This window comes from Janthinobacterium sp. GW822-FHT07A03 (assembly GCF_058798815.1).
Genome location: NZ_JBXAKW010000013.1, coordinates 1 through 57,671 on the forward strand (window position 1 = coordinate 1; position 57,671 = coordinate 57,671).

Genomic DNA, 57,671 nt, shown 5'->3' on the forward strand with positions numbered 1-57,671 from the left:
ACGTCCGTCAACTCCTTCTTTTTCTCACTATACTCAGCATTTGCATGCGTCGTTCAGCGAGGGGGCGAATTATAGCCAAGCAACAGCGTGTCCGCAAGAGCCATTTATGGCAAGACGAACGATTTCACCAAGGTCAGCTCGCCGGCGGCCCGCATCGGCACCTGGAAGCTCTGCAGCTTTTCCCGCGGCGTACCTTCATTGGTGATGATCGACAGGCGGGCGACGGTCAGCATGGCGGTATTCTCGCCGCTGCCGTAGTAATTGACGTAGGCGTGATAATTGCCCTTCAGGGGCGCCGCGCTGGAAAAGATTTCCGGGCCATAGCCGGTGGTCACGTCCACGTCCAGCGCGCCGCCATCTTTCAAGACACGGTTGCCGTACCAGGCGTGGCCGCCGTCCGGCGTGACCACATGCAGATCGAGGTCGGTGCCGGCGCTGTCCCACGACAGCACGATACGCAAGCGCGCTTGCGTCTTGCCCTGGTAGCTGTCGACAAACTGGGTGCGCGCGCGGCTCCTGCCATCGGGCGAGCGCACCTCCACGCTGTTCGAGCCGCTGCCAAAGCCATAGGGGCGGCCGTAGCTGCCATCCTCGCCCACCTCCATCGGCATCGCCACGCCATTGACCACCAGAGTAGCGGGCTTGCCCTTGACGGCGCCCGCGATACGCCCCCGTATCTGCGCCGTCTCGGCCTGGCCCGGCTGCAGGTTGACCGACGCGGCGGGGTAATTGACCGCTTGCGTGTATTCCTCCTGCGCGCTGGCCGAATTACGCCAGCCGCCCTTCGGTGCATCGATGGTGACCTGGGCCTGCGCCCAGAGTGGCAATAGCATCAGGGGAATCGCGCAACGGATATAAAAGTTCACAGGGCCTCCAGGTTAAGGTCGACGAGCCGGCGGGCCAGCCGCTCGACATATTCTTCGTCCTGGCCGCGTGGATGATGGCGCAGGCCAAGGTGCAAATATTCATGGGCCAAGGTGATGCGGTCTTCGCGCGTGGCCAGCGGGCGCATGAAGATGCGGTTGCGCGACTGCTCCGAATACGGCGCGCCGCTGGACAGGGCACACACCAGCGGCGCTTGCGGCGGCGCCTCGTAACCGGCTTCGCGCAGCAGCACGCGCCGCCAGCGCGGTACGGACCGCGCCAGCCAATCCTCGTTCTGCGCCAGGCGACGGCAACGCGCGCCGGTATTGCCAACGGTGCTCAGCGCGCCGCCGGGATAAGCCGCCGCCAGCAATTCATCATAGTGCTTGCCCTGTTTCGCCTGGCGTACCGCCTCGCTCCACGCCATCGTGCCCTCGGACGCTTGGTTGCTGTGATAGCGCACGGTGACCCCATCGACGATCAGCTGGTCGGTCCAGCGCGCAATCGCCAGCGCCGCCGGCGTAGCGGGGCTGGGACTGACGCGCTGGGTCGCGCTGCTGTCGGCGATCTGCTGGCAGCCCGCCACGGTCACCGCGTTCTGCTGCAGATACGTGCGCGCGGCAATCGCCAGCGCCTTGGCCGCTTCCGGCTCATTCGCACTCGCTTCGCGGTCGAGCACCCGCGCCACATATTCATTGACGCCGAAGCGGCCGCGCAATTGCGGGCGGCCTCCCTGCTCTTGTACCAGCATCAACTCGCCGCTGCTGCGCAAGGCGAGGTTCTGGCCATTTTCAAATTGCACATGGTAGCGGCCATTCAGCGGACCAGGTAGCGCCACACCACGCTCGCCGCGCACGGCGCGGATCGGATAGCGCTTGAAGTAATCGACCACCACGCAACCGCCATCGTCGGCCGCACCGACTGGCGGCAGACTGGCGGCCAGCCTGGGCGCCCACTGCTCAAAGACATTGCTGCTGCCGCCTGCGCCGCCAAACCAGATCGGCGTGCCATCGGCCAGCCAGCCGGCCGCGCCGCCAATCCGTTCGTCTGCCCGGCGCTGCTCGTGCCAGGAATACGTCTTTACGCGCAACTGGCTGCCGAACCAGCGCGCCGTACCAGCGCCGCGCCCACTGCGACCATCGAGCACCACGCGCAACAAGGCCGCTTCGGCGTCCACGCGGCTGGCGGCCGGGATGCTGCCCAACGCGCGCAACAGGCTGTCCAGGCGTACCAGGCGCCCCGGCGCCAGCTGCGCGGGGTCCGCCAGCCAGGCAAAGTCGCCTGCCGGGGCGCTACCTAAACGGACGGTCCAGTATGTGCGCCACAGCGCGGCCGTGATCATCAGGCGCTGGGGAGAGAAGAAAGGGCCGCAGGACTGCGCCAGCGCCGCATCGTGGCCGATGTTCTGGCCCGCATCGCAGCAATACACTTCTTCCGGATCGCGGCCGCCGCAGCGGTAGTCGGGCATCGCCACCTTGTTATCGCTGGCGTAGACATACACGAACAGCTTCCACAGGCTGGCCAGCGGCACTTGCCGCGCGCCGTCAAACGGCAGCGGCGCTGCGCCGCCCTGACGCAGCTGGCGCACCTCCATCTTGCCGTCGCGCCACCAGGCCACGTCCAATGAAGCCGACCAGGCAGGCATGGCCAGCAGCAGGGCCGCCATCAATACTGGACGTACAAAGCGCATCACTCGACCTTCAGCGCGCGCGTGCTCTTGCCGCCGCCCTCGAGCGCTTTCTGCTCCGGCTGGTACATGCGGTAAAAGCGCGCCGGCGGCAGCACATAGCTGCCCTTCTGCGCGAAGCGCAGCAAATGGCGCACGGTCACGGCGCCTTCCAACGGCTCGACCGGCACCGCGTAACCGTCGCGACGCTCCGTGTGGCGCGCGCGTTCCAGCGCGGCCGGCTTGTCGCCCGCCATGACCATGCCCCAGGTCGTCGATTCCACCATGGCGCCCGGCGGCAGCGCCACTTCCAGCAAGCCAAAGCGGTGTTTCGCGCCCGGCGCTGCTTTCAAGGTGATTTCATCGAGGTAGAGCGCGTCCGTGCTCACCGTTTCGCCCGGCTTGACCAGCTCCGTCGTGTAGCCGCCCTTGCCCGCCTTCATGCGCAGGATGCGACGTTCGACGGCGACCGGCAAGGTCTGCGCTTCGGCTGCGTAGCTGTCGTACTGCACCACAGCCGCCGTGCCGGCCGGCGCCGGTGCAGCGAGACGCAGTTTGTCAGGCACGCCCTTGGCGTCAAGCCAGCGCCACAACGGCTGGCCGCTGCGGCTGTCGCGTTTTTGCCAGGCGCCGTCCGGCGCGACGGCCGGCCCCTTGCCGAACGATACGCCGCCCAGCTTCTTTTGCACCCACATCAACGTCATCGCGCGGTCCAGAGTCGGCATCTCGGCGCGCACGCCGGCCAGCACCGCGTCGGCCTGCGATGGCGGCACTTCACCGGCCAGCATCAGCAAGGCTTGCGCCACCGGCGCTTTGGACTCGCGCAAGACTTGCCAGGCGCTGGCCACTTGCAACTGCAGCGAATGCGGCAAGGCGATGCCATTCTGGCTGGCGACCAGCGCCACCAGGCCAAGGCTCATCGCTTGTGCTTCGCGGTCAGATGCCCCGCCCAGCAGCAGGCTGCCGCTGTCGCCCGCCTGGCGCGGCTTGCCGCCCAGGACGGCGATGGCGCTGTCGTCGACCAGGCCCGCAGCCAGCGTCTGCGTGGGCAAGCCCATCTCGTGCGCCATCCACAGCACCAGCGCGCGGTCGCCCATCGCATCCTTCAAGCCATGCTCGCTGTAGACGGCCAGCAGCTTGTTCCAGTGCTCGGGCGGCAGTTCGATGTGCAGCGCGCGCGCCGCGTACCAGTCGGCGTAATAAGCGTACGCCGTCATCAGGGCATTGCCGGCCGTGGCGTTGCCCCACCAGCCGAAGACGGCGTTCGGGCCGGCCATCGAGACCAGGCGCAGGCGCTGCGCCGTGAGCAGCGTTTGCAGGGCGCCCGCGTCCGGCCCCAGGCTTTGCGTGGCCAGCGCCAGCGGAATCAAGCGGCTGGCCGTCTGCTCGACGCAGCCATACGGATAGTCGATCAGGTCGTCGGCAATGCGCGCAAACTGGCTGGCTGCTCCCTGCGTGAACGAGACGCGGAGATTGCGCGCGTCGGCCGGCAGCTTGAGCGGCATATCACCGGTGACGCCATCGAGCGGCAGCACCAGCGAGCGCGGGCTGCTCCAGGCGGCGGGCAAGGTTTGCATGACCGCCTCTAACGCGTCGACCAGCTTGCCGTTCTGTTTCAGCTCCAGGCGCAGCGGCCCGCTAGCGCCAGCAGCGAGCGGAAACTCGACGTAGTTGACGCCCGGTTTGGCGGACAGCTTTTCCGTCTTCGGCTGCGCGCCGCCCGAGAGGACGACGTCGAGCGCCTGCTCCTTGCCCGTCTGGTTGAACACGGCCACCGAAGCGCGCGGCGCATCGCCGGCACGCATCCAGTCGGGCGCCGTCCACTTGGCATAGAAGTTTTTGTCGGAGCGCAGATAGGCGGTGCGCTGGCCCACGCGCCCCTGCTCATCCATCGCGCGGCCCGTGATGCGCCAGCGGGTCAGCGCGTCGGGCATGGTGAAGCTCACGCGCGCGTTGCCGTTGGCGTCGGTCTTCAGCGATGGCGCCCAGTAGGCCGTATCGATATTGTCGCGGCGCGGACGTTCAAGCACCTTGACGCCGCGTTCGTTGTAGTTGTGGCGCGCGGGCGCGCCGGCCGTGCGGCCCTGCGCCATGTCGTAGCTGATGAAGGACAGGCTGGCCGTGGTGCGCACGTTGTTACGGCGCGGATGGTAGAAGAAGTCGCCGATGTCCGGCGCGATTTCCGGCTGCAGCACATAGATCATTTCATCGACGACGCCCAGCGCCACCAGGGTGCTCACGGGCTTGCCGTCCAGCGTGGCCTTGACGTCCAGCGTGACCTTTTCACCCGGCTGGTAGACCTCCTTGTCGCTCTTGAACTGCAGCGCGATGCGCGGTTCGATCACTTGCAGGCCGGCGTTCTCGAACACGAAATCGCCATTGCGGGTATACGCCACCGAGAACGTCATGTTCGGGCCATGCTCTTCTTTTACCGGGATGCGCACTCTCCACTGCCGCGGCGCCACGCGCTTCGCCTGGTACCAATCGGCGGCGCCGGCCATCAAGCCATGGTGTTCCACCTTGTCGCGCTCGAGCGTCAGCAGCGCCTGGTCGACCTTGTCGGAGAAGGTGATCAGCGCCTCGGCAATGTCGCCCGGGCGGTAGCGGGCGCGGTCCAGCACGATCTCGATGCTGCCCGGCGTCGTCTGCACGCCATCGCCGGCGACCCAGTGGCTGGCGGCGGCCAGCAGGTTGCCCCGTTCGTCGCGCAGCGCCAGCTGATACGAGCCGGAGGCCGGGAATGTCACGTCCCAGCCCTTGGCGTTTGGATCGAAGGCGCCCTCGGTCTTGCTCTGTTTTTCCAGCGGCACCATCTCCCAGCGCACGGGCTTTGCCGCGCCCTGGCCATCGGCCAGCAAATCGAAATGCACGTTTTGTCCCGGATCGGAAAACTGGCGCGTCGCCTTCAACTGATAGCTGCTGTTCGAGCGTTCGATCATCAGCTCGCGCGTCGCCTTGACGCGGTAGGCCGCGCCATCGGTCGCCAGCACAGTCAAGATGTAGCGCGACGGATCGGCGGCGGGCGGCAGGGTGAAGTCCACATTGCCGCTGCCGTCGCTCGTCACTTCCTCGGTCTTCAGGGCCACCGGGAACAGGCCGCTGTAACGCAGTTCCCCCTCGACCATGGTGTTTTGCTGGCCGCGCAAGGATAAGGTCATCTTCGCGTTTTTTACGGGTTTGCCATCGGGGTAGCGCAGCGCGATGCTGCCCTTGACCACCTCGCCCGTCTTGAATTCCGGTTTCGATGGCTGGACGTTGATTTCAAAGTGCGGCTTGACGTATTCGGCCACGCGGAAGGCCGCGCCATACACGCCATCCTTGTAATTGAAACGCAGTTCATAGCCGCCGGCGGTCGCTTCCGTCGGCAGGCGGAAACGCGTGTCGGCGCCCGTGTCGCCGGACAGCTGCAGCGTTTGCGTCAAGAGCGGCGTGCCGTTCGGATTGAGCACGCTCAAGCTGATCGGCGCAGCGCTTGCCGCCTGCGAGGCGCGCGCCGAGGTGAATTCGCGGCCCAAAAACTTGACGTTGACCTCGTCGCCTGGCCGGTACAAGGGCCGGTCCGTCACGGCATAAATCTTGGTGTTATAGATTTCGCTGTCATAGTAAAAATTCTCGGACACGAACACGCCGCCCGCGCCGTCCTGGCCCAGCACATACGTGTGTTCGGGGCTGCCGCGCTCGAGCGACGCGACGCCATCAAAGCCCGTCACGGCCGACTGCATCACGCCGGTGCCGTCCGTCCACGCCACGCTGACGCCGGCCACGGCGGCGCTGTTGTCGCGCCGCGCCGTCCATACCAGCATCTGGCCGGAAGAGACCTTGGTGACGGCCACCGTGTCCGACACGAACACCAGGGTGGTGGCGCGGTGCTCGCCGATGATCGCTTCGACCAGGTACAGGCCCGGCTTGCGTTTGCCCAGCGGGATCATCACATTGCCGGCGCCGGCGACGATGAAGTCGCTGCTGGAGCCATCGAGCTTGACGCCTTTCGGTGGCGCGATGGCCTTGGCTTGCCAGATCGGATAGCGGAAGCTGTCGACCAGTTCCATGCCCTTGATCGGCTTGTACTGCGGGTGGTTGGCGAACACGGTCGGCTTGCGGATCGCGTCCTTCGTCGCCAGCTGCGGCTGTTCTTTCGTGACCGCGAGGCGCGCCTCGCCGGAAAACAGCTTGCGCCAGGCCAGGCGCGACTGCTTCCACCAGCTATCCCACAGAAAGCTCAAGGTGTTGGCCAGGCCTTCGCCCTGGTAATTGCCCTCGACCTGGATGCGGTGCAGATTGCGCTGCTTTTTCAGGAATTCCATCGCTTCGGGCACGCGGTAGACGACGATATCGGCGCCCGAATACGCTTCCAGGTTCATGCGCCCCATGTCGCGCCCGGGCACCTCGAGCCGCACACGTGCCTCGTCGCTGCTGCCGTAGCTGGCGTCGGACAGCAAAAAGAAGGGCTCGCCCTTGAAGGTGCTGTAATTGCTGGGTTCGCGTTCCTGCGCGGAGGCGCCGCCAATGAGGACCAAGGCCAGCAGGCTGGCAAAGAACAGCTTCATGACAAAAATCGGCCTCATGATAAAAACGCCAGCCGGAACACCCCGGCGAAATTCGGATTGTTGACCACAGGTTGCCACCGCGTGTCCTTCCAGCTCGTGAGTTCTTTGATATCGACGGTCCGCAGACCATTGTCGTCGGGGGTGACGGTGCCGGTGTGGTAGGCGATGCGCGCGCCCATCCAGACCATCAGGTGCTGTTCGTCGCCCTGGTCGAAAAACAGCAGGTCGCCGGGCAGCGCCTGGCTGATTTCGCGGGCGATGAAACGGCTGTTGTGCTGCACCAGCGCCAGCGCCGTGACGAAGTGGCCGATGCCGCCGCCCGTCTGCACCCAGCGGTTGCGCAGGCCTGCCTGGCTTGCATCGAGTTCCAGCTCGGGCGGCAAGCGCCGGTCGCTGGCGATGCCGTTCGCGCGCAGCCACTTCGCGTCGTGCACGGTGAGCGCTTCGTTGACGGCAAAGCGCACCAGGCCGGCGCAATCGCGGTGCGTCCAGCGCGGCGACGGTCCCCGTTCGATCTGCGCATTGACAATGCGCAACATCCAGGCCTGGAAAGCGCGGCTCTGGGCTTGCGACAGCAGTACTTGCGGCCCGGCGGCCGCGCGCAGCGCCCAGGCCTTGGGTGCAGCAACAGCGGCGACGCACACCGCCAGCGCAGCGCGCCGTCCATGCGACACCGTCATCGCGCCGTCTCCTGCCATTCCAGCATTTCCCACGAGGTGCCGCTGGCTGGCTGCCGCTTGAGCACCATGCGCAGCGGCGGATATCTTTTCAAGGCGTCCAGGCGCGGCACCAGGTGTTCGTTGGCGGCCGCGCGCAAGACCGGTTCGTTATTCGTCGGCAGGGTATCGAAGGCTTCCAGTTGGATCAAGCGGGCCAGCGACGCCGGCGCGATCAGGCCGATCGTGTGCGCGCCATCGGGCAGCAGGTCGCTGGCGGCAGGCGCCTGCTTGCGGCGCACGGCCAGCACCTGGTCGACCAGCTTGCCGTCGGCCGAGAAGACAACCGTATTGCCGGCCACGGCCAGCGCCGGTGTCGACTGACCCAGCGCCGTGGCGACACTGCGCTCCCAACGAATGGCGCCATCCTTGCCGGTGGTCTTGCGCACGGGGTCCTTGCCGCCGATGGCCGCCGCGAACAGGCTGCCATATACAGCGTCGTCGCCGGCTTGCGCGCTGCGCGTGGCCACGAAAACGGGCGTATGCAGGCGCGAATTGCCGTACCAGCAGGCGGCGGCAGGGCCTTGCAGGTGCCCGGCCAGCGGCACCACCGGCTCCGATGTCTTGCTCCCCAGGCGCTTGAGCACGGGCTGCAGCGCGGCCCAGTCCACCGGCACGCTGAAGCAGGCGCTCGGGTTATGCGGCAGCACGGGCCACAGGGCGCTGCTGTCATACGCACCGTTTTTCAGTTTATCGGCATTGAGCAGCACCTTCGATTGCCAGGCGCCCTGTTGAAAATCGAAGCGCAGCGCTTCGAGCGCGCCAAAGAAGGGCTGGTAACCGAACGACAGGAAGTCGGCCTTGACGGCGATGCTGTGTCCCTCGGGCGCAGCGCCGTCGAGGTGGAATTGCGCATGCAAGACGTTTTGTTTCGCCGGCTCCGGCGCCAGCAGGTTGGCCACTATTTTTTCAGCCGTGCCATCGCCATGCTTGCCGTCGCTGCCGCCGTACAGCATGCCGGGATGGGACAGGATGACCAGGCGCTGTCCATGCGCGGCAAACAGCAAGGTGCGCTGGTAGGCATAATTGAGCGCATACACGGGCACCTGGCCGCCATCGACGCGCAAGCTGCCGGCCACGCGCATCTGCGTATCCTTCAAGGCGATCTTGCCCGCTTCCTCGAGCAGGCGCGTCAACTGGCTGCGCGAGACGGCGATGGCGAAATGCTTGAGCGAGCCGTCGGCATCGCGCCACAAGGCCACTTCCGCCGGCTGGTCCAGCACCATGCGCAGCAGCTGGTCGCCCCAGCCCAATTCATGTTCATAGGCGATGCGGCGCAAGCTGCCCTTGAGGCCCAGCCGGTCTTCGCTTTGCTCGTAATAGAACAGGAAATCCTCGCGCAGCACGTCGCGCGCCAGCGGCACCGTCAACAGGTCGCGCGGCAAGGCCGACAGGCTTTTCGTGCGGACCAGCGCGTCGGGCCGCGATAAATCCAGCTTCAGGCCGTTGACCGGCCCCATCGCACCCCAGCCGAAGACCCGGTAGCCGACCAGCGCGGCCGCCACCAGCGCCACGCCGGCCAGCGCCCCGACCAGGACTTTTTTCGTGAATACTTTTTTCGCCAGCACCTTGTATCCTTTTTACTTGCCGAAAAATTGACAAGTTAGTAATTATTGACAAATGGTAACATGGCATTTGCGGCCGCAGCGCACAGCTGACGCGACAGCGTAAAATAGCGGTTTCGCCGATTCAAACGCCTCTCATGACCATCCTGCTCTCCACCCTGAACGCCCGCTACACCCACGCCTCGCTGGGATTGCGCTATCTGCTGGCCAATATGGGGCCGCTGCAAGCGCAGACGCGGCTGCAGGAATTCGTCATCGGCACGAAAACCACGGAACTGGTCGAGCGCATCCTCGTCAACAAGCCCCGCATCATCGGTTTTGGCGTATACATATGGAACGTCGAGGAAACGACGAAACTGGTTGCCATGCTCAAGCGCGTGGCGCCCGAGGTCATCATCGTGCTGGGCGGGCCGGAAGTGTCGCATGAGGCGGGCGAGCAGGAAATCGTCAAACTGGCCGATTACCTGATCACGGGCTGGGGCGATATCACCTTTCCCAAGCTGTGCGGCGAGATCCTCCACGGCCCGAAGCCGCTGATGAAGATCCATGCGGGCGTGCAGGCGCCGCTGGCGGAACTGCAGCTGCCCTACTCCTTGTATACAGACGACGATATCCGCCACCGCACGATCTACGTGGAAGCGTCGCGCGGCTGCCCGTTCAAGTGCGAATTCTGCCTGTCGGCGCTGGACAAGACGGCCTGGCCCTTCGCGCTGGAGAACTTCCTGGCCGAGATGGAGTCCCTGCATGCGCGCGGCGCGCGCCTGTTCAAGTTCGTCGACCGTACCTTCAACCTGAACGTCAAGACCAGTTTGAAGATCATGCAGTTCTTTTTAGACAAGATCGAAGCGAATCCGGACGATCCCATCTATGCCCACTTCGAGCTGGTGCCCGACCACCTGCCCGACGCCTTGAAAGAAGGCATCAGCAAGTTCCCGCCCGGCGCGCTGCAGTTCGAGATCGGCATCCAGAGTTTCAATCCGGACGTGCAATCGCTGGTCAGCCGCAAGCAGGACAATCAAAAGGCGGCCGATAACATCCGCTGGCTTTGCGAAGAATCAAACGCCCACCTGCACGTGGACTTGATCGCCGGCTTGCCGGGCGAGGATGAAGCGAGCTTTGCGGCCGGCTTCAACAAGCTGGTGGCCCTGAAACCGCATGAAATCCAGTTCGGCATCTTGAAGCGGCTGCGCGGCACGCCCATCATCCGCCACACGGAAAACTATGGCATGGTGTTCGACCCGCACCCGCCGTACACCATCCTGGCGAACAAACAGCTCGATTTCATGAGCATGCAGCGCCTCGTGCGCTTCGCCCGCTACTGGGACCTGGTGGCCAACTCGGGCCGCTTCGCCAATACCGTGCAATGGATGCTCGGCGATGCGCCGTTTGAAAACTTCATGGACTTTTCGAACTGGCTGTACGCCCACACGGACGCCACCCACCGCATCGCCATGGAGCGCCTGGCCAAGCTGGTGGCGCAATGGCTGCAGACGCGCGGCATGAGCGCGGCCGAGGCCAATGCCCTCGTGGCCAGCGACTATGCGGGCGGCGCACAGGCGGCCGCACATGCCAAGCCAAGCGAAGTGAGTACTAGCAACGCCAAGGTGCGTCCGGACGTCGCCCTGCCGCAGCGGCAGGCGCGCCACCTGGCGTCCTGAGGGGCGGGCGATTGAACAGCGGTGGCGGTCTGCGCCATTCTCCCTTAAACTGGCGCGATGCCGACTGTACAATCGCCGAAACTGACCCTCTCCCAGACCAGCTCCCAACAGGGAGCCGTCGTCACTGCCAGCGGCACCTGGCAGGTGCACGCGCTGGCGCATGACAATGCCATCAAGGCCATCGACGCCCAGCTCAAGCCCCTGCAGGGCGATACCAGAGCGCAATGGGATTTGTCGGCCATCGACAGCATGGACCATATCGGTGCCCAGCTGTTCTGGAATGCCTGGGGCAAGCAGCGCCCCGCGCAGCTGACCCTGGCGCCGTCGCAGGAAGAGTTTTTCCGGCGCATCGAAGAGACGGGACCGCTGCAAACGCCGCCGTCGCGCGCCAACCGCCTCACGCCCGTGATGAAGCTGGGCATGGCCATCTTGCTGTTTTTCGAACATTTGAAGGGCTTTATTGCCCTGGTCGGCCAGGTGACGCAGGATATCGGCCGCTTCGCGCGCCATCCCATGCGCGGGCCGTGGCGTGAAATTTCCGCCAATATCTTCCATGCGGGCTTCCAGGCGCTGGGCATCACGGCCCTGGTCGGCTTTTTGATCGGCGTCGTGCTGTCCTATCTTTCCGCGCAGCAACTACGCGCCTTTGGCGGCGATATTTACCTGGTCAACCTGCTCGGCATGAGCGTCATCCGCGAACTGGGGCCGCTCCTGGCAGCCATCCTCGTGGCCGGCCGCTCCGGCTCATCCATCACGGCCCAGCTGGGCGTCATGCGCGTCACGGAGGAGCTCGACGCCATGCTGGTGATGGGCATTTCGCACGGTTTCCGCCTGATCATGCCCAAAGTGCTGGCCCTGGCCATTTCCATGCCCCTGCTCGTCATCTGGACAGATACGGCCGCGCTGATCGGCGGCATGGTGGCGGCCAAGGTGGAACTGAATCTGTCGGCGCGCTACTTCATCCAGAAGCTGCCCGATGCCGTGCCGCTGGCCAATTACATGATCGGCCTGGGCAAGGGCGTGATCTTCGGCATGCTGATCGCCCTCGTTTCCTGCCACTTCGGCCTGCGCATCAAGGCGAATACGGAAAGCCTGGGGCGCGGCACCACCACCGCCGTCGTCACGGCCATCACCGTCGTGATCCTGGCCGACGCCGTGTTCGCCATCGTCTTCAATGGAGTGGGCTACTGATGGCGAACGACACCGATATCGCCTGCAAGGCGAGCGAGGGCCAGGACGGCCAGTTCAACCTGCATGGCGACGCGCCCGTGGTGGAAATCACCAATCTGTGGACCAAGTTCGGCCGCACCGTCGTGCACCAGGACTTGAACCTGGAAATCGAACGGGGCGAAATCCTCTCCATCGTGGGCGGCTCCGGCACGGGCAAGACGGTGCTGCTGCGCCAGATGCTGGGCCTGGAACATCCGGCGCGGGGCTGCGTCAAAGTCTTTGGCGAAGATATCAACAAGGCAAGTTCCGACCAGCTGCAGCAGCTGCGCAACCACTGGGGCATGCTGTTCCAGCAAGGCGCCCTGTATTCGGCCCTGACCGTGTTCGACAACGTGGCCCAGCCCATGCGCGAATTGCGCGTGCTGCCCGAGGCGCTGGTGCATGACGCGGTACTATTAAAGATGAACATGGTGGGCCTGGGTCCGGAACATGCGCTGAAAATGCCGTCGGACTTGTCTGGCGGCATGATCAAGCGCGTGGCCCTGGCGCGCGCCTTGGCGCTGGAGCCGAAGCTGCTGTTCCTGGACGAACCGACGGCGGGCCTGGACCCGGACTTGTCGGAAAGTTTTGTCTCCTTGATCCAGTCGCTGCACCGCGAGCTGGGCTTGACGGTCGTCATGGTCACGCATGACCTCGACACCTTGTTCGCCCTGTCCACGCGCATCGCCGTGCTGGCGGAAAAACACGTGATCGCCATCGGCCCCACGCGCGAGGTGATCGAAGTGGACCACCCGTTCATCAAGCAATTTTTCCTCGGCGACCGCGGCAAGCGCGCGCTGGCCGTCCTCGACGAAAAACAGGCGGCGGACAAGGCGGCGCAGCCAGGCGACGACGCCGGCACTGACAAGAAAGCGGAGAAGTAATGGAAAACAGATCACATGCCCTGATGACGGGATTTTTTACACTGACCCTGCTGGTGGCCGCCATCCTGTTCGGCGTCTGGTTCAACCGCGACCGCGTGGAACGGGTGCCCTACCTGCTCGCCACCACCCTGTCCGTGCCGGGCCTGAACCCGCAGGCGACCGTGCGCTACCGGGGCCTGGAAGTGGGCAAGGTCGACGCCATCGACTTCGACACGCAAAAGGCGGGGCAAATCCTCGTGCACATCAGCGTGGCGCCCGACACGCCCGTCACCAACACCACCTTTGCCACGCTCGGCTACCAGGGCGTGACGGGCATCGCCTACATCCAGCTCGACGACGAGCACGTGGGCTCGAAACTGCTGGGCACCAGCAAGGACAAGCCTTCGCTGATCCCCCTGCGCGCCGGCTTGCTCGACCAGCTGGAAAAACGGGGCAAGCGCATCCTCGACCAGGCCGAGCAGATCACCAATAAAGTGAATAATTTGCTCAGCCCCGACAACCAGGCGGCCATGCTGGGCGCCTTCACTGAAGTGGGCAAGGCGGCCAAGGCCTTTGGCGCCATTCCGCAGCAGCTGGAACCGACCCTGTCGCAATTGCCGCAACTGACGGAACAAACGCGCCAAACCTTGACGGCGGTCAGTACGGCCAGCAAGAACGTGTCGGACTTGACGGCCACGTGGAAAAAACTCGGTAACGACATCCAGGCGCCCGGCGGCGTGCTCGACAAGGTCAATGGCACGGTCGACCGGGTGGGCAATTCCGTGGAAACGGTGGCCAATGGCGTGTCCCTGGAAGTCTTGCCGCAAGTAATCGAGCTGAGCGGGGAGGCGCGCTCCTCGATGCGCGCCCTGAAAACCACCATGAGCACGCTCAATGAACAGCCGCAGAGCATCTTGTTCGGCGCCCCAGACATCCCGCCCGGCCCGGGCGAGCCCGGTTTTTCGGCACCGGGCAAATAAGGAGAACACAGCATGCCTATCCCACGCCATCTCACCGCACTCATCCTGGCCGGCGCTTTCCTGCTGGGCGGCTGCGCCAGCCGCGGCCCCGTGCCCACGTTCTATGATTTCGGCCCGGCCGCGCCGCCGGCAGCGGCAGCGCCAGCGGCCGCACCAGCCGTGCCCATGCTGGTGATCGCCGACGCCAACGGCCCTTCCTGGCTGGACAGCCAGCGCATGTATTACCGCCTGCTGTACGCCGACGCGCAGCAATCGCGGCCCTACGCCTACAACCGCTGGAACACGCCGCCGCTGCAACTCTTGAGCCAGCGCCTGAAGACGCGCGTGGCGCAAAGCGGCGTAAAAGTGCTGTCGACCACGGACGCGGCCGCCGGCATCCCGCTGCTGCGCATCGACGTCGATGATTTTTCGCAAGCGTTTGACACGCAGACGCAAAGCAGCGGCCATGTGTCGTTGCGCGCCTCGCTGTTCCGCGGCCACCGCCTGATCGACCAGAAAACCTTCAGCCGCAGCGGACCGGCCGGCAGCGCCGACGCGCAAGGCGGCGCGCAGGCGCTGGCGGCGGCATCGGATGCCATCGCCGCCGACCTGCTCACCTGGCTGGGCACGCTGAATATCCCGAAAGAATGACCGACCCCGCATCCCCCGCCAGCCCGGCGGCGCCGCTGCCGCCCGTCCGTTCCTCGCCCGTGTCGCGCGCGACCCTGCTCGCCTACGTCTTCCTGATCGTCTACGCGAGCTGGTTTCCCTTCACTGGCTGGCACAGCAATGGTCTGTCGCCGCTGACGTTCCTGGAAAACACGCGCATGCCCCGTTACTGGACGGGCTTCGATGTCGGCGTGAATATCGTCGGCTACATCCCGCTGGGCGCGCTGATCGTGTATTCGCTGTTTCCAAGAATTACTGGTTTCTTTGCCATTATCGTCGCCAGCCTGTGCGGCATGTTGATTTCCGGCAGCATGGAAGCCGTGCAAACCTATTTGCCCAGCCGCGTGTCGTCGAACCTCGATTTCTATACGAATGCGGCCGGCTGCTGCATCGGCTCCATCTTCGGCGCCTTGACGGCGCGCAAGCTGCTCGACCATAGCCATCTGTTCCGCCTGCGCCAGCGCTGGTTTGCCCAGCACGCCAGCCAGGGCCTGGTGCTGGTGGCCCTGTGGCCGCTGGCGCAGATCTATCCGCAAGGCTATCTGTTCGGCCTGGGCCAGTTGCTGCCCATCCTGTCGGACTGGCTGTCGCAGCTGACGGGCATCGACATCGACCTGGCCGCGTATCTGCGTCCCGACGTGATCTTAACGGTCGAGCAATATTGGCTTTCGGAAACGATCATCACGGCCTGCGGCATGACGGGCGCCGTGCTCACCTTGCTGTGCCTGCTGCGCCGCGCCGCGCCGCGCGCCATCCTGATGCTGACCCTGATCGCCGCCGCCCTGACCGTGCGTTCGATGGCCAGCGCGCTGCTGTTTTCGCCCGAAAACGCCTTCGTCTGGATCACGCCGGGCGCCCAGGGCGGCTTCTTGATCGGCCTGATCATGCTGGGCGGCCTGGCCTTCGCGCCGCACGTGGCGCAGCGCCGCATCGCGGCCGCCACCTTGCTGCTGAGCCTGGTGATGGTGAATACGACGCCGATCAACCCGTATTTCATGTCAACCTTGCAAGGCTGGGTACAAGGCAAGTTCCTCAACTTTAATGGCGCGGCGCAATTTTTGGCCTTGCTGTGGCCCTTCGTGGCCCTGTGGTTCCTGTGCCTGCCCTCGCACCGCCTGAACCGGCAGGACGATGTGCAGCGCCAGCGTCGCGAAGACCACCCATAAGCGCTATCATGGCGCATTGATGAATCAGCAGGAGCACAGTATGAGCGACGCACCGTATTTTGAACGCCACGTTTTTTTCTGCATGAACAAACGTGAAGATGGCCGCAACAGCTGCGGCGACCATGGCGCGGAAGCGGCGCAAAAGCATTGCAAGCGCCGCATCAAGGAACTCGACATGAATGGCGCGGGCAAGATCCGCATCAACCAGGCCGGCTGCATGGACCGCTGCGAGGAAGGCCCGCTGCTGGTGATCTACCCGGAAGCGACCTGGTACACCTATGTCGACACCAGCGATATCGATGAAATCATCGATACCCACCTGGTGGGTGGCAAGATCGTCGAACGTCTGAAAATCTAAGCCGCATATTTAATCCTAATTTAAGCCTACGCCACCAGTATGAGCATCATGAACAGAAACTCGGAAAAATTTACCCTCGCCGGCCATGCAGGCAGCATGGAAGGCTTGCTCGATTTCCCGGCAGACACTCCGCGCGGCATCGCCCTCGTTGCCCATCCGCACCCGCTGTACGGCGGCACGATGGATAACAAGGTCACGCAAACCCTGGCGCGCGCGTTTGTCGCCCTCGGTTACGTGGTGGCGCGCATCAATTTCCGTGGCGTGGGCGCCTCCGAAGGCGTACACGACCATGGCGCGGGCGAGACGGACGACATGCAGTTGCTGTATGAACACATGATCGGCCTGTACCCGGGCTTGCCCGTGGCCTTGTCCGGCTTCTCGTTCGGCACCTACGTGCAATCGAAACTGCAGGAACGCCTGGCCGCCGCCGGCACGCCCGCCGAGCGCCTGGCGCTGATCGGCAGCGCGGCCGGCAAATGGGCCATGGCCGACATTCCGGCCGACACCATTTTGATCCACGGCGAACTGGACGACACGATTCCCCTGTCCGCCGTCTTCGACTGGGCCCGTCCACAAGACATTCCCGTGATCGTGATCCCCGGCGCCGACCACTTTTTCCACCGCAAGCTCAACCACATCAAGAACCTCGTGATTGCGCTGTGGCATGGTGACAAACCCGCAATCGCAGCAGATGATCATTGAAGTGTGGGCTTACTACCGCCTCCACGGCTATAATTGATCCGTTTTTTCCACGCGGCCACGTACGCAGCAACTGCGTGGCCCTCAGCCTTCATCTTTTTCGCAGACCAGCCTCCATGAAAAAACTTTTAGCGGCACTGGCCTCCAGTGTACTTTTCCTATCCGCCGCCTACGCGCAAACCGTTCCAGCCCCGACCATCGCCGCCAAGTCCTGGCTGTTGCTTGACGCCACCAGTGGCCAGATCATTGCTTCGCAAGATCCGGACGCGCGCATCGAGCCGGCCTCGTTGACCAAGATCATGACGGCCTACCTGACGTTTGCCGCCATCCGCGAAAAGAAACTGGCGCTGGACCAGAAAGTGAACGTGTCCGTGCGCGCATGGAAAGTCGATTCGAGCAGCTCGAAGATGTTCATCGATCCGGCCACGCCCGTGTCGATCGACGACTTGCTGCACGGCCTGATGATTCAATCGGGTAACGACGCGGCCGTGGCGCTGGCTGAAGCCGTTGCCGGCGATGAAGGCACCTTCGTCGTGCTGATGAACCGCGAAGCGCAACGCATGGGTCTGAAAAACACGCGTTTTGCCAATCCGCATGGCTTGCCTAGCCCCGATAACTATTCCACGGCGCAAGACTTGTCCGTGCTGGCCAAGCGCGTGATCGCCGACTACCCGGAATTCTACAAAATCGATTCCATCAAAAGTTTCACATACAACAAGATCACCCAGCCTAACCGCAACCGCCTGCTGTGGCTGGACCCGACCGTCGATGGCATGAAGACGGGCCACACGGAAGCGGCCGGCTATTGCATGATCGCCTCGGCCCGCCGCCCAGGCGGCACCGGCGAACGCCGTTTGATCTCCGTGGTGCTGGGCACCTCGTCCGACCAGGCCCGTACGCAGGAAAGCCAGAAGCTGCTGAACTGGGGCTTCCAGAACTTCGATACGGTCAAGCTGTACTCGAAAGGCCAGGCCGTGGCCACGCCGGAAGTGTGGAAGGGCTCGAAAAGCACCGTGAAAATCGGCTTCGCCCGCGACGTGCTCGTCACCGTACCAAAAGGCACGGCTGCCAAGATGAAACCTGTGCTGGAACGCAAGGACCCGCTGGTGGCGCCATTGGCTGAAAACGCCCCTGTCGGCAAGCTGAAAATGATGGTCGACGACAAGGTCCTGCTGGAACTGCCCGTCGTGGCGCTGGAACCGATCAACCAGGCAACGATCTTCGGCCGCGCCTGGGATTCGATGCGCCTGTGGATGAAATAAGCCGTCAGCATTCCCCATAAAAAATGCCCGCAGATGCTGCGGGCATTTTTTTCGTCTTGCGCTACGTCAAATTACTTCAGCGGCGCATCCTTCAGGTGCGGCTGGCGTGCCACGGGCGGGAAAGTGCCATGGCGACCTGCGGCAAAGGTCGCTTCCGTCTGCGACGCCGCCACCGGCACGGACAGCTTGCGCACCTTGGCCACCTGCGCCGCCGTCACGGGCGTGCCGCGGTTGCCCCAGCTGGTCTGGATGAAGGTCACTACCTGTGCAGTTTGCTCATCATTGAAAATGTCGGCGTATGGCGCCATCGTCAGCGCCGACGGCGCCATACGCGTGGCCGGTACGGCGCCGCCCGACAGCACGATGTTGATGGCCGAGGTCGGATCGTTCGTCTGCAGCACGGCGTTACCGGCCAGCGCAGGGAAAGCCTTGTCGTAGCCCTTGCCGTCGGAACGGTGGCAACCGGCGCAGCGGTCCAGGTACAGTTGCGCGCCTTTTGAGTTGACGATGCCGCTGAACAATTGCTTGCCCAGCTTGTCGTCGGCCACGAAGGCGGGCGTGGCCGGGCTCGATGGCGGCAACGATTTCAGGTATTTCGCCATCGCCGCCAGGTCGCCATCCGTCATGTGCTGCATGGAATGGGCCACCACGTCGTTCATGGCGCCAAACGACGCCGTATGGCTGTTGCGGCCCGTTTTCAGGAATTCGGCGATCTCGGCCGCGCTCCAGCGCGCCAGACCGCCGCCATGTTCATTGCGCAAGGAGGGTACGGACCAGCCGTCGATCACGCCGCCGCCCGCCAGGTAGGTGGTATTGCCCTCATCCGTCAGCGATTTTTCCTGCATGCCGACGCCGCGCGCCGTGTGGCAGGCGCCGCAGTGGCCCAGGCCCTGCACCAGATAGGCGCCGCGCAGCAATTGCGCGTCGCCCGTCACTGGCACCTTGTAGGGCTGCGGCGTGGGGGCAAACGCCCAGCGCCAGATGGTCAGCGGGAAGCGCATCGACAGGGGCCATGGAATGTCGGCCGCCTTGTTCGGCGTCGGGTCCGCCTTCACGCCATGCATGAAATAGGCGTACAGCGCCTGCATGTCGGCTTCGCTCAGGCGCGAGTACGACGGATACGGCATGGCCGGATACACGGTGTAGCCGTGCTTGGTCACGCCGGTACGCATCAGCTTGTCGAAATCGGCAAAGCTCCAGTCGCCGATGCCGGCCTTCTTGTCGGGCGTGATGTTGGTGGAATACACCTTGCCGATCGGCGTTTCCATGCCCAGGCCGCCGGCGAACGGTTTACCCTGCGTGCCGGCCGTGTGGCAGGCGATGCAGTCACCGGCGCGGGCCAGGTATTCGCCCTGGCGTATCAGCTGGGCGTTGGGGGTGGTGGCGGTGGCCGTGGTGGCAGACCAGGCCGTACTTGAAGCGAGCGCCAGCAGCAGCGCGCCCACGGTATGGGTGAATGTGTTGTTCATCTTCTTGTTCTTTATCAAGCGACCAGGGGACGGGGATCTTTCAGGTATTGCTCGCGGATGGCCTTGGCCGACCAGTAGGTCAGCGCGCAAGCGAGGCCCGTCGGGTTGTAGCCGATGCCGACCGGGAACACGCTGGAGCCGACGGCAAACACGTTGTGCACGTCCCAGCTTTGCAGGTAGCGGTTGACGACGCTGGTCTTGCGGTCCGCGCCCATGGCCGTGCCGCCCGCCCAGTGCGTGGTCTGGTAATTGCGCAAGTCGAGGTGGTCGCCCACGCTCTTGACGGATACCTTGATCGATTCCGGATTCATGGCTTCGGCCACCTTCATCATCTTGTCGGTGACGAAACGGCTCATCTTGATGTCGTTTTCCTTCCAGTCGAAGGTAAAGCGCAGCAATTGCTGGCCATACTTGTCCGTGTAGGTGGGGTCGAGGTCGACATAGCAGTCGCGGTAAGTCATGTTGGCGCCGTGGCAGTCGAACGAGACCGTGTTCAAATAGCTCTTCTTGACGGCCTTTTTCCAGGCAGAACCCCAGGCGGGCGTGCCGTCCGGCGTGGCGATGCCCGAGATCGGCTTGGAGCCGGCCGGGTTGCACCAGGCGGGCGAGCCGCCCACGAAGCCCAGCGGGCCATGGTCGAAATTGTCGCCATTCCAGTCATCGAGCGCGACACCGGTGCCGCCGGCGCCGATGAAGGGATTCGTGTTCGTGTCTTCCTTGAAGAAAGTCTGGATGGTGGACATCATCTGGTAGGCGATATTGCGCCCCACCACGCCTTCATTGCTGACGGGGTCGTATGGCTTGCCGATGCCCGACAGCAGGAACAGGTGCGCATTGTTGTAGGCAAACGCACTGGCGATGACCAGGTCGGCCGGCTGCTCGACGGCCTTGCCGTCCGCATTGATATAGGTCACACCCGTGGCGCGTTTCTTGCTGCCGTCGAGGTTGATACGCACGACGTTGCAGTTGGCGCGCAGCTCGAAGTTCGCCACCATGCGCAGGGCCGGCATGATGTTGACGTTGGGCGACGCCTTGGAATAGTTGTAGCAGGCGTAGCCGGAGCAGAAACCGCAGAAGTTGCACGGGCCCATCTGGCAGCCGTACGGGTTCGTGTACGGGCCGGACGCGTTCGACGAGGCGTTGACGAACGGGTGGTAGCCGACGGCCTTGGCCGCGCGGCGGAACAATTCTGCCGTGTACGGCACTTTTTGCGGTGCCAGCGCGTAATTGTCGGAGCGGTCGCCCTCGAACACATTGCCGTCGCCGACGACGATGCCGTTGACTTTATATGCCTGGCCCGAGGTGCCGAAGACTTTCTCGACGAAATCGAAGTGCGGCTCCAGCTCGGCGTAGGTCACGCCAAAGTCCTGGATCGTCATGCCTTCGGGAATGAATTTCTTGCCATAGCGGCGTTCGTAGTGGCTGCGGATCTGCAGCTCTTCCGGCAAGACGCGCCAGTGCATGCCCGACCAGTGCAAGCCCGCGCCGCCCACGCCCGTGCCCGGCTTGAAGGCGCCGATCTGGCGGTACGGCACGGCCACGCCCGTGATGCTGTGGCGGAAGGTGAACGTGCTCTTCGACATGTCCTGGAACAGCTTGCTGCGCTGGATATACGTCAGCTCGTCGAGGGTCTTCGGATACGCGCCGTCGGGATAGGTGTCGCGGTACTCGCCCCGTTCCAGCGCGACCACGTTCAGGCCCGCTTCCGTCATTTCCTTGGCCATGATGGCGCCGGTCCAGCCGAAGCCCACAATCACGGCATCGACAGGCTTCATTTTTACATCGGGTTTGATATCACTCATGATGGTTTTTCTTTTTCTTTGATCTGCTACGAATAACTGAAAAGGTTCAGGGCAAGGCGCATTGCCGCAGGCAGTACGCTAGTACGACCAGGCAGTGCAACGCCGCCATGGACGTTTTCAGGCGATGGATACTGGAGGCAACGGGTATTTCTTGCCATACTGTTCCACCCAGTCCATGTAGTCGGCGCGGGCGCCAGGAAAGCCCACCATCTTCCAGGCCAGCATGTCCTTGTTACCGCCGTGCACGGGGTCGCAAAAATAACCTTCGCGCGTGTTTTGCAGCAGCTGGTTGAAAAAGATTTTCGACGGCACTGCGCCGATGTCCAGGGTGCCCTTTTGCAATTGCGTGATGACGGCGTCGCGCTCGGCCGCGTTCAGCTGGACGAAAGGCTTGCCGGACTGCTTGTTGACGGCCGCATTCACGCCGGCCAGGGCGCTCTGGTACAGCTCGCGCGGCGCCATGTGGAACTGGTAGCCGAACTGTTCGATCGAGGGCACGAACGGCCCCTGCATGTACCACAGCGCGCCATACGCGTAAGGCGTGTTCATCTGCGAATCGATGAATTCATGCGCGCCCGATTCCAGCGCGCCCGGCCCTTCGCCGTCGGCGGGAATCAGCCGGTCGACCAGCGCCGTCAAGGTGGCCCATTCGGTGGCGTCGAAAAAGCGCGGCTTATAGGCCGGCTGGTCTTTGGAGACGGCCATGGCCAGGCCGCCGCCGGCGCCGGCCAGCAAGGCCACGGCAGGCGCGGCGCCGACGGCCTTGCGCAAGAAGTTACGCCGGTGGGGCGAAATCCCGATGATTTTCATAGGTTGTCCTCAGGCGGCGCGAGCCGCCACAGTGATGGATGTGGGAGTCAGAAAGAAAATGCGGGCACGCGCCGCTGAGATGGCAGATTTCACGTAGAGATGGCTGGGGTATCGCGGCGCGGCGCATCCGCCTGTCGGTTAATTGATCAAGATGATTGACAAGCGGTAGCTTTGCATTTACGGTGCGCATCGTACCATAATTAAAAGAAACATTCAGAGACAGGTGAGACGTGACTACAAAAGAGGCGCCGGTGCGTGGCCGCCCGCGCAAGGCGGGCGTGGAAGATGCGGTACTGGAAGCGATCGTCATGCTGGTGCGCCAGCATGGACTGGAGGCGGTGACGATACAGATGGTGGCCGACGCTGCCGGCGTGGGACGCCAGACGATCTACCGGCGCTGGCCGCGCCGCGAAGACATGCTGCTCGACGCGCTCGTCAAGCGCACGGCGGAAAAGCTGCAGCGCGCGCTCGACATGCCGGACGGCCAGGAAATCGAGGCGATCTGCGCGCGCATCTTCGACAACCTGAACGCCGATGGCCGCTTCACCTGCGATCTCTTGGTGCTGATCCACAATGATGCGGCGGCGCAACTGCGCTTTCGCGAGCAGATCGTCGCGCCGTGGATCACCCTGGTGGTGCAGCGCCTGGTCAACATCGGCGTGCGCGCCGATCTCGACCTGCGCCTGTTCGCCTTCATGCTGCAATCGGCGCTCGTGTACCAGATGCAACTGGGCGGCCAGCTCGACGATGCCCTGCAGAAGCGTTGCTGCCGCTTTATCCGCAGCATGCTGTAGATTAGCTGGCTATAATCGTGGCGAGTCCCATCACGTCACCATCAGAAAGCCAGCCCATGAGCCATGTATTTCCCGCCAGCCTGCAAGCGCCGCGCAGCCGTTTAAGCAGCAACGGTCCCGAACTGTCGCGCATCGTCGCCGGCATGTGGCGCATCGGCGAGTGGAATATGTCGGCGCAGCAGCGTTTGAGCTTCATCGAGCAATGCCTGGCGCTGGGCGTATCGAGTTTCGACCATGCCGATATCTATGGCGATTACAGCGCCGAAGGACTGTTCGGCGAAGCGCTGGCCCTGCAGCCGGGCTTGCGCGACAAGATGGAGCTGGTCAGCAAGTGCGGCATCAAGCTGCTCTCGCCGCACCGTCCCGGTCACGCCATCCAGCATTACGACACGAGCGCGGCGCACATCACCAGTTCCGTGGAACACAGCTTGCGCCAGTTGCAGACGGACCGCCTGGACCTGCTGCTGATCCACCGCCCCGACCCGCTGATGGATTTCGACGAAATCGCCGGCGCGTTTACCCAGCTACGGCAAGCGGGCAAGGTGCTGCACTTTGGCGTGTCGAATTTCAGCCGCCACCAGTTCGAATGCCTGCACCGGCGCTTCCCGCTGGTGACGAACCAGGTGGAATTTTCGCCGCTGCACGTGGCGCCCCTGTTCGACGAAACCTTCGACGGCTTGCAGGACGTGGGGGTGGCGCCGATGATCTGGTCGCCGCTGGCGGGCGGGCGCCTGTTCCAGGGCGGCGATGCGAATGTGGAGAACTTGCGTAATGTCATCAAGCAGATCGCCGACCAGCTGCAGCGCCCGTTTGCCAGCGTGGTGTTTGCGTGGATCATGCAATTGCCGAGCCGCCCCCTGCCGCTGACGGGCACGGGACGCATCGAAGCGGTGGGCGTGGCCGTGGAAGGCACACAGTTCACGCTCAGCCGCAGCGACTGGTTCGCCATCCTGCGCGCCGCGCGCGGGCACGAGGTCGCTTAACACTTAGAAGGTCTAACAACCGTAGCGAGCGGCAGCGAGTTGTGGCGGAGAAGCGCAGCTGTGCGAATACACGGGGACGCCGAGTCAGTGAGCATCGCAGGCCGCAAATCGCGACGCGCAGTAGGTTTTTAGGCGTTCTAGTCTATCTCGTCCGGGTCGTTGAACACTTGAGGTAGCGCAATGCCGCGCCAGCCCAGGTGCCACGCCAGGTTCAACGCCAGGGTGGCGGCGATGTAGACGGCGAAGAACAGTGCGAAGAAACTGGTCTTCAGCCACACCAGCAGGGCGATGGCGACGATCAGCACCAGCAGCGCGGCCAGGCTTTTCTTTTGCTTGGAGCTGGGGAAACGCAAGGTCGACACCATCAGACTGCCCACGCCGACCAGCAGCAGCATCAGCAGATAGCTGTGCAGCATGGAATCGATGGGCGCAGGCCACGCCACCACCACGGCCGCCACGCAGGCGGCGCCGGCCGTGATCGGCATGCCGACGAAATACAGGGGATCGGTGCGCCCCACATTCACATTGAAGCGCGCCAGACGCATGGCGCCGCACGCGACAAAGAAGAAGCTGGCCATGCCGCCAAAGCGCAGCAGCAGCGGATCGTGCACGCCCATCTGCACAAAACCATAGCAATACAACAAGACGGCCGGGGCGCAGCCGAAATTCATCACGTCAGCGATGGAATCGAGCTGCACGCCGAACTGCGAGCTGGTCCCCGTCAGCCGGGCCACATAGCCGTCGAGCGCATCGAACACGCCGGCGAGCACCAGCAGCGCCGCCGCCAGGCGGTAGGCGTCCGCATCGCCGACTCCGGCGTTATCGACGGAAATGACGATGCTGGCAAAACCGCACGCTATCGAAAGCAAAGTCACCATGCTGGGCAAGGCGTATTTGGCGCGCTGCAGGCGCGACTTGGGCAATGTGTTCAAATTATGGGCAATCAAAGTAGCGGGATGAGGCAATGCAGCGGCAAACACTGCGCTACGCTCATTCTACCCTGCGCAGCGGCGGCACCGTCCCCGCACGAGCGCGACATATCTTTTCATCGATGCTCTACGCGCTATCAAAATACCTTAGAATCGTTTTACAGGGCAGCACGCTGTCCGCCCACCTATACAGGAGTCGACTTGATTGCCTCGTCACTGCGTTGGAAATACTGGATACCCGCCCTGCTGAGCGCAGCCCTGCTGAGCGCCTGTGGCGGCGGCAGCGATAGCGGCAATACGTCGCTGAGCACCTCGACCCCGGCCGGGCAACTGACGCAGGAGCCGGGCGCTCCCGTCCTCAGCAACAATATCGCCACCGATGGTTTCAACTGGTTCAATTACCGGCGCAGCCAGATCGGCCTGTCGCCGCTGGTGCGCAATAGCCTGATCGACAGCGCGGCCCTGGGCCATTCCAGCTATCTCAATCTCAACAGTACGGTGGCGCACGAGCAGGTGCAGGGCAAGCCCGGCTTCACGGGCGTCAAACTGGGCGACCGGCTGGCCAAGGCCGGCTACGTCGTCACCTCGCTGCAGGGCGAAGTCATCGCCGGCGCCAGCAACACGTCCGGTTTTTACCTGGCCGAAGAGCTGGTCACGGCCATCTATCACCGCTTCGTCATTTTCGAGCCGCTGTTCAAGGAAGGCGGCGCGGGCGCGGCCGTCAGCGGCAGCGGCTATGCGTATTTCACCACCGACCTGGCCGGCAACCGCAGCTATGGCCCGGGGCTGGCGGCGGGACAGATCGTCACCTATCCCTACAGCGGACAGCAGAAGGTGGCCGTCAGTTTCTCCAGCGATAACGAATCGCCCGATCCCGTGCCGAACCAGGACGTGGTCGGCTACCCGATCAGCGTGCATGCCAACTACGGCACGCCCGTCAGCGTGACGGCATTCAGCGTGCGCCAGCGCGGCGCCGCCACGGACCTAGCCGTGCGCCTGCTCACCAGCAGCAACGATGTGCATACGCCCGTTTCGGCCGCGTCCATCATCCCGCTGGCGGCCTTGAACGCGAACACCAGCTATGACGTGAGTTTCATCGGCAAAGTCAATGGCGCGGACGTCACGCAGAGCTGGTCATTCAGCACGCGCTAGGGCAGCTCGCCTTGCCAAGCGGGCGCAGCATCGAGGACGACTGGATGTAAAATAGCTGTTCCTGCTTTACAGCAATTGACAAGTTTTGGGGCGCTCTGCACAGCATGCTGAAACCACACGCCACTTGCGATGATGATGCCGCCGTTGCGGCATCCGACATGGTCCGCATTCTCGACGTCGAGAACGGACTGGGCCGCATCATGGGCGACCGCATCCTGTACCTGAAAATCCTGCGCCGCTTCCTGCATGACCACGGCACCACGCCGTGCCAGATCCGTGCCGAATTCGACACGGGCAACTACGCTTCCGCGCGCCTGAAGGCGCATACCCTGAAAGGCGCCGCCGGCATGATCGGCGCGCGCCACGTGCACGGCCTGGCGGCAACCCTGGAGTCGGCACTGCGCGCGCAGGCGCCCGACCTGGCCCAGCAGATGCTGCAGCTGGAACTGGCACAGGATCAATTGCTCGGCGCGGTCAGCAGCATGCTGGGCACGCCGGAAGCAACCCACACGGCGGCGCAGGACGTGGCGCCCGACCCGGCCGCGCCCGCCATCCAGCTGCTGCTGGCGCGCCTGGCCAGCCATCTGCGCGAAGGCGACGGCGCCGCCATCGACATCCTGGAAAACTCGGCCAGCCTGCTGGCCGCCAGCCTGGGCGTGAACGCCTACCAGGAAGTGGCAGCCGCCGCGCACGAGTTCGATTTCGACGGCGCCCTGGCGGCCCTGCTGCGGCGCCGCTAGCGCTCAGCTGTTGAACTGCGCCTCTTCCGCATACGCCACGCAACAACTCTTGCAACAGAAACGGCGCACGGCATCGAGCGGCTTGTCGCAGTACCAACATGCGCCTTTCGGCGGCAGCACTGCGATCAATTGCGACAGGGAAGGCAATGGCGGCGCCGCCATCCCCCTGCTTTCCACGACTTCCGGCTGTTCGCTGTCCATGGCGCTTCCTTTCCTGGCGGCACTTCAAGGCCGCTCAGCAAGATTACGTCAGCGCAGTTTGGACTCCATGATAATTCTCAACGGGGCAGATGCTAGCTTGACTTCCGGTAGCTGCGCACCGCGTCATTGGCCTGTTCGTCTATAATTTTTTGCAACTTCGGCTGCCCCGCATACTTGGCGGAGAGCCGCTTCCACTGCCGTTGCGCCTGCCCGCACGATTGCTCGACGGCCTGCGTGATCTCGCGCTGGCGCGCCTTGTCGTTGTCATCCCATTCGCCGGCGAAATGCTCGCACATCTCGGCATTTTCGGCGAACTGCGCCACGTCTTTCGGCAGTTTTTCCTGCGCCCCAGCCAGCAGGGGCAAGCAGGCGAACATGACGGCGAGCACCAGCTTCATCCGATTCTCCTTATTTGCCGATGCAGAAACGGCTGAAGATCACGCCCAGCAGATCGTCCGGCGAAAACTCGCCCGTGATGCTCGAGAGCTGCACCTGCGCCAGGCGCAGCTCTTCGGCAAACAGGTCCAGCGACTGGTCATCCTGCGCCGCATGCGCGGCGGCGATATCCAGATGCTTGCCGGCCGACTTGAGCGCGATCAAATGACGTTCACGCGCCAGGTACAGCGATTCGCCCGTCTGCTGCCAGCCGGCTATACGCAAGAGCTCGGCACGCAGCAGATCGATGCCGATGTGCTCGTGCGCCGACAGATACACGTGGGTGGCATCGGGCAAGCTGTCGACGCCGGGCTTGTGGCCGGAGAGATCGATCTTGTTCCACACGCGCACCACGGGCACGCCTTCCGGGAAGGCGGCGACGATGGTTTCATCGGCCAGCGTGGGGCCATGATCTGCGTCAAGCAAGTGCAAAATCACGTCCGCCTTGCCGATCTCGCCCCAGGTGCGCTCGATGCCGATGCGCTCGACGGCGTCGATGGTGTCGCCCGCGCTGCGGATGCCGGCCGTGTCGATGATGTTGAGCGGAATGCCCTCGATCTGGATGGTTTCGCTGACCTTGTCGCGCGTGGTGCCGGCGATCGGCGTCACAATCGCCACGTCGGCGCCCGCCAGCGCGTTCAGCAGCGACGATTTCCCCACGTTCGGCTGGCCGGCCAGCACCACGTTCAGGCCTTCGCGCAGCAGCGCGCCCTGCGCCGCCTGCGCAAACACTTTATGCAGGGCTGCGATGACGGCTTTTAATTGACCGCGCGCATTCGATTTTTCCAGGAAGTCGATTTCCTCCTCCGGGAAGTCCAGCGTCGCCTCGACCAGCATCCTTAAACCCGTCACCTGTTCCACCAGCGCGTGGATGGTGTTGGAAAACGCGCCCGACAGCGATTGCGAGGCGGACTTGGCGGCCGCTTCCGTGGAAGCGTCGATCAGGTCGGCCACGGCTTCGGCTTGCGCCAGATCAAGCTTGTCATTCAAAAACGCCCGGCGCGTGAATTCGCCCGGTTCGGCCAAGCGCAGGCCGCTGTCCTTGCCCGCTTCCAGCACGCGCGCCAGCAGCAACTGCAGCACGATGGGGCCGCCGTGGCCCTGCAATTCCAGCACGTCTTCGCCCGTGTAGGAATGCGGGCCCTTGAAGTGGATGGCGATGCCCTGGTCGATGATGCTGCCATCGGCTTCCGTGAACGGCAGGTAGGTGGCGTGGCGCGGTTTCAGTTGCTGCGCGCCAAACAGGGCCGTCATCAAGGGTGCGAGATTTTTGCCGGAGGCGCGTACCACGCCGATGCCGCCGCGCCCGGGGGCGGTGGCGATGGCGGCGATAGGGGAAGAGTCGAGTTTCATGGCGTAATTGTAGTGTATTCGGGGAAGGCTGCAGGGGCCGCGCTATTGTCAGCGACAAACCGGTGCACATGCAGGGGTCGCTCAGTGGAAAGCCGACAAAACCCACTTTTTTGCCATCGGACCCAGTCGGTCCGATGGCAAAAAAAAGCCCGCGCGAGGCGGGCTTTCTGTTCGCTGGCCGGAATTACTTGGCGGCTGGCGCGTATTTCTTGGTGATCACCCATTGCTGGCCGATCGACAGGACGTTGTTGACGACCCAGTAGAGTACCAAGCCCGACGGGAAGAAAAAGAACATCACCGAGAATGCCAATGGCATGAACAGCATCATCTTCGCTTGCATCGGATCGGCCGGGGCCGGGTTCAGCTTGGTCGTGATGTACATCGAAATCGCGTACAGCACGGGCAGGATGCACCATGGGTCATGCTGGGCCAGGTCGGTGATCCAGCCGATCCATGGCGCGCCGCGGATTTCCACGGACGCGTTCAGCACCCAGTACAGGGCGATAAAGACGGGCATCTGGATCAAAATCGGCAGGCAGCCGCCCAGCGGATTGATCTTTTCCGTCTTGTACAGCTCCATCGTGGCCTGGTTCATCTTTTGCGGATCGCCTTTGTAGCGCTCGCGGATCGCCTGCATCTTCGGCGTGACCAGTTTCATCTTGGCCATGCTGCGGTAGCCGGCGGCCGACAGGGGGAAGAACGCCAGCTTGATCAGGATCGTGAAGGCGATGATGGTCCAGCCCCAGTTACCGAGCACGCTGTGGATGTGTTCCATGACCCAGAAGATCGGCTTGGCGATGATGGTCAGCCAGCCGTAATCCTTGACCAGTTCCAGGCCAGGGGAGACATTTTCCAGCAGGTGCGCGATTTGCGGACCCGAGTACAGCTTGCTGTCCATGCTGGCCGTGGCGCCTGGCGCCAGGGTAGGCAATGGCAGCACGTTGCCGATGGCGTACAGGTTGGTGCCGAGCTTTTTCGTGAAGATATCGCGCTTGGCGTTTTCAGGCGGAACGAAAGCCGACACGAAGAAGTGTTGCGAAATCGCAAACCAGCCGCCATTCGCCGTGGCCGGATGCAGGCCCTTCATGGCGTTGTCGTTGCCCTTCTTCTCGTCTTCCACGGCCGCTTTTTCGATTTTCTCGAACGTCAGCTTCTGGTACTTGTCTTGCGGCGTGTACAGGGTCGGGCCCGTGAAGCTGCTGTTGAAGAACGAGTCGCCGACCGGCTTGTTGCCGTCATGCGTCAGTTGCAGATACAGCTGCGGCGTAACAGGGGCCGCGCCCACGTTGGCCACGTCGTGGCGCACGTCGATGACGTAGTCGCCGCGCTTGAACGTAAACGTCTTGGTCAGCTTGACGCCGCCTTCGACCGCTTCCATCACCAGTTGCACTTGCTTGCCGTCACCGAGGGTGCGTACGCCAGGCTGCACGGTGAAACCGCTCGCGTGGGTGGGGAACGGACCGCCGACCAGGCCCGACTGCGCCAGGTAGGTGTGGTTCGCGCCTTCGTCGAACAGCACTTCGTTTTGCTTGCCTTCGTCAGGCTGGCACCATTTGAACAGGCCGAAGCAGCCGCCGAACCAGCCCGGATTGCCCGCGCCCTTGAATTTCAGCAATTCCAGACGCTTGACCTGGCCGCCCAGGGTGTCGATGTCGACCTTGATGACGTCGGTGGTGATGGTAATCACTTCGCGCTTGAACGCGGCGGGATCGGTCGCTTCGCCAGGCACGGCGGTTGCGCCGGCGGGCGCCAGGGCGGCCGTCTTGGCCGGGGTGACAGGCGCCTTGGCGGTTTGTTCCGTGTTCGCGGAGAACATCGACGGCTTGCCGTTCGAGATCATCCATTCGTTCCAGAGAATTACCAGCGAGACGGAAAACACGATCCACAGGATGGTACGTTTATTGATATCCATTAGGGTATTTGTCAGGAGTGGTTGCAACCGCAAGCGGTCGTTGAAGATTGTTTGCCATCGGCCGGCGGCACCGGGTCGACGCCCCCTTCATTCCAGGGGTGGCAACGGCACAGGCGCTTGGCAGCCAGCAGGCTGCCCTTGGCCGTACCGTGCACGCGCAGCGCTTCCATCGCGTAATGCGAACAGCTCGGATAGAAACGGCAATTCTGTCCCAGCATGGGGCTGATCAGCAACTGATAAGCGCGCAGCAGGAACAGCAGCAGGGTTTTCATGGCGCGGATGGTGGTGGCGCAGCAACAGAGCGGGCCTGGGCGGCGATTTGCGCCGCGAACAGGCGGCTCAATTCTTCACGCAGCTCGGCTTTGAGCTTGCTCGTGGTGGCCGGGCCATCCTTGCTGTTGACGGCGCGCGACAAACGCACCACGCAATCGACCGGCGGCATCGCACTGTTGCGAAACAGCTCGCGCGTGACGCGCTTGATCGTGTTGCGGGTCGCCGCGCGCGGCGCGAAACGCTTGGCCACAACGACGCCCAGCCGCGCATGCGGCAATTGATTGTGTCGGGTGTACAGCACAAAATGCGCTGTTTTTTGCGAAGGGCGCAAACGAAAAACGGATGAAAATTCATCCGTTTTAACGATACGCCGAAAGCGCGCGAAGTCGTGTGAACCTTCGCGTTGATTGCCGACTGGAGTACAGCTAGCCACGCGATCAGCTGTCAACGACAAGCCTAGACGGCCAGACGTTTGCGGCCCTTTGCGCGACGTGCGTTGAGCACATCACGGCCACCACGGGTAGCCATACGAGCGCGGAAGCCGTGCGTACGCTTGCGGCGAACGACGGAAGGTTGGTAAGTACGTTTCATGTTGGTCTCGCTAAAAACAAAAAAAATGCAAAATCGGGTCTGACGTCCCGTCAGTTTTTGGTGCCAATGACAATCGCGCACTTATGCCAAGGCACAAGCTGGCCAATCTCATCGCCCGCTTAATCCACGCTTAGTCCATATTGTCGTTCCAAATGAATAAACACGGAATACGGGCGGGGAACCCTGAATTATTCAGCATATGCCCCCCTCTTGTCAAGGATTGCCGTGATCGCCTGGAAATTTGCGCGCCGCTCCCCATCTGCCGGCAAGGCCCCGCCACAGGCCGCGCCAGCACTGCCTGTGACGGGATAACCGGGGGATAAGTCGCCTCTTATGCACATGGCGCCCCACCCCGCCACAGAAAAATAAGCGTCGTGCCTGTGGATAACTTTGTCAGTCGGGAGTAGAATAGCGCGTTACGTGTGGCGAGCCCTCGCGCGACGCCGGCCTTGCAACACGGTGAACGCAGGGCAGAATCGATACGCCCTCCCACACCTTTTCACATAGACATACATGGATAATTTCTGGCAGGCCTGTTCCGCGCAGTTGGAACTGGAGCTGACACCGCAACAATTCAGTGCGTGGATCAAACCGCTTATCCCTCTCGATTACGAAGAGGGCAAGCTGCGCATTGCTGCGCCCAATCGCTTCAAGCTCGATTGGGTCAAGACCCAGTTCGCCAGCCGCATCACTGCCCTGGCTATACAGTACTTCGAAGCGCCGACGGAAGTGCAGTTCGTGCTCGACCCGCGCCTGGCCCTGCCGAAAAAGCCAGTCACCGCCAGCACCCCGGCCAGCGATCCGAATGGCGGCGCGCCCAGCGCGCGCCCGGCGGAACCGCAGCCGAGCGTGCCGGAACTGAGCATCGGCGCCGCGCCGCGCCGCGAGCAGAGCCGCATCAACACCGACCTGACCTTCGACAGCTTCGTGACCGGTAAGGCCAACCAGCTGGCGCGTGCCGCCGCCATCCAGGTGGCGAACAATCCGGGCGTGTCGTATAACCCGCTGTTCTTCTACGGCGGCGTCGGCCTGGGCAAGACCCACTTGATCCACGCCATCGGCAACCAGGTAATGGCCGACAACCCGGGCGCGAAGATCCGCTACATCCACGCAGAACAGTACGTTCGCGACGTAGTGACCGCTTACCAGCGCAAGGGTTTCGACGATTTCAAGCACTATTATCACTCGCTCGACATGCTGCTGATCGATGATATCCAGTTCTTTGGTGGCAAGAGCCGCACGCAGGAAGAGTTTTTCTATGCGTTCGAGGCGTTAATTGCCGCGAAGAAACAGATCATCATCACCTCGGATACCTATCCGAAGGAAATCACGGGCATGGACGACCGCCTGATTTCGCGCTTCGACTCGGGCCTGACGGTGGCCATCGAACCGCCGGAACTGGAAATGCGCGTGGCGATTCTGTTGAAAAAAGCCAAGCAGGAAGGCGTGACCTTCTCCGACGACGTGGCCTTCTTTGTCGCCAAGCACCTGCGCTCGAACGTGCGCGAGCTGGAAGGCGCGCTGCGCAAGATCCTGGCGTATTCACGCTTCCATGGCAAAGACATTACCATCGATATCGTCAAGGAAGCCCTGAAGGACTTGCTGTCGGTGCAAAACCGCCAGATTTCCGTGGAAAACATCCAGAAAACGGTGGCCGACTTCTTCAATATCAAGGTTGCCGACATGTATTCGAAGCGCCGCCCCGCGAATATCGCCCGGCCGCGCCAGATCGCCATGTACCTGGCCAAGGAATTGACACAGAAGAGCCTGCCGGAAATCGGCGAGCTGTTCGGCGGCCGCGACCACACCACGGTGCTGCATGCCGTGCGCAAGATCGCGCTGGACCGTACCAAGAATCCGGAATGCAACCATGAATTGCATGTACTGGAACAAACCTTGAAGGGTTAAGAACACCTGACCAAACCTGCTGCGCGTCGCGCTTTGCGGCCTCCGATGCTCACTGTGCTAAAGCACAGCTCCGCGTCTCGGCCACAACTCACTGCCGCTCGCTACGGTTTTGTCAGGCGTTGCAAGCACGACTGGGCAAGACTGGCTCAAAACGTGCTTTACCCTTATTATCTGGGAGGGCGCCGCAGCCGGTCTGTCGGGGCTCCCTATGGCAAGAATTGTTAAATTAATACGTTAAACGTCGTACTGTTCAACCTATACATTGAGGATAAATATGCAATTGGTCAAAACCACCCGAGATACCCTTCTCCGGCCACTGCAGATCGTGAGCGGTATTGTCGAGCGTCGGCACACTATGCCGATTCTGGCCAATATCCTCATCCGCAAAGACGGTGAAAATGTCTCCTTCCTGTCGACCGACACCGAAGTGCAGATCACCACGCACGCGGAAATCGGTTCCGGCGCGGACGTCACCGGCACCACCGTGGCCGCGCGCAAGCTGCTCGACATCCTGCGCGCCCTGCCCGAATCGGGCGACGTCACGATGACCCTGCTCAACAAGCGCCTGACCGTGCAAACGGGCAAGTCGCGCTTCGCGCTGCAAACCCTGGCGGCGGAAGAGTTTCCAACCGTGCAACAAGCGGAAAGCTACAACGCGTCCGTCACCCTGCCCCAGAAAACGCTGAAACACCTGTTCAACATGGTGCATTTCTCGATGGCGCAGCAAGACATCCGCTATTACCTGAACGGCTTGCTGCTGGTTCTGGATGGCAATAATGTCATCGCCGTGGCCACCGACGGCCACCGCCTGGCATTTTGCCAGGTCGCCACCGAGCAGACGTTCGCGCGCCAGGAAGTGATTATCCCGCGCAAGACCATCATCGAACTGCAGCGCCTGCTGGAAGAGAACGATGAGCCGGTGCAACTGGACATCGCCGCCAACCAGGTGAAACTGACCTTTGCCGACATCGAGCTGATCTCGAAGCTGGTGGAAGGCAAGTTCCCCGACTACACGCGCGTGATTCCTAAAGGCTACAAAAACGACTTCACCATCGGCCGCGATGAACTGCTGCGCTCGCTGCAACGTGCCGCCATCATGACTAGCGACAAGTTCAAGGGCGTGCGCTGCATCATCACCCCGGGCAGCATGAAGATCAGCTCGACCAATGCGGACCAGGAAGAAGCCGTCGAAGAACTGGAAATCGACTACGGCGGCGACTCCGTCGACATCGGGTTCAACGTGACGTATCTGCTGGACGTGCTGAACAACCTGAAATGCGAATACGTCAACATCGCGCTGGGCGACTCGAATTCGTCCGCCCTGATCTCCATCCCGGACAATGCCGACTTCAAGTATGTCGTCATGCCGATGCGGATCTAAAGACCACAGCAGTGACGTAGGTCGGATGAGCGCAGCGTCATCCGACATGCTGAGCGCCGTCTGTCGGGTTACGCCGTTCCGGCTAACCCGACCTGCGGCCATCAGCCAGCAGCCCCGAATCAATCAGCAATCGTTATTTGAGAAAGCAGTCCATGTCCGAGAATCCACAAGACACCCCGATCCAGGCCAAAACGGAAGAATACGGCGCCGCCTCCATCCAGATCCTGGAAGGCCTGGAAGCCGTACGCAAACGCCCGGGCATGTACATTGGCGACACCTCGGACGGCACCGGCTTGCACCATCTGGTATTCGAAGTGCTGGACAACTCCATCGATGAATCGCTGGCCGGCCATTGCACGGAAATCCACGTCACCATCCACAGCGACAATTCGATCTCGATCACCGACAATGGCCGCGGCGTGCCAACCGGCCTGAAAATGGACGACAAGCACGATCCGAAGCGTTCGGCGGCGGAAATCGTCATGACCGAACTGCACGCGGGCGGCAAGTTCGACCAGAACTCCTATAAAGTATCGGGCGGTTTGCATGGCGTGGGTGTGTCCTGCGTCAATGGTCTGTCGAAATTGCTGAAATTGACCATCCGCCGCGATGGCAAAGTGCACCACATGGAATTCGTGCGCGGCGTGCCGCAGGACCGCCAGATCGTCATGGTGGGCGACATCGCGACGTCCCCGATCAAGGTCATCGGCGAAACGGACAAGCGCGGCACCGACGTGCATTTCTGGGCCGACGAAGAGATTTTCACGCACGTGGAATTCCACTACGAAATCCTGGCCAAGCGCATCCGCGAACTGTCCTTCCTGAACAATGGCGTCAACATCAAGTTGTCGGACCAGCGCACGGGCAAGGAAGAAGTCTTCGCCTTCGAAGGCGGCACGCGCGGCTTCGTCGAATACATCAACAAGGCCAAGTCGGTCTTGCACCCGACCATTTTCCAGGCCACGGGCGAGCGCATGTCGGACCAGAACACGAACATCTCGGTCGACGTGTCGATGCAGTGGAACGATGCCTACAATGAACAGGTGCTGTGCTTTACGAATAACATCCCGCAACGCGACGGCGGTACCCACCTGACGGGCTTGCGCGCTGCCATGACGCGCGTGATCAACAAATACATCGATGAACACGAGTTCGCCAAGAAGGCGAAAGTGGAAATCAACGGCGACGACATGCGCGAAGGCCTGACCTGCGTCTTGTCCGTGAAAGTGCCGGAGCCGAAATTCTCGTCGCAGACGAAGGACAAGCTGGTGTCGTCGGAAGTACGCGGCCCGGTGGAAGAAATCGTCGCCAAGACGCTGGCAGATTACCTGCAGGAAAAACCGAACGACGCCAAGATCATTTGCGGCAAGATCGTCGAAGCGGCACGCGCCCGTGAAGCGGCCCGCAAGGCCCGCGACTTGACGCGCCGCAAAGGCATCATGGACGGCCTGGGCCTGTCGGCCAAGCTAGCCGACTGCCAGGAAAAAGACCCCGCCCTGTGCGAACTGTACATCGTCGAGGGTGACTCGGCAGGCGGCTCGGCAAAACAGGGGCGCGACCGCAAGTTCCAGGCGATCCTGCCGCTGCGCGGTAAAGTCTTGAACGTGGAAAAAGCCCGTTTCGAGAAAATGCTGTCGTCGGAGCAGATCACCACCCTGATCGCCACCCTCGGCACCTCGATCGGACCGGACGAATTCAACGTCGAGAAACTGCGCTACCACCGCATCATCATCATGACCGATGCGGACGTCGACGGCGCCCACATCCGTACCCTGCTGCTGACCCTGTTCTACCGCCAGATGCCGCAACTGGTCGAGCGCGGCCACATCTACATCGCGCAACCGCCGCTGTACAAGGTAAAAGCGGGCCGCGACGAGCGCTATCTGAAAGATGACGCCGAAGAAGCCAGCTACATGATGACAGTGGCGCTGAACACGGCCGTGCTGGTGCCGCGCACAGGCGCGGAAGGCATTTCCGGCGAGACCCTGACGGAACTGGTGCGCAAGTTCAACCTGTCGAACACCATCATGACGCGTCTGACGCGCGTCATCGACCGCGCCGCCCTGACGGCCATCATGACGGGCGTGCAGCTGGACCTGTCGACCCTGGACCTGGCGGAAGCGTCCGCCCTGGCCCTGCAGACGGCCATCAACGACAGCGCCGTGAAAGTGCATGTGCGTTCCGACGACTTGTCGGAAAAACACAAGCTGCACATCGAACGCATGTACCACGGTAACGTCAAAGTGACGGCCATCGACGCCGACTTCGTGCAAGGCCCGGACTACGCCGTGCTGAGCAGCGGCGCCGCCACCTTCGAAGGCCTGATCGGCGAAGGCGCGTTTGTCCGCCGCGGCGAAGGCGAGCGCATGAAGGAAATCGCCGTGGTCGACTTCCACCAGGCCATGCAATGGCTGCGCGACGAAGCCGAACGCACCGTCTCGAAACAGCGCTACAAAGGTCTGGGCGAAATGAACCCGGATCAATTGTGGGAAACGACGATGGACCCGACCGTGCGCCGCCTGTTAAAAGTGCAGATCGAAGACGCCATTGCGGCGGACCAGATCTTCACGACCTTGATGGGCGACGACGTGGAACCACGCCGCGCCTTCATCGAAAACAACGCGCTGCGCGCGGGCAATATCGACGTGTAAGCCAGCTTGCTGGTTTGCGTTGCAGCCAAGGCGGCCCTCTCGGGGCCGCTTTTTTTATACGCGCCAAAATCCTGCCCTTGCATTGACATGATTGCTAAAAGCAAGCAATAATCTGCCATAAGCAAGCAAATAGAGGCCCCAACATGCATACGGACCAGCTCGGCGAACGCACGGAGATCGTGCGCCGTTTTAATCGTTTTTATACGCGCCAGATTGGCGTGCTGCATGAACACCTGCTGGACAGCGCATTCTCTCTGACGGAAGTGCGCATCCTGTATGAACTGGCGCACCGGGAGCAATTGACCAGTGCGGACCTGTGCCGCGAGCTGGGCTTGAATGCGGGCTATCTGAGCCGGGTGATTGCCGGGTTCGAAAAGCAAGGGCTGATCGCCAAGACGCGCTCGCCGACGGATGCGCGCGCCACGCAATTGCAGCTGACCGAACAGGGGCAAAGCACTCTCGCGCCCCTGGTCGAGGCATCGCGGCGCGAAGTGGCGGCCATGCTGGAGCGCTTGCCGCCGACGGCGCAGCAGGAGTTGGTCGCTGCCATGGAGCAAATCCAGGGCTTGCTGGGGGAGCCATCGCCCAGCTATATCCTGCGCAATCCGCAGCCGGGCGACATGGGCTGGATCATCCACCGGCAAGCCGTGCTGTACGCACAGGAATATGGCTGGAACAACGAGTACGAGGCACTCGTTGCCGAGATCCTCGCCAAATTCGTGCGGGAATTCAATCCTGCCCGTGAACGCTGCTGGATCGCCGAGAAGGACGGCAAGGTGATCGGTTCCGTCTTCATCGTGCGCCAGGACGACACGACGGCCAAGCTGCGCCTGCTGTACGTCGATCCCTGCGCGCGTGGCCTGGGTATCGGCAGCCGCCTGGTCGATGAATGCCTGCGCTTCAGCCGCCAGGTCGGCTATACGAAAATGGTGTTGTGGACCAACAGCATCCTCACCGATGCCCGCCGCATCTACGACAAGGCCGGCTTCCAGCTGGTCGAGGAAGAGGCGCATCACAGCTTTGGCAAGGACTTGATCGGCCAGGTGCTGGCGCGCGACCTGTAAGCAGGCGCTTGCCGGCGCCGGGAATGGAAGCGAGTGTGGCGGCGGCAGGACAGTGGCCGCCAATTTCCTCGCCCATATCACCACTGCCCCCAAGAAACCAGTACACTAGTTCCTGAGCGCAACTAATTTTGTACGCGCGCCATGCCGCCTGCCGTTGCCGGGAGGCGCCCCTGCCGCAAGGCATGTTGTCTCTGGACAAATGCAATGTTCACTTCGCGCAGCCTGTCGCCTGCCTTCTATTACCTGTTCTTTTCAGGAGAACGGGAGCAGCAGCAGCGCTTTTTCAAGGAACTGCATTTCATTTCGATAGCCATCCTGACGTTTGGCCTGGCTTGCTGGCTGGTCACGTTCAGCCTGACCTTGACGCATACCTCGCTCGACCATGCGCAGGCGGCGCTGGGCGTGACGGGCATGCTGGTCGGGCTGCTGCTGACCGTGTATGCGAAGTCCTTGCAGGCGATTATCGCCAGCGGCACCATCAGCGTGCTGTTCATCGGTTTCAGCTTTCGCGTGCTGATGCTGGGCACGGAAGACCCCGCTTTCTGGGTGCTGCCGCTGGGCGTGATGATCACCCTGACGACGGCGCCCATCTTCAGCGGCATTGCGTATTACCTGGGCGTATCGCTGGGCGTGTGGGCCATCCTGGGACTGGGGCAGTTTCCCGTGCATGCGGGCCAGGCCGACCAGCATTGGCCCGTGCTGGCCGTCACCATCAGCGTGATCATCGGCCTGGCGCTGAACATCTATTTTCTCGTCTTGCGCATCCACAACTACCGCGCCCAGCGCGAGCTGGCGACGATGGCCTACAAGGATGGTTTGACCGGGCTCAACAACCGCCGCATGTTTACGCAAAGCGCCCGCGTCCTGCAGCGCACGGCGCGCACGCCCGCGTATTTCCTGATGATCGACATCGACGACTTCAAGCAGATCAACGACGTGCATGGCCATGACGTGGGCGATGAAGTGCTGAAGAGGATCGCCGAGGTGATCGCCGGGCTGTCGGGCGAGCACCTGTGCGGCCGCCTGGGCGGAGAAGAGTTCGCCGTCATTTACCTGGGCGAAAAGAACGCGGCCTGCGCCTTTGCCGCGCAGCTGGTCGATGCCGTCGAGGCGGCTTTCGTGCCGGAACGCAAGGTGTCCGTCAGCATCGGCGTCGCGGAATTGCTCAAGGAAGTCGACTTGTCGCACAGCTACCGGCGCGCCGACGAATCCCTGTACCTGGCCAAGAAGAACGGCAAGAACCGCTACGTGCTCAACGCCGCCTGAACGCCGCCATCCGGCGCCGCGTCGAGCAGCGCCAGCAAGGCTTGCGGCGCAATCTTCCACGGCTCGCGCTGCTCGGGGTCCACCTCGTACCAGCTGTCCTGCGCGCCGATCTTGAGGATGGTCAAGGGAATGTCCTTGCTCTCAAAGAAGGCCAGCATGCGGCGGATCAAGCGGCTCACCTTGGCGTGGTCTTCCTGGTACAAAGAACAGGTATAGAAGCAGCCCTTCTCTCCCATGCGCAATTTCCTGGCCGCGCCGACACGCGATTGGAGCACATACTTGTGCAAGAACTCGGTCACGGCCTCATCGTCAACGGGAATACTGCAGGAAATGGTGATCTTGGCCATGGCAAGCGGGACAGTGATTCAATAGACTAGCTTAGCAGAAAGCTTTTCATTCCTGAAATGCTAAGATCGCGGCGCGCGCATGCCGGCGCCCGGACCGGCATGGCGTCTCGACCAGGATTGCCATTGAACATACGCCTCATTTATCCCCTGCTGTCGCTGTGCGCGGCTCTGGGCACGTCACCGTTTGCGCTGGCGCAAACGCAAGCGACCGAAGACGCCGCCTTCGTGGCCGCCACCGTGCCCGTCTCCGTGCCGTCGCCGCCGCTCAGCCTGAACGAGCATCCGCAAATCCGCGCCGGCGTCTTCAAGCTGCTCGGTTATGCGCGTGGCAACTATACGCAGGGCGATACCCTGATCGCGCTCCAGGTGCTCGACAGCATGCGTTCGCTGCCAGACATCCAGCGCACCATGCTGCCCGACGGGCGTTCGGTGCTGGCGTCCATCAACCCCGACGCACACGGCGCGCAGCGCGCCGCCATGCTGTTCGACCCGCAACGCAAGCTGTTGGCGCTGGCCCTGGTCAACGGCCATTGCCAGGCCGCCATCGGCGATGCCGTGCCCGCCTGCCTGCCGTCCACGCACGCCGTGCTGACGGTGTTTGTACCGCCGGGCGCGGAGGACGAGACGGCCGCGCCGCTGCTCGTGTGGGCGCGGCAGCTGCCGCCCATGCTGGCACAGGCTGCGCCGGAACAGCGGCAAAGCATTGCTGTGGTGGAATACATCACCACGCGGCCCGCCCAGCCCGGCTGGGAGCAGCGCGACCTGCCGCCGGGCTTTCCGCCCAGCTTGCTGCACCTGCTGTTGCCGAACGCGGAATTGACCGGCAGCGCCAGCGGCGGCAAGCTCATCACGCCGGCGGGCCTGGCCGGTTTGCCCATGCGCACGCCCACGGAAGCGACCGAGGCCGGTGACGAGCCCATGCCCGATGCCAGCATCACCCTGCGCAGCTATGCCGATTTCCACTGGGTGCTCAATACCTATGCCAAGCTGGCCAAGGGCGCGCAAGTGAAGGGCCATGATGACAAGGTCGTGTTCACCGGCAGCGATACGAGCGGCCGCTACACGGTGACCCTGCGCGAACCGGGCAAGAAAGACAGCGTGTTCATCACCGTGGCCAGTTGGCGGGCAAAATAAGGAAGGCGAACAGGGGAAAGCATTGCCATTACGCACAAGAGCATGGCATTTTGGCATTTTGCGGTATGATTTCCAGCCGTGCGGCGCGGCCCGATCCCTGCCTTGCCCACCAGCCCTTCAAGCCAGCCACGCTTGCGTAGCATCCTGCCCTAAGGAATTCATATGTTCGGTTTTAACTTGCGCGTCGCCAAGATGGTGTGGACGGCTTTTCTCGTCGCTTTTTTGTTATTCCTCACGTACAAGGTCTCGTCGACCCTGATCGTGGTGGTGTTTGCGGTGTTCTTCAGCTACCTCGTGTATCCGCTGATCGGGCTGCTGGAACGGTACGGGCCGAAGCGCCTGCCGCGCACGGCCAGTATCGGCATCGTCTTCCTGGTGGTGATCTTGCTGGTGGCGGTGCTGGGGTCCATCTTCGGGGCGCGCATCGAGGAAGAGGCGATCAAGCTCAGCGATCAATTGCCGACCTTGCTCAAGGGGAATAATTTTGCCGAACGCATCCCCTTGCCGGAATTCATGGAACCGTTGCGCGCGCGCCTGCTGTCGTTCATGCAGACGCAGCTGAGCAGCGGTACGGGACAAGCCATGCCGCTGGCGAAGGAACTGGGCTTGACCGTCATGCATGCGGCAAGCAACCTGATCTATCTGGTGCTGGTGCCCGTGCTGAGCTTTTTGCTGATCAAGGAAGGGCCGGACATGCGCGACGGCTTGCTGTCCCTGCTGAACCGCCCGAACAAGAAGCTCTGGGGCGCCATCATCGATGACCTCGACATCCTGCTGTCGCGCTATGTGCGCGCCCTGCTGTTGTTGTCGATTGCCACGTTTGTGTCCTACAGCATTGCCTTTTCCCTGATGGGCGTGCCGTACAGCCTGCTGCTGGCCGGCGCGGCCGCCTTGCTGGAATTCATCCCGTTTGCCGGTCCGCTGGCGGCCGCCGTCATCGCCGTAGTCGTGGCCGGTTTCAGCGGCTTCGAGCACGTGTTCTGGCTGATCGGCTTTATCGCCGCCTACCGTTTGTTCCAGGATTACGTGGTCAACCCGTACCTGATGAGTGAAGGCGTGGAAGTGAGCCCGCTGATGGTGATCGTCGGCTTGCTGGCCGGCGACCAGCTCGGCGGCGTGGTGGGCATCTTCCTGTCCGTGCCCGTGATGGCGGCCATCAAGATCGTCTTCGTGCGCGCGCGGGCAGCCTTGCAGGCGCGCCACGATGCACTGGAGAAAGCGGAACAGGCGGCAGAGGAAGCGCGCGCCCAGGCCCTGGCCGAGGCGGCGCGATTGCAGGAACAGGGCAGCAAGGCCACCCTGCCGGCGCAGTAACTTAAAACTCTTCCCACTCGCCGCTGTTATCGGCGGCAGGCTTGGCGGGGCGCGGCTTGGCTGCTGCGGCAGGTGCAGCCGCGGCGCGGGCCGGCGCCAGGCGCAGCGCCGGGCGTTTCAAGGCCGTGCTGGCGGCGGCCACGATAGGCTTGCGCAAGGCGGGCTTGGCCGCTGCCGGGCCGCTGTGGTTGGCGTCAAGCTTGAAAATGCTGACCATCTCGGCCAGCGCCGCGGCCTGTTCCTGCATCGACTCCGAGGCGGCCGCCGCTTCTTCCACCAGCGCCGCATTCTGTTGCGTCACGGTATCCATTTCCGCCACGGCTTGATTGATCTGGCCGATGCCCAGTTCCTGCTCGCGGCCGGCGGCGCTGATTTCGCCCATGATGTCCGTCACGCGGCGGATGCTGGAGACGATCTCGTCCATCGTCGTGCCCGTCTGGCTGACCAGCGCGCTGCCGGCGCCCACGTTCTGCACCGACGCTTCGATGAGCACCTTGATATCCTTGGCGGCGGAAGCCGAGCGGTGCGCCAGGTTGCGCACTTCCGTGGCGACGACGGCAAAGCCACGGCCCTGCTCGCCGGCGCGGGCCGCTTCCACGGCCGCGTTCAGGGCCAGGATGTTGGTCTGGAAGGCGATGCCGTCGATCACGCCGATGATGTCGGCGATCTTTTTCGACGACTCGCTGATGGTGCCCATGGTATCGACCACTTGCGCCACCAGTGCGCCGCCTTTCACCGCCACGTCCGAAGCGGAAACGGCCAGCTGGTTGGCCTGGCGCGCATTGTCCGAGTTCTGCTTGACGGTCGAGGTCAGCTCTTCCAGCGACGAGGCCGTTTCTTCCAGGCTCGACGCCTGCTGCTCCGTGCGGCTCGACAGATCCAGGTTGCCCGAGGCGATTTCATTGCTGGCCGTGGCGATGGCGCCGCTGCCGTCGCGCACGCCGCGCACGGTGGTCGACAGGCGTTCCTGCATTTTCTGCAAGCCCGTCAGCAAGGCGCCCATCTCGTCGTGGCGCGTGATGACGATGTCGTTGGCCAGGTTGCCGTCGGAAATGGCGCCGAAATGGCGCAGGGCCTGGTCCAGCGGGCCAAAGATGGCACGCAGCAGCAAGATGCTGGAAATAATCGTCAGCAAGGCGCCCACTATCATGCCGCCGATGGCCATGGTCACCTGGGTGTGGTAGCTGGACTGGCTTTCCTCATACATCTTCGCGGCCGAGCTGGCCTGGTATTGCGTCAAGGTTTCGGCAGCCTGGTCCAGGGTGCGGTAAAGCGGCGTCAGCCCTTTCATCATCAAGCCATCCGCTTGCGCGATGTTGCCTTCACGCAAAGCCTTGCTCATGGTCAGCACGCCATTGTTCATGTAATCGCTGCGCTTCTTGTCCATGTCGTCGGACAGGCGCTTTTCTTCCGCGCTTTGCGGCAAGGCCAGGTACACCTTCCACGACTTGTTGGATGCTTCCAGGAATTGTTCCGCGCGGGCCAGGGTATCCTTGGCATCGGGCGCATCCGGGTGCACCATCACGCGGTCCATCGTGAACCGCGCGCGGCCCAGGGCAATTTGCGATTCGCCGATCGCTTGCGTCGATGCCAGTTGATTGCTGTAGACCTCGTTGAGGCTGTTGTTGGCCGATTTCAGGCTGATGATACTCATGACGCCCAGCAAGGCGATCAGCAAGCCCAGCACACTCATGGTGGCAATCAGGCGCATTTTTATTGTTATATTCGACAGCATGCAATTTCCTTGGTAAGGGCGCAACCATGCCTGCGCATGCCGGACGAGATAGCGGCAAACGCCTGATGGGCGGGTCACGTGAATTGTTCAGGGCAGGTCGATACGGCGTGTGCGGCGGCAGGGGGGAAGGCGGCCCGCGCATATCGTCAGGAGTGCAATACAGGGCAACGAGGTCGAGGTTTCCTGTACTTTTAATTTCCTGACTGCAAGATACAGGGAAAGATTACCAGTAGCAACATCCAGCATGGATTTTCACACTTTGTAACAAGCGGATGATGTTTTTTGCGCAGAACTGGCATTCCGCTGACGTGCGAAGTCGCTTGGGAATGCCATTTATGTTAGCCATCTAGTTAATACATGGTTTCTTCGATGAGCTGGCCATCGTCGCGGAAATACTGAAACCGGCCCGTTTTCTTGCCCATGTTGTAGGCACCGATCTGCTTCGGTTTTCCGTTCTGGAAATTCTCGATATTGACGCCATGCAGCACGCCCTGGCGCCAGTTACGGTGAAATTGCGGCAGTTCGCCATCGGGATACAACAGGGTTTCCGCGCCATCGCGCTTGCCGCCGGCAAAGCTGCCCTGGTAACGCCGCTTGCCGTCCGGATAAAAACTTTCCATCGTGCCATCGAGCACACCGAGGCGGTAATGCTCGACCAGTTCCAGCTGGCCGCCGGCCGCATACTGCTCCAGCTTGCCATCGGGTTTGCCATTGAGCATGGTCAACACTTGCCAGCCGCCATCGGGCGTCGCCTTCTTCCACGGTCCCTGCCTGACGTCATCGACATACAGGCCGCCGCCACCGGGTTCGCCCCACTGGCCCTGCTTCTTGCCGTTCACATAACTGCCCTGCCATTGCACCACGCCACCGGCGCGGCGCTCGCTGGGCCCGTCCAGGCGGTCTTTCACGAAATGGTCGTAACCGGTGAAGCTGTGCATGTCCGCTGCGCGCCACTCGGCCACGCCCGGGCGCACTTCCCAGCGCCCCGTGCGCTGGCCTCGCTGCATCATGCCCGTCGTCGTTTCGTCGCCGCTTTCATACGTCCACGGCCCCTCGGCCTTGTCGTCGACAAAGGCGCCGGACGAACGGATGGTGTTCGGCTCCTCGTAATGCCATACGCCGGTGCGCTTGCCCTGCGCATACAAGCCGCGGGCATAAACGCTGCCCACGCAGCAATTCACGTCGTACTCGATGAATGGCCCATCCTGGCTGGCGGCAAAGCGCTGCGGCTGCGTTTCCCAGGTGATCCACTTGACGTGGTAACTGGGCGCGCGGCCCCCTTCCCAGCCCTTGCCCAGCAGATACGTGACGGTCAGATAATGGCCATCCTTTTCCTGGTACGTCTTTTTATAGGCAAACGCGGGCGCTTCCGCCGGTTTGCCCGGCAGTAACTCGCCATCGATATTGAAATAGCCGACCAGGGTGCCGTGCGCATGCTCGATGGCGTCGAACCCGGCCACGCCCGAGGGCGCGTAAGCGATACTGTAATCAATCAGCTGCAAACGGGCCAGCGCGGCGCGCACCTGCGTCTCGTCCATGGTCTTGGCGCCGCGCACGATGGCGTCCAGCGCAGGCTGCAAGGTGGCGACCTTGAACATCTTGCCGCCGCTGCGCTCGTAGCGGTAGGCATGCAAGCCAAAGGGCTGGTCACTGCGCGCGCCACTGCGGCTGAGCACGAACGTGGTTTCGCCTTCGCTGTCGAGGTCAAGCTGGAACACGGCTTCGATGCTGGCCTGACCGTACTTGTCCAGGTTCATGCGTTTTTCACTGATGCTGTTGCACTGGCAGTAGTAGCCGTTGACTTCGCCATTTTCCCGCAGGAAAGCCAGCACCACGCCGCCGTCGCGGCGCTCGACGGCACTGGCGTAAGCCATGGACGCGCTTTCGTAGAAACGCGGCGCGGCCTGGGCCGGCGCCAGGGTGCCCCAGGCCAGCGCCATGGCCATCGTGCTCGTCCAAAATGTTTGCCGCATGTCAACTCCACTGCCGAAAACCGCCATTATGCATGGCCATCAGGCAAGACCGGACACCCCAGCACGCCGGCGCCACAGAGGCCGCTGCACCGTCTGCGCCAGCAGCACGCCCAGCAGCGAGATGCCGCCGCCGACCAGGTGATAGAGATGCATGCTTTCGTGCAGCCAGACGATGGCCAGCAAGGCCGTCAGCAGGGGCAGCAGATTGACGTAGATGCTGCAGCGGTTCGGCCCCAGCAGTTTGACGCCTTCGATCCACAGATAGGACAGCACGATGGACGAGCCGATGCCCGCATAGCCGATCAGGGGCAAGGTGGTGGCATCCAGCCTGGCGCTGCCGGGCGGCAGCAGCAGGAACAGGGGCAGCATGCAGGCCAGGGCCGCCAGCGCCTGGCAATAGATGGCTTGCCAGGCGGGAATGGACAGACGCCAGCGGCGCAGCAGCACGCCGTACAGGGCGAAACTCAGGCAGGCCAGCAGCATCAGCGCATCGCCCGCATGCACGCCCTGCTGCAGCAAGGCCAGCACGTCGCCGCGCCCCACCAGGTACAGCAGGCCGCCAAACGACAGCACGCCGCCGGCCGCCATGCCCAGCGTCAGGCGCTCGCCCAGCAGCAGCACGCTGAGCAGTGCCGTCATCAGCGGCGCCAGCGCCGTGACGATGGCCATATTCGTCGCCGTCGTCGATTCGGCGGCGCGGTAGGACAGGCTCTGGAACAGCGCCATCGACATCAGGCCGCACAGGGCCAGCTGCCACCACTGGCGGCGCAGCGCATGACGGTTGCGCCACAGCGGACGGGCGATAAACGGCGTCATCACCAGCAAGACCAGCACCAGGCGATAAAAGGTGATGGCAGTGGGGGCGATGCTGGACGCGGCCAGCTTCGAGACGACGACGTTGCCGGCCCACAGCAGCATGGCCAGAAACGGATACAGATAGGCGCGCACAGGCATGCGTAGCTCCAGGAATAGTTGCGGGGAACCATCATGCCGCAGGCACGCCGCGCCTTCTCGCGCTAAGATGTCCATACCTATCGCAAAACTGACGCTCTTTTTATGGATTGCACCTCCCCCGCCTTTCAGGAATTGCTGCCCGTCACGGCGCGCGCCATGGCGCTGGCCGTCGACTATGCGCATGGCCACGTGATTTCCGTGCACCGTCACACGCATGCGCAATTGCTGTATGCCATCGAGGGCGTGATGACCATCGAGGCGCAGGGCGGGCGCTGGGTGGTGCCGCCCACGCGCGGCGTATGGCTGCAGCCCGGCATCGCGCACCAGGTGCGCATGAGCGGCGCCGTGAAAATGCGCACCGTCTTCATCGATTGCGCCAGCTCGCCATTGCTGCCGTGCCATAGCTGCGTGCTCGACATCAGCCCCCTGCTGCGGCAACTGATCGTGGCGGCCGTCGACATCGCACCCGACTTCGCGGAAGGCAGCCGCGACTGGCATCTGCTGCAATTGCTGTTGCACGAACTAAACAGCCTGCCCGTGCTGCCCCTGTATTTACCGTTACCCGTGGATGCGCGCCTGCGCGGCATCTGTGCGCGCCTGATGGAGCAACCGGGTGAGCAGCTGACGGTGGCGCACTGGGCGCAGGAACTGGCGATCGCCGAGCGCAGCCTGCACCGTTTGTTCCAGAAACAGACGGGCATGCGCTTCGGCCAGTGGCGCCAGCAGGCGCGGCTGCTGCGGGCGCTGGAACAACTGGCGCGCGGCAGCAAGGTCATCGACGTGGCGATGGACAATGGCTACACGAGCCAGAGCGCGTTTACGGCCATGTTCAAAAAGCATTTCGGCACCACGCCGACGGCGTTTTACCAGGCAAAAGTCATCGCCGCGTAAAAAAAATGCTGCTATGCATCAATAATCATGGGCGATAAGCGCCGCTCTTGTTATCATCGCAAGCCTTATCGCACCGCGCCCATCCTGGCAGCGGTGTTGACCTCTATCACACCACCATGACACAGAATTTCTTCCAGACATTTATCCTGCTCTTGCTCGTCACCGATCCGTTCGGCAACGTTTCCCTGTTCGTCAACGCCCTGAAACGGGTACCGATCGAGCGGCGCTGGAAAGTCGTGGTGCGCGAATGCCTGATCGCCTTCGGCATCTTGCTGCTGTTTATGTTCTTCGGTCGCCATTTCCTGAACGCCCTGCAATTGTCGGAAGTGGCGCTGCGCATCGGCGGCGGCGTGATTTTGTTCCTGATCGCCATGCGCATGGTGTTTCCACAACCGAACGCGGGCAATAGCGACCATGAAATGGGCGGCGAGCCGTTCATCGTGCCGCTGGCCATCCCCGCGCTGGCCGGCCCGTCGGCCTTGGCCACCGTGCTGCTGTTTTCCTCGCATGAAATGAATGAAGTGATCGCCCACGTGGCGGGGCTGACGGCCGTGGCCGTCGTCTGGCTGGCCGTCTTCCTGTGCGCAGAACGCCTGCAGCGGGCGCTCGGTCCAAGGGTCATGACGGCGTTCGAGCGCCTGATGGGCTTGATCCTGACGGCGATGGCCATTGAAATGCTGCTGGCCGGCATACGCGCGTTCCTGAAGTCCGTTTAATATTGTCATTCATCCACTGAAGGAGTCCAGCATGAGCCGTTGCGCCCACATTTGCCTGATGGCCGATTACAACCAGTGGATGAATGCCAAGGTCTACGCGGCGGCCACCAACCTGCCGCCCGGCGAGCTGCAGCGCGAGCGGGGCGCCTTCTTCGGCTCCCTGCTGGCCACCCTGAACCACGTGATGGTGGGCGATACGCTGTGGCTGCAGCGCTACGCGAAACATCCGGCCGGTTTCCCCCTGCTCGACCCCATCCGCGCCATCACGCCGCCCGCGTCGCTCACGCAGCCGCTGTTCGCGGCCGAGGATTTTGCCGCCATGCATGCGCACCGGCTGTGGCTGGACCAGGTCATCGTCGACTGGGCCGCCTCCATCCGCGAAGAAGACCTCGACCATTTGCTCGATTACCGCAACAGCAAGGGGCCGAACCGGCGCGAATTCTTCAGCCTGCTCATGCATTTCTTCAACCACCAGACGCACCACCGGGGCCAGGCCAGCACCTTGCTGTCGCAAGCGGGCGTGGACATCGGCGACACGGATCTACTGTTTCGCATCCCCAACCATATCGAGGACTGAGGGCGGACGGTACAACCACGCCTTGATCCCGATCAAGGCCAGCGCCAGCGCTCCCAGCAGCGCGCCGCAGGCCAGCGCCCCCCGCATGCCGTAGGACTCGATGGCCATGCCGCCGGCCAGCGCGCCCACCGTCACGCCCAGGTTGATGGCGGCGATATACACGCCGATGGCAAACGCGGGCGCCTCGCGCGCTTCGCTGCTGAGCCACACTTGCGTGACGATCAATCCGCTCGTATGCGCGGCGCCCCAGAACAGCAGCAACACAGCCAGGGCCAGCCAGCCGATGCCGCCGCCCCCATATTTATACAGCAGCCAGTACGCCAGCCCCAGCAGCACGGGCTGCAGCAAGACCGTGCGCAGCACGTGCGTGCCCAGCTGGCGCCCCGCGAACAGATTGCCCGCCACGCCACCGATACCAAACACCACCAGCGCCAGCCCCGTCTGGCGCGCCGACAAGCCCGCTTCCTGCTGCAGATACGCGGCCGCATACGCATACACGGCAAACATGGCGGCAAACACCAGCACGGCGGCGGCAATGGTGAACCACAGGGCCGGTTTGCGCAGCACGGCCAGCTGGCGGCCATACGCCAGCGGCGCCTCGCGCGGCGTGTCCGGCAAGAACAGGTACAAACCCAGCGCCGCCAGCGCATTGACGAGGGCGCAGGCGAGGAACGATGCCTCGTAGCCAACTTGCGCGGCGATCCACGTGGTGAGCGGAATGCCCAGCACCATGCCCATGCTGGTGCCCGTGAACGCATGCGCGCCGGCCTTTGCCGCCTCGCGTGGCGGATACAGGGCAGCGGCGGCCACCATGGCCAGCGAGAAATACACGGGGTGGAACAGGGCCGGCACGATGCGCAGCGCCAGCAGCAGCCCGAAGCGCGGCGCATACGCCGAGGCCACGCTGGCCAGGGCAAACACCAGCAGCGAGGCGATCAGCACGCTCTTGCGGCGCCAGCGCGTGGCCAGCAGGACGAGAAAGGGACCGCCCACGGCGATGACCAGCGCGAACAGGCTCACCAGCGAACCCGCCTGCGCCGCCGTCACGGCGTAGCGCTGCATGATCATCGGCAAGATGCCGACCACGCCAAACTCGATGCAATACACGCCGAACAGGCCCAGCGCGAGAAAGACGATGGGGTGCGGGCGCGTCATGACAGCGTCCCGGTGCCATACACGGCCTGGCACAGTTGCGTCACGAAGGGCCCCGCCATGCCCTCCAATGCCGTATTCGTGAACGCCACCACGGAAAGTTCTTGCGCAGGATCAACAAACCACGAGTGACCATACGTGCCGCCCATGCGCCACGTCCCCGCCGCTTCCGGCGTGGCGGCGGCAAGCGGGTCCGTCAAGACGGTAAAACCCAGGCCGAAGCCCCGGCCCGGCCAGAACGGCAAGTCGAAACCGCCCGTCTGGTTTGCTCCCATCTGCCGCGCCAGCGCCGGCGGCAGCAGCGGCGCGCCGCCCAGTCTCAGGGTTTCCAGCAGGCGCATGAAGTCGGGGGCGGAACCCACCATGCCGGCGCCGCCGGACGGGTACGCCTGCGCATCGAGCGCGCGCGCCGGAGATAGCACAAACCCTGCCATGCCGTCGAGAAACGGCAGATGGTCTTCCCCCGCATCGCGCAAACGGCGCGGCCGGGCTTCTCCCGCCGCGCGGTCCGCATACGCGACGGCCAGACGCGCCGCGTCCGTGCTGATAAAACCCGTGTCGCGCATGGCCAGCGGCCCCGTCACCAGCTGTGCCACAGCCTGCGCCAGCGGCAGATCCGTCACCGCTTCGATCACGGCGCCCAGCACGTCGGTGGCGATCGAATACGCCCAGCGTTCGCCCGGTGCAGACGCGAGCGGCACCGTGGCCAGCCGGCGCAGGTTGTCTTCCAGTGACATACGGGACGCATCCATGCCGTCCGATACGCCCGCCCGTGCATACGCGCCGCCCGGTGGCTGGAAAAAGCCGTAGTCGAGCCCGGCCGTATGCGTGAGCAAATGGCGCACGGTCATCGCCGCCACCGTACCGTCCGGCTGGCGCGGCGCAAAATACGGCAGCCAGCGCGCCACCGGGTCGTCCAGGCCCAGGCGGTTCTGCCCTACCAGCGCCAGTGCGGCCGTGGAGACGATGGGTTTGCTGACGGACGCCAGACGGAAAACGGCGTCTTCCACCATGGGCGTGCCTGCCTCGCGGTCCAGGTGCCCGGCCGCACGGAGGTACACGTCCTGGCCGCGCTGGCGCACCAGCACCACGGCGCCCGCCAGGCGCTGCTGCTGCAGCACGGCATCGAGCAAGGGATCGATGCGAGCGGACAAGGCCGCAAGAGAGAAGTTGTACATCATGATGTAGCCTTTCAAATGATCAGGCTGCCAAGGTAAGCCAGACGTGATCAAAGAAAAATAGGCTATAGTTTCTGTCTGTGCGGACGCTGGCATCCGCAATCAAAAGGGAAACCATGGATAACCTGGCGGGATTCACGGCCTTCGTGCAGGCGGCGGAAATGCGCAGTTTCGTGGCGGCGGGCCGGGTGCTCGGTATTTCCGCCTCGGCCGTGGGCAAGAGCATCGCGCGGCTGGAAGAGCGCCTCGGCGTGCGCCTGTTTCATCGCAGCACGCGCAGCATCGCGCTGACCAGCGAAGGCACCGTGTTTCTCGAGCGCTGCCGGCGCATCCTGGGAGAAATCGAAGCGGCCGAGCTGGAGTTATCGAACAGCAAGAGCGCGCCGCAAGGCCGCTTGCGCGTCAGCCTGCCGCTGGTGGGCAGCCTGCTCAACCCCGTGCTGGCCGCGTTCGCGCGCGCCTATCCGCAGGTGGAGCTCGACCTCGATTTCAGCGACCGCCGGGTCGACGTCATCGAAGAGGGATATGACGCCGTCGTGCGCGCGGGAGAAAGCGCCGACAGCCGTTTGATGAGCCGCCAGCTGGGCCAGTTCCATCTCCAGCTGGTGGCCGCGCCCGCCTACCTGGCGCAGCACGGCACGCCGGAGCTGCCGGCCGACCTGGCCCGCCACACCTGTTTGCTGTACAAATTTCCCAGCAGCGGCAAGGTCGAAGCATGGCCCTTGCCCGAATGGAATGCCCTGCACGCGGCGGGCTTGCCGACTGTGCTCAACTGTAACAACGTCGACACCCTGCTGCACTTTGCCGAAAGCGGCCTGGGCATCGCCGCCCTGCCCGACTTTGCCGTGCGTGCGGCGCTGGCGGCGGGCCGTTTGCGGCCGGTGCTGGACGCGCACCGCCGGCACGACGGCGCCTTTCGCATCCTGTGGCCCAGCAGCCGCCACCTGACGCCGAAACTGCGCGCCTTCATCGACTTCCTCGCTGCCCACGTGTTTCCCGAGCACTGATGTTTCCTGCGCTTGCGCTCGTTGTTTCCACACGACAACTTATTTAATTTGCTAGCAGTTTTTAAACTTTTCGCGGACTTGATACAAGTTTTTGTATTGCAGTGCGGAATTTTGAGGAACAATTACAGGCTGGCCGCCCATACGTATTAACCCGTAGCCACGGCCTGTCGACGTTTCCTCACCACACCGCAATACGAAAGCAATCATGTCACTCACACAATTCAAAATCGGCACCCGGCTCGGGATCGGGTTTGCTGTCGTCCTCGGCCTGCTGGTGGCCGTCTTGCTCGTCGGCCTGTATTCCATGGGGCAACTGAGCGCACGCACCCACGACATCGTGGCTGACAAGAACGTCAAGATGGCGGCGGCCAATACCATGAGCGATAACGTGCGCAACATTACCCTGGCGATCACCAGCGTGGTGGTGGCGCCGACGGAAGCGCTGGTGCAGGCGGAACTGGCAAAGATCGGCGAAGCGCGCAAGAAATACGGTGCCGCCAAGGAAACCTTGCAAAAGAAAATCTCGACGGACAAGGAAACGGCGCTGATGGCCGAACTCGACGCGGCCCTGAAAGCGGGCGCGCCGCTGAACAACAAGGTCATCGAGCTGCGCAATGCGGGCCAGACGGACGAAGCGATCGCCTTCCTGACGCAACAGGCGGCGCCGAGCCTGAAACGCGTGCTGGGCGCGCTCGACAGCCTGGTCGCGTATGAGGCCGAACAGGCGGCGCAGGCGGCAACGGACGCCGAAACGCTGAGCACCAGCGCGCGCGCCTCCATGATCATCCTGGGCAGCGTGGCCGTGCTGCTGGGCGCCTTCGTGGCCTGGATCATCACGCGCTCGATCACCCGCCCCATCAACGCGGCCGTGGCCGTGGCCGAAACGGTGGCCTCTGGCGACTTGTCGTCGCACATCGTCGTCAACTCCAGCGATGAAACGGGCCGCCTGCTGGGCGCCCTGAAGGCCATGAACGACAGCCTGTTGGGCGTGGTGGCGCAAGTGCGCCACGGCACGGATGCGATTGCCACGGCATCGAGCGAAATTGCCGCCGGCAACCTCGACCTGTCGTCCCGCACGGAAGAACAGGCAAGTTCCCTAGAAGAAACAGCCTCGTCGATGGAAGAACTGACCTCGACCGTGAAGCAGAATGCGGACAATGCGCGCCAGGCGAACCAGCTGGCGAAAAGCGCATCCGAGGTGGCCGTGCGCGGCGGCAGCATCGTCTCGCAAGTGGTCGACACCATGGGTACCATCAATGACTCGTCGAAGAAAATCGTCGACATCATCGGCGTCATCGACGGCATCGCCTTCCAGACCAATATTCTTGCCTTGAACGCGGCCGTGGAAGCGGCGCGCGCGGGCGAACAGGGCCGTGGCTTCGCCGTGGTGGCCACGGAAGTGCGCAATCTTGCCCAACGATCTGCTGGCGCAGCGAAAGAAATCAAGGAATTGATCGCCGCCTCCGTCGCCAACGTGGACACGGGTTCGCGCCTCGTCAATGAAGCGGGCCAGACCATGGGCGACATCGTCGACAGCATCGTGCGCGTGACCGACATCATGGGAGAAATCACCTCCGCCACGCACGAGCAGACCATCGGTATCGAGCAGATCAACATGGCCATTGCCCAGATGGATGAAGTGACGCAGCAAAACGCGGCCCTGGTGGAAGAAGCGGCGGCCGCTTCGCAAAGCATGCAGGAACAGGCGGGCGAGCTGGCGCACGTGGTGGGCTTCTTTAAAACCGGCAACCATGTCGCCAGCGTAAGCAAGCTGACTCCTGTGCGCGCCACGCCAGCAGCGCCTGCCATCGCGCGCCCCGCAGCCCGCCCGGCCCCCGCGCGCAAGGCCGTGGCGGCCGCGCCGGCACGCCGCAGCAACGCCGCCGCCGAGAGCGAATGGGAAGAGTTTTAACGATTAGCAACGTCCTCCCCACGCGAAAGCCAGGCAGGAAGTTGCTGCCTGGCTTTTTTTCGTCCGCCAATACCACTTTTTTTGCGGCAAAGCCCGCGCAATAGACAAAAGTGCAAAACGTGCAGCACGCATACGCTTTACAATCCTCGCTCGCTTTACAAAATATTGGTCATCATGAATCAGGCAGAACAGCAGCGCCTCCTGGCTATCCTGGAGTATTGGCACAAGATCGAATTCTTTATCCCGTTTGACCTGAATCAAATCACGGACGTTGAAGACCAGTCCACCGTGCGTCTCCTCCACCGCGAACAGCTGGCGCAATTGCCGCCGCAGTTCGCCACGCAATGGCCTGTGCCTTCCGACCGCGAAATCGACGGCTTCGCCCTCTTCCTCGGCGTGTTCGACAAGGCCGAAATCAACAAGGCTTGCCCGCCGGCCAACGGCCCGGAAAACATTGCCGAAACAGAAAAAACAGAGCTGCTGGGACGCTCGTGCTTTGCCCGCCTGAACCTCAATGCGCTGGGCGAGCCGCAGTTCGATCCCGTCTCCGTGTCGACCTTGCCGTGGGCCCTGGGCCGCGCCCGCACGCCGGACTGGTCCGGCCTGAGCCTGGACGCCTTCAGCGACAGCCAGCTGGCGCTGCAGGACAGCCTGCGCAACTTCGCGGCAAGCCGCGCGGCGCAGCAGATAACGGACGAAGCGGGCAATGTCTCGTCGCCCCTGTCCGGCATGGAGATCGCGGCCCTGGCCGACCTGCTGCGCGACTGGGCCGGTTTCCACCCGTCCGCCGGCCAGCCGCTGGCCGTGCTGGAATTGCGCACGCGCAAGAAACGCGCGGCCGCGGCGGAAGGCGACCTGGCTGAGGCCAGCCAGAACCGCAGCCTGGACTTCGGCGACGCGGTGGAACCATCGATCGATATCCTCAACAGTTTTTACCTCGATGACCTGGAGCAGATCATCCGCGCCTTGCGTGGGGGCAAGTTGCCCGCGACGGTCGCCGCCTACCTGACGCCGCTGGCGCAGGATGAGCGCATCGACCTGTACAGCCCGGCCGGACGCCAGGCGCTGGCCGCCATGCTCAATCCGGGCAATATGAACCGCGGCCACTGGCTGGAAGACGCCAGCTACGCCATGAGCCTGATGCAGCAGTTCGCCATCCACGGCGCGCGCACGGGCTTGAGCGAGCGCGGCATCTTTTCCGTCAACGGCCCGCCCGGCACGGGCAAGACGACCTTGCTGCGCGAATTGTTCGCCGACAACATCGTGCGCCGCGCAGCCGTGCTGTCCTGCCTGGACCGCGCCGGCGACGCCTTCATCGGCAAGGTAGCCGTCGCCTTCGAAGGCGTGCGCGACCCGATCACCATCGCCCGCTTGCGCCCGGAACTGACGGGCTTTGAAATGGTCGTCGCCTCGTCGAACAATGCAGCGGTGGAAAACATTTCCGGCGACCTGCCGAAACCGAAACAGCTGGGCAAGGAATGGGCGCGCACGCGTTACTTTGAAAGCGTGGCGCGCCGCGTGGTGGCCGATGGCAATGGCGCCAACCGCGCCTTGGGCGACACGGAAGCGCCATGGGGCTTGATGTCCTGCGCGCTGGGCAATAGCGCCAACCGCCGCCGCTTCATCAGCAATTTCTACGACGACGACTGGGATAAAACCACGGCGCGCAAGACGCCGAACGCGCAGAATATCCGCCAGTGGCTGGCCAGCTACCAGGGCGTCAGCTTCGCCCAGGCGGCGCGCGAGTTCCGCGAGACGGAACACGTGGTGGAAAAGGCCCTGGCCGAGCACGCCCAGTACGCGGCCCTGTGGCAAGCCGTGGGCACCTGCACGGAAGCCGATTTCATGCAGGCCAGCCAGCAGGCGCTGATTGCTGCCGAACAAGAGATGGATGCGGCGAATGGCGCCCTGTCCGGCGCACTGGCGCAGCAGGACACTTTGCTCGCCAGCAAGAAGGAATTGCTGGAAGAAGAACGCCTGGTGGCGCTGACGCAGCCGGGCTTCTTTGCCCGCCTGTTCCGCACCACACCGGCGCGCGCCTACAAGGAGGCCGTCGTCGCCAATGCCGAAGCGCAACGCCAGGCGGCGCGCGACGTGTCCGCCATCAAGCTGCTGCTGAAGGGCGAGCTGGAGCCGCGCTGCGAGCGGGCCCGCAACAGCCTGCACATCGCCCTGCGCACGGCGCAATCGCGCCAGCGCGAATGGGACGACAGCACGGAACTGCTGCGCCGCGCGCGCATGCGCTTCCCCACCATCCTCGCACCGGCGACCCTGGACGAGCTGGACGGCGACGCCCTGCAAATTGGCGGCCTGTGGCATGAACCGGCCTTGGCGCGCCTGCGCTCGCGCCTGTTCGCCAAGGCCCTTGCCCTGCATGAAGCGTGGCTGGCGGAAGTGGCGAAGAAGGGCGGACCCGGCTTTGGCGGCAACTTGCTGGCCGTGTCGAAATTGCTCAAGAACAAGCGCGCCTACGACCAGTCGCACGTCGCCATGGTGTGGCACAGCCTGTTCATGGTGGTGCCTGTCGTGTCGACCACGTTCGCCTCGTTCGCGCGCCAGTTCCAGGCCATGGGTCCCGAATCGCTGGGCTGGCTGTTCATCGATGAAGCGGGCCAGGCCGTGCCGCAAGCGGCGCTGGGCAGCCTGTGGCGCGCCAAACGCGCCGTCGTCGTGGGCGACCCGCTGCAGATCGAGCCCGTGTTTACGGTGCCGGGCCGCCTGGTGCAAACCTTGTCCGCCCTGTCGCCGCATACGCAGGATGGCAGTTATGCGCCGACCAGCGTTTCCGTGCAGACACTGGCCGACAAGGCCAACCGCTATGGCGCGCTGGTTGGCGCCAATAGCGCCCAGCCCCTGTGGATCGGCA

General features: G+C 63.2%; 48 protein-coding genes (1 of these 48 running past the window's edge). 26 read left to right on the forward strand and 22 right to left on the reverse strand.

The window, feature by feature from the left end:
* Nucleotides 1–104: 104 nt before the first annotated feature.
* From AC1RJW_RS27185 to AC1RJW_RS27205, 5 genes are read right to left on the reverse strand one after another with little or no spacing between them, the layout of a single operon-like run.
* Nucleotides 105–833 carry a YfaP family protein gene (locus AC1RJW_RS27185; RefSeq protein WP_493047668.1) on the reverse strand — a complete coding sequence of 243 codons (729 nt, stop codon included), beginning with the start codon at nucleotides 831–833 and terminating at the stop codon, nucleotides 105–107.
* 29 nt (nucleotides 834–862) lie between these two features.
* Nucleotides 863–2,554, reverse strand: a complete 1,692-nt coding sequence (locus tag AC1RJW_RS27190) for a DUF2300 domain-containing protein (RefSeq protein ID WP_493047669.1) — start codon at nucleotides 2,552–2,554, stop codon at nucleotides 863–865.
* Nucleotides 2,554–7,095: an alpha-2-macroglobulin family protein gene (locus AC1RJW_RS27195; protein ID WP_493047670.1), complete on the reverse strand. Its 4,542-nt coding sequence runs from the start codon at nucleotides 7,093–7,095 to the stop codon at nucleotides 2,554–2,556. Before AC1RJW_RS27195 ends, AC1RJW_RS27190 begins: the two co-directional genes overlap by 1 nt.
* Complete coding sequence (locus AC1RJW_RS27200; RefSeq protein WP_493047671.1) at nucleotides 7,092–7,757, reverse strand: DUF1175 family protein; 666 nt, start codon at nucleotides 7,755–7,757, stop codon at nucleotides 7,092–7,094. Before AC1RJW_RS27200 ends, AC1RJW_RS27195 begins: the two co-directional genes overlap by 4 nt.
* Nucleotides 7,754–9,361 carry a DUF2138 family protein gene (locus tag AC1RJW_RS27205; RefSeq protein ID WP_493047672.1) on the reverse strand — a complete coding sequence of 536 codons (1,608 nt, stop codon included), beginning with the start codon at nucleotides 9,359–9,361 and terminating at the stop codon, nucleotides 7,754–7,756. Before AC1RJW_RS27205 ends, AC1RJW_RS27200 begins: the two co-directional genes overlap by 4 nt.
* 134 nt (nucleotides 9,362–9,495) lie before the next feature.
* Here AC1RJW_RS27205 and AC1RJW_RS27210 point away from each other — a divergent pair, with 134 nt between their 5' ends.
* The 9 genes from AC1RJW_RS27210 to AC1RJW_RS27250 all read left to right on the forward strand — a co-directional run bounded on the left by AC1RJW_RS27210 (nucleotide 9,496) and on the right by AC1RJW_RS27250 (nucleotide 18,201).
* Nucleotides 9,496–11,016, forward strand: coding sequence for a B12-binding domain-containing radical SAM protein (locus AC1RJW_RS27210; protein WP_493047673.1), 1,521 nt, complete (start codon nucleotides 9,496–9,498; stop codon nucleotides 11,014–11,016).
* Nucleotides 11,017–11,073: 57 nt separating this feature from the next.
* Entirely contained in the window at nucleotides 11,074–12,207 is a 1,134-nt protein-coding gene (locus tag AC1RJW_RS27215) for an MlaE family ABC transporter permease (RefSeq protein ID WP_493047675.1), read from the forward strand.
* Nucleotides 12,207–13,109 carry an ABC transporter ATP-binding protein gene (locus AC1RJW_RS27220; RefSeq protein ID WP_493047677.1) on the forward strand — a complete coding sequence of 301 codons (903 nt, stop codon included), beginning with the start codon at nucleotides 12,207–12,209 and terminating at the stop codon, nucleotides 13,107–13,109. Before AC1RJW_RS27215 ends, AC1RJW_RS27220 begins: the two co-directional genes overlap by 1 nt.
* Nucleotides 13,109–14,068, forward strand: coding sequence for an MlaD family protein (locus AC1RJW_RS27225; protein ID WP_493047678.1), 960 nt, complete (start codon nucleotides 13,109–13,111; stop codon nucleotides 14,066–14,068). Before AC1RJW_RS27220 ends, AC1RJW_RS27225 begins: the two co-directional genes overlap by 1 nt.
* 12 nt (nucleotides 14,069–14,080) lie before the next feature.
* A complete protein-coding gene (locus tag AC1RJW_RS27230; RefSeq protein WP_493047679.1) occupies nucleotides 14,081–14,698 on the forward strand; it encodes an ABC-type transport auxiliary lipoprotein family protein in 618 nt (205 codons plus the stop codon).
* Complete coding sequence (locus AC1RJW_RS27235) at nucleotides 14,695–15,882, forward strand: VanZ family protein (RefSeq protein WP_493047680.1); 1,188 nt, start codon at nucleotides 14,695–14,697, stop codon at nucleotides 15,880–15,882. Before AC1RJW_RS27230 ends, AC1RJW_RS27235 begins: the two co-directional genes overlap by 4 nt.
* A gap of 40 nt (nucleotides 15,883–15,922) precedes the next feature.
* Nucleotides 15,923–16,240, forward strand: coding sequence for a (2Fe-2S) ferredoxin domain-containing protein (locus tag AC1RJW_RS27240; RefSeq protein WP_034781335.1), 318 nt, complete (start codon nucleotides 15,923–15,925; stop codon nucleotides 16,238–16,240).
* 48 nt (nucleotides 16,241–16,288) lie between these two features.
* Nucleotides 16,289–16,942, forward strand: coding sequence for an alpha/beta hydrolase (locus AC1RJW_RS27245; protein ID WP_475415117.1), 654 nt, complete (start codon nucleotides 16,289–16,291; stop codon nucleotides 16,940–16,942).
* Nucleotides 16,943–17,055: 113 nt separating this feature from the next.
* Complete coding sequence (locus AC1RJW_RS27250; protein ID WP_475415118.1) at nucleotides 17,056–18,201, forward strand: D-alanyl-D-alanine carboxypeptidase family protein; 1,146 nt, start codon at nucleotides 17,056–17,058, stop codon at nucleotides 18,199–18,201.
* A gap of 71 nt (nucleotides 18,202–18,272) precedes the next feature.
* Here AC1RJW_RS27250 and AC1RJW_RS27255 read toward each other — a convergent pair whose 3' ends face one another.
* The 3 genes from AC1RJW_RS27255 to AC1RJW_RS27265 all read right to left on the reverse strand — a co-directional run bounded on the left by AC1RJW_RS27255 (nucleotide 18,273) and on the right by AC1RJW_RS27265 (nucleotide 22,282).
* Nucleotides 18,273–19,670 carry a cytochrome c gene (locus tag AC1RJW_RS27255; protein ID WP_493047681.1) on the reverse strand — a complete coding sequence of 466 codons (1,398 nt, stop codon included), beginning with the start codon at nucleotides 19,668–19,670 and terminating at the stop codon, nucleotides 18,273–18,275.
* A gap of 14 nt (nucleotides 19,671–19,684) precedes the next feature.
* Entirely contained in the window at nucleotides 19,685–21,472 is a 1,788-nt protein-coding gene (locus AC1RJW_RS27260; protein WP_493047682.1) for a GMC family oxidoreductase, read from the reverse strand.
* A 117-nt stretch (nucleotides 21,473–21,589) separates the two neighbouring features.
* Complete coding sequence (locus AC1RJW_RS27265) at nucleotides 21,590–22,282, reverse strand: gluconate 2-dehydrogenase subunit 3 family protein (protein ID WP_475415121.1); 693 nt, start codon at nucleotides 22,280–22,282, stop codon at nucleotides 21,590–21,592.
* 230 nt (nucleotides 22,283–22,512) lie between these two features.
* Between AC1RJW_RS27265 and AC1RJW_RS27270 the strand changes: the two genes are divergently transcribed.
* Nucleotides 22,513–23,076, forward strand: coding sequence for a TetR/AcrR family transcriptional regulator (locus AC1RJW_RS27270; protein WP_493047683.1), 564 nt, complete (start codon nucleotides 22,513–22,515; stop codon nucleotides 23,074–23,076).
* Nucleotides 23,077–23,132: 56 nt separating this feature from the next.
* Complete coding sequence (locus AC1RJW_RS27275) at nucleotides 23,133–24,059, forward strand: aldo/keto reductase (protein ID WP_475415123.1); 927 nt, start codon at nucleotides 23,133–23,135, stop codon at nucleotides 24,057–24,059.
* A gap of 137 nt (nucleotides 24,060–24,196) precedes the next feature.
* Here AC1RJW_RS27275 and pssA read toward each other — a convergent pair whose 3' ends face one another.
* The gene (pssA, locus tag AC1RJW_RS27280; protein ID WP_414654702.1) at nucleotides 24,197–24,967 is read right to left on the reverse strand and encodes a CDP-diacylglycerol--serine O-phosphatidyltransferase; all 771 of its coding nucleotides are present in this window, start codon (nucleotides 24,965–24,967) and stop codon (nucleotides 24,197–24,199) included.
* Nucleotides 24,968–25,189: 222 nt separating this feature from the next.
* Between pssA and AC1RJW_RS27285 the strand changes: the two genes are divergently transcribed.
* Together AC1RJW_RS27285 and AC1RJW_RS27290 are read left to right on the forward strand one after the other, a co-directional pair.
* Nucleotides 25,190–26,140 carry a CAP domain-containing protein gene (locus AC1RJW_RS27285; protein WP_475415124.1) on the forward strand — a complete coding sequence of 317 codons (951 nt, stop codon included), beginning with the start codon at nucleotides 25,190–25,192 and terminating at the stop codon, nucleotides 26,138–26,140.
* A 104-nt stretch (nucleotides 26,141–26,244) separates the two neighbouring features.
* The gene (locus AC1RJW_RS27290; protein ID WP_493047684.1) at nucleotides 26,245–26,880 is read left to right on the forward strand and encodes an Hpt domain-containing protein; all 636 of its coding nucleotides are present in this window, start codon (nucleotides 26,245–26,247) and stop codon (nucleotides 26,878–26,880) included.
* A 3-nt stretch (nucleotides 26,881–26,883) separates the two neighbouring features.
* On the opposite strand, the gene AC1RJW_RS27295 is transcribed toward AC1RJW_RS27290, so the two are convergent.
* The 7 genes from AC1RJW_RS27295 to rpmH all read right to left on the reverse strand — a co-directional run bounded on the left by AC1RJW_RS27295 (nucleotide 26,884) and on the right by rpmH (nucleotide 31,645).
* Nucleotides 26,884–27,081 (reverse strand): hypothetical protein, encoded by a 198-nt coding sequence (locus tag AC1RJW_RS27295; RefSeq protein ID WP_493047685.1) that lies wholly within the window; start codon nucleotides 27,079–27,081, stop codon nucleotides 26,884–26,886.
* Nucleotides 27,082–27,173: 92 nt separating this feature from the next.
* Complete coding sequence (locus AC1RJW_RS27300) at nucleotides 27,174–27,479, reverse strand: hypothetical protein (RefSeq protein ID WP_493047686.1); 306 nt, start codon at nucleotides 27,477–27,479, stop codon at nucleotides 27,174–27,176.
* 10 nt (nucleotides 27,480–27,489) lie between these two features.
* Entirely contained in the window at nucleotides 27,490–28,869 is a 1,380-nt protein-coding gene (gene mnmE / locus AC1RJW_RS27305) for a tRNA uridine-5-carboxymethylaminomethyl(34) synthesis GTPase MnmE (protein ID WP_493047687.1), read from the reverse strand.
* 184 nt (nucleotides 28,870–29,053) lie between these two features.
* The gene (yidC, locus tag AC1RJW_RS27310) at nucleotides 29,054–30,781 is read right to left on the reverse strand and encodes a membrane protein insertase YidC (protein WP_326456747.1); all 1,728 of its coding nucleotides are present in this window, start codon (nucleotides 30,779–30,781) and stop codon (nucleotides 29,054–29,056) included.
* Nucleotides 30,782–30,792: 11 nt separating this feature from the next.
* Nucleotides 30,793–31,053: a membrane protein insertion efficiency factor YidD gene (gene yidD / locus AC1RJW_RS27315; RefSeq protein WP_034754335.1), complete on the reverse strand. Its 261-nt coding sequence runs from the start codon at nucleotides 31,051–31,053 to the stop codon at nucleotides 30,793–30,795.
* A complete protein-coding gene (gene rnpA / locus AC1RJW_RS27320; RefSeq protein WP_076569540.1) occupies nucleotides 31,050–31,502 on the reverse strand; it encodes a ribonuclease P protein component in 453 nt (150 codons plus the stop codon). Before rnpA ends, yidD begins: the two co-directional genes overlap by 4 nt.
* Nucleotides 31,503–31,510: 8 nt before the next feature.
* Nucleotides 31,511–31,645 carry a 50S ribosomal protein L34 gene (gene rpmH, locus AC1RJW_RS27325; RefSeq protein WP_010401996.1) on the reverse strand — a complete coding sequence of 45 codons (135 nt, stop codon included), beginning with the start codon at nucleotides 31,643–31,645 and terminating at the stop codon, nucleotides 31,511–31,513.
* A 513-nt stretch (nucleotides 31,646–32,158) separates the two neighbouring features.
* Here rpmH and dnaA point away from each other — a divergent pair.
* The 5 genes from dnaA (at nucleotide 32,159) to AC1RJW_RS27350 (ending at nucleotide 39,915) form a co-directional block, all read left to right on the forward strand.
* On the forward strand, nucleotides 32,159–33,553 hold the full coding sequence (gene dnaA / locus AC1RJW_RS27330; RefSeq protein WP_070224767.1) for a chromosomal replication initiator protein DnaA: 1,395 nt from the start codon (nucleotides 32,159–32,161) through the stop codon (nucleotides 33,551–33,553).
* A gap of 274 nt (nucleotides 33,554–33,827) precedes the next feature.
* Nucleotides 33,828–34,934: a DNA polymerase III subunit beta gene (gene dnaN / locus AC1RJW_RS27335; RefSeq protein ID WP_034754341.1), complete on the forward strand. Its 1,107-nt coding sequence runs from the start codon at nucleotides 33,828–33,830 to the stop codon at nucleotides 34,932–34,934.
* A 152-nt stretch (nucleotides 34,935–35,086) separates the two neighbouring features.
* Entirely contained in the window at nucleotides 35,087–37,585 is a 2,499-nt protein-coding gene (gene gyrB, locus AC1RJW_RS27340; RefSeq protein ID WP_493047688.1) for a DNA topoisomerase (ATP-hydrolyzing) subunit B, read from the forward strand.
* Between the two features lie 143 nt (nucleotides 37,586–37,728).
* Nucleotides 37,729–38,649 carry a bifunctional helix-turn-helix transcriptional regulator/GNAT family N-acetyltransferase gene (locus AC1RJW_RS27345; RefSeq protein WP_493047689.1) on the forward strand — a complete coding sequence of 307 codons (921 nt, stop codon included), beginning with the start codon at nucleotides 37,729–37,731 and terminating at the stop codon, nucleotides 38,647–38,649.
* A gap of 204 nt (nucleotides 38,650–38,853) precedes the next feature.
* Nucleotides 38,854–39,915: a GGDEF domain-containing protein gene (locus AC1RJW_RS27350; protein ID WP_493047690.1), complete on the forward strand. Its 1,062-nt coding sequence runs from the start codon at nucleotides 38,854–38,856 to the stop codon at nucleotides 39,913–39,915.
* Here the strand turns inward: AC1RJW_RS27350 and AC1RJW_RS27355 are convergent.
* A complete protein-coding gene (locus AC1RJW_RS27355; protein ID WP_493047691.1) occupies nucleotides 39,894–40,262 on the reverse strand; it encodes a hypothetical protein in 369 nt (122 codons plus the stop codon). The genes AC1RJW_RS27350 and AC1RJW_RS27355 overlap by 22 nt on opposite strands.
* A 123-nt stretch (nucleotides 40,263–40,385) precedes the next feature.
* Here AC1RJW_RS27355 and AC1RJW_RS27360 point away from each other — a divergent pair, with 123 nt between their 5' ends.
* Nucleotides 40,386–41,396, forward strand: a complete 1,011-nt coding sequence (locus AC1RJW_RS27360; protein WP_493047692.1) for a hypothetical protein — start codon at nucleotides 40,386–40,388, stop codon at nucleotides 41,394–41,396.
* Between the two features lie 162 nt (nucleotides 41,397–41,558).
* The gene (locus tag AC1RJW_RS27365) at nucleotides 41,559–42,710 is read left to right on the forward strand and encodes an AI-2E family transporter (protein WP_493047693.1); all 1,152 of its coding nucleotides are present in this window, start codon (nucleotides 41,559–41,561) and stop codon (nucleotides 42,708–42,710) included.
* A 1-nt stretch (nucleotide 42,711) separates the two neighbouring features.
* On the opposite strand, the gene AC1RJW_RS27370 is transcribed toward AC1RJW_RS27365, so the two are convergent.
* From AC1RJW_RS27370 to AC1RJW_RS27380, 3 genes are all read right to left on the reverse strand, one after another.
* A complete protein-coding gene (locus tag AC1RJW_RS27370; protein WP_493047694.1) occupies nucleotides 42,712–44,445 on the reverse strand; it encodes a methyl-accepting chemotaxis protein in 1,734 nt (577 codons plus the stop codon).
* A gap of 350 nt (nucleotides 44,446–44,795) precedes the next feature.
* Entirely contained in the window at nucleotides 44,796–46,418 is a 1,623-nt protein-coding gene (locus tag AC1RJW_RS27375) for a toxin-antitoxin system YwqK family antitoxin (protein ID WP_493047695.1), read from the reverse strand.
* A 39-nt stretch (nucleotides 46,419–46,457) separates the two neighbouring features.
* The gene (locus AC1RJW_RS27380) at nucleotides 46,458–47,372 is read right to left on the reverse strand and encodes a DMT family transporter (RefSeq protein WP_493047696.1); all 915 of its coding nucleotides are present in this window, start codon (nucleotides 47,370–47,372) and stop codon (nucleotides 46,458–46,460) included.
* Nucleotides 47,373–47,474: 102 nt separating this feature from the next.
* Between AC1RJW_RS27380 and AC1RJW_RS27385 the strand changes: the two genes are divergently transcribed.
* From AC1RJW_RS27385 to AC1RJW_RS27395, 3 genes are all read left to right on the forward strand, one after another.
* The gene (locus AC1RJW_RS27385; RefSeq protein WP_493047697.1) at nucleotides 47,475–48,263 is read left to right on the forward strand and encodes an AraC family transcriptional regulator; all 789 of its coding nucleotides are present in this window, start codon (nucleotides 47,475–47,477) and stop codon (nucleotides 48,261–48,263) included.
* 116 nt (nucleotides 48,264–48,379) lie between these two features.
* Complete coding sequence (locus tag AC1RJW_RS27390; protein WP_034781292.1) at nucleotides 48,380–48,979, forward strand: MarC family protein; 600 nt, start codon at nucleotides 48,380–48,382, stop codon at nucleotides 48,977–48,979.
* A gap of 31 nt (nucleotides 48,980–49,010) precedes the next feature.
* The gene (locus tag AC1RJW_RS27395) at nucleotides 49,011–49,556 is read left to right on the forward strand and encodes a DinB family protein (RefSeq protein ID WP_493047698.1); all 546 of its coding nucleotides are present in this window, start codon (nucleotides 49,011–49,013) and stop codon (nucleotides 49,554–49,556) included.
* Here the strand turns inward: AC1RJW_RS27395 and AC1RJW_RS27400 are convergent.
* Both AC1RJW_RS27400 and AC1RJW_RS27405 read right to left on the reverse strand, forming a co-directional pair.
* The gene (locus AC1RJW_RS27400) at nucleotides 49,521–50,711 is read right to left on the reverse strand and encodes an MFS transporter (protein ID WP_493047699.1); all 1,191 of its coding nucleotides are present in this window, start codon (nucleotides 50,709–50,711) and stop codon (nucleotides 49,521–49,523) included. The two genes, AC1RJW_RS27395 and AC1RJW_RS27400, sit on opposite strands and share 36 nt — an antisense overlap.
* Complete coding sequence (locus tag AC1RJW_RS27405; protein WP_493047736.1) at nucleotides 50,708–51,886, reverse strand: serine hydrolase domain-containing protein; 1,179 nt, start codon at nucleotides 51,884–51,886, stop codon at nucleotides 50,708–50,710. Before AC1RJW_RS27405 ends, AC1RJW_RS27400 begins: the two co-directional genes overlap by 4 nt.
* Nucleotides 51,887–52,002: 116 nt before the next feature.
* Between AC1RJW_RS27405 and AC1RJW_RS27410 the strand changes: the two genes are divergently transcribed.
* From AC1RJW_RS27410 to AC1RJW_RS27420, 3 genes are all read left to right on the forward strand, one after another.
* Nucleotides 52,003–52,893, forward strand: coding sequence for a LysR family transcriptional regulator (locus tag AC1RJW_RS27410; protein ID WP_493047700.1), 891 nt, complete (start codon nucleotides 52,003–52,005; stop codon nucleotides 52,891–52,893).
* 205 nt (nucleotides 52,894–53,098) lie between these two features.
* On the forward strand, nucleotides 53,099–54,805 hold the full coding sequence (locus AC1RJW_RS27415; RefSeq protein WP_493047701.1) for a methyl-accepting chemotaxis protein: 1,707 nt from the start codon (nucleotides 53,099–53,101) through the stop codon (nucleotides 54,803–54,805).
* A 174-nt stretch (nucleotides 54,806–54,979) separates the two neighbouring features.
* Nucleotides 54,980–57,671, forward strand: partial view of a DEAD/DEAH box helicase gene (locus tag AC1RJW_RS27420; protein ID WP_493047702.1) — the 5' portion only. The gene runs 647 nt beyond the window's last position; the window shows 2,692 of its 3,339 coding nt (coding positions 1–2,692); it begins with the start codon at nucleotides 54,980–54,982; the stop codon falls past the right edge of the window.

Coding starts and splice junctions, on each gene's coding strand:
- AC1RJW_RS27185 (WP_493047668.1), bottom strand. CDS start 833: ATGCTATTGCCACTCTGGGCGCAGGCCCAGGTCACCATCGATGCACCG.
- AC1RJW_RS27190 (WP_493047669.1), bottom strand. CDS start 2,554: ATGCGCTTTGTACGTCCAGTATTGATGGCGGCCCTGCTGCTGGCCATG.
- AC1RJW_RS27195 (WP_493047670.1), bottom strand. CDS start 7,095: ATGAGGCCGATTTTTGTCATGAAGCTGTTCTTTGCCAGCCTGCTGGCC.
- AC1RJW_RS27200 (WP_493047671.1), bottom strand. CDS start 7,757: ATGACGGTGTCGCATGGACGGCGCGCTGCGCTGGCGGTGTGCGTCGCC.
- AC1RJW_RS27210 (WP_493047673.1), top strand. CDS start 9,496: ATGACCATCCTGCTCTCCACCCTGAACGCCCGCTACACCCACGCCTCG.
- AC1RJW_RS27215 (WP_493047675.1), top strand. CDS start 11,074: ATGCCGACTGTACAATCGCCGAAACTGACCCTCTCCCAGACCAGCTCC.
- AC1RJW_RS27220 (WP_493047677.1), top strand. CDS start 12,207: ATGGCGAACGACACCGATATCGCCTGCAAGGCGAGCGAGGGCCAGGAC.
- AC1RJW_RS27225 (WP_493047678.1), top strand. CDS start 13,109: ATGGAAAACAGATCACATGCCCTGATGACGGGATTTTTTACACTGACC.
- AC1RJW_RS27230 (WP_493047679.1), top strand. CDS start 14,081: ATGCCTATCCCACGCCATCTCACCGCACTCATCCTGGCCGGCGCTTTC.
- AC1RJW_RS27235 (WP_493047680.1), top strand. CDS start 14,695: ATGACCGACCCCGCATCCCCCGCCAGCCCGGCGGCGCCGCTGCCGCCC.
- AC1RJW_RS27240 (WP_034781335.1), top strand. CDS start 15,923: ATGAGCGACGCACCGTATTTTGAACGCCACGTTTTTTTCTGCATGAAC.
- AC1RJW_RS27245 (WP_475415117.1), top strand. CDS start 16,289: ATGAACAGAAACTCGGAAAAATTTACCCTCGCCGGCCATGCAGGCAGC.
- AC1RJW_RS27250 (WP_475415118.1), top strand. CDS start 17,056: ATGAAAAAACTTTTAGCGGCACTGGCCTCCAGTGTACTTTTCCTATCC.
- AC1RJW_RS27255 (WP_493047681.1), bottom strand. CDS start 19,670: ATGAACAACACATTCACCCATACCGTGGGCGCGCTGCTGCTGGCGCTC.
- AC1RJW_RS27260 (WP_493047682.1), bottom strand. CDS start 21,472: ATGAGTGATATCAAACCCGATGTAAAAATGAAGCCTGTCGATGCCGTG.
- AC1RJW_RS27265 (WP_475415121.1), bottom strand. CDS start 22,282: ATGAAAATCATCGGGATTTCGCCCCACCGGCGTAACTTCTTGCGCAAG.
- AC1RJW_RS27275 (WP_475415123.1), top strand. CDS start 23,133: ATGAGCCATGTATTTCCCGCCAGCCTGCAAGCGCCGCGCAGCCGTTTA.
- AC1RJW_RS27290 (WP_493047684.1), top strand. CDS start 26,245: ATGCTGAAACCACACGCCACTTGCGATGATGATGCCGCCGTTGCGGCA.
- AC1RJW_RS27295 (WP_493047685.1), bottom strand. CDS start 27,081: ATGGACAGCGAACAGCCGGAAGTCGTGGAAAGCAGGGGGATGGCGGCG.
- AC1RJW_RS27300 (WP_493047686.1), bottom strand. CDS start 27,479: ATGAAGCTGGTGCTCGCCGTCATGTTCGCCTGCTTGCCCCTGCTGGCT.
- mnmE (WP_493047687.1), bottom strand. CDS start 28,869: ATGAAACTCGACTCTTCCCCTATCGCCGCCATCGCCACCGCCCCCGGG.
- yidC (WP_326456747.1), bottom strand. CDS start 30,781: ATGGATATCAATAAACGTACCATCCTGTGGATCGTGTTTTCCGTCTCG.
- yidD (WP_034754335.1), bottom strand. CDS start 31,053: ATGAAAACCCTGCTGCTGTTCCTGCTGCGCGCTTATCAGTTGCTGATC.
- rpmH (WP_010401996.1), bottom strand. CDS start 31,645: ATGAAACGTACTTACCAACCTTCCGTCGTTCGCCGCAAGCGTACGCAC.
- dnaA (WP_070224767.1), top strand. CDS start 32,159: ATGGATAATTTCTGGCAGGCCTGTTCCGCGCAGTTGGAACTGGAGCTG.
- dnaN (WP_034754341.1), top strand. CDS start 33,828: ATGCAATTGGTCAAAACCACCCGAGATACCCTTCTCCGGCCACTGCAG.
- gyrB (WP_493047688.1), top strand. CDS start 35,087: ATGTCCGAGAATCCACAAGACACCCCGATCCAGGCCAAAACGGAAGAA.
- AC1RJW_RS27345 (WP_493047689.1), top strand. CDS start 37,729: ATGCATACGGACCAGCTCGGCGAACGCACGGAGATCGTGCGCCGTTTT.
- AC1RJW_RS27350 (WP_493047690.1), top strand. CDS start 38,854: ATGTTCACTTCGCGCAGCCTGTCGCCTGCCTTCTATTACCTGTTCTTT.
- AC1RJW_RS27355 (WP_493047691.1), bottom strand. CDS start 40,262: ATGGCCAAGATCACCATTTCCTGCAGTATTCCCGTTGACGATGAGGCC.
- AC1RJW_RS27365 (WP_493047693.1), top strand. CDS start 41,559: ATGTTCGGTTTTAACTTGCGCGTCGCCAAGATGGTGTGGACGGCTTTT.
- AC1RJW_RS27370 (WP_493047694.1), bottom strand. CDS start 44,445: ATGCTGTCGAATATAACAATAAAAATGCGCCTGATTGCCACCATGAGT.
- AC1RJW_RS27375 (WP_493047695.1), bottom strand. CDS start 46,418: ATGCGGCAAACATTTTGGACGAGCACGATGGCCATGGCGCTGGCCTGG.
- AC1RJW_RS27380 (WP_493047696.1), bottom strand. CDS start 47,372: ATGCCTGTGCGCGCCTATCTGTATCCGTTTCTGGCCATGCTGCTGTGG.
- AC1RJW_RS27385 (WP_493047697.1), top strand. CDS start 47,475: ATGGATTGCACCTCCCCCGCCTTTCAGGAATTGCTGCCCGTCACGGCG.
- AC1RJW_RS27390 (WP_034781292.1), top strand. CDS start 48,380: ATGACACAGAATTTCTTCCAGACATTTATCCTGCTCTTGCTCGTCACC.
- AC1RJW_RS27395 (WP_493047698.1), top strand. CDS start 49,011: ATGAGCCGTTGCGCCCACATTTGCCTGATGGCCGATTACAACCAGTGG.
- AC1RJW_RS27400 (WP_493047699.1), bottom strand. CDS start 50,711: ATGACGCGCCCGCACCCCATCGTCTTTCTCGCGCTGGGCCTGTTCGGC.
- AC1RJW_RS27405 (WP_493047736.1), bottom strand. CDS start 51,886: ATGTACAACTTCTCTCTTGCGGCCTTGTCCGCTCGCATCGATCCCTTG.
- AC1RJW_RS27410 (WP_493047700.1), top strand. CDS start 52,003: ATGGATAACCTGGCGGGATTCACGGCCTTCGTGCAGGCGGCGGAAATG.
- AC1RJW_RS27415 (WP_493047701.1), top strand. CDS start 53,099: ATGTCACTCACACAATTCAAAATCGGCACCCGGCTCGGGATCGGGTTT.